The following is a 57671-nucleotide window of genomic DNA, read 5'->3' on the forward strand; positions in this document are numbered from 1 at the left end:
CGTTGCCGAAGCCCAATCAGTACCGGCATCAGCAACTGCTGAAAATACCGCGCCGACAGTGGCTGCAGGTGCAGTTTCGGGATCGACGACTGTTTCAGGCACTATCCGCGCCGAAGTAGAAGATGATTCAGATTACATTTACAAATTAACTGAGCGTAAGCGTGTGTTGGATCAACGCGAAGAAGAACTTAATAAAAAAGCAGCTGAGATAGAAGCGCAAAAAGCCGCGATCGAGAAAAAATTAGTAGAATTAGAAGAGTACCGTTCAAAAATTTCAACAATGCTTCAAGACCGTATCAAATCGGATGATGCTAAAGTTGAAACGCTGGTTCAGGTTTACACCAACATGAAGCCCGGCCAGGCCGCTAAAATCTTTGAAACTATGGATGAAGATTTAGTTATTGATATCTTAAGCCGCATGAAAAAGAAAAGTGCAGCTGAGATCTTAAATTTGATTAAAACTGAAAAAGCTCAGGCGTTTGCTGAACGTTATGCCGGCTATAGAGTGCCATCAAGCATTCCTAAGGCCGATAAAGACGCTTCAGCGGGACAACCTGAAGCTTCTCAGGATGTTAAACCTTAACCTAAAGGAGGAAAGTGATCAAAGACTTGATACGTGTCGGCCCCCCACAGGGTACGATAAACGATCTTGATCTTGGTGCTCCGGAAAAGTTCGATAAAGATTTCCGCAAGGATTTCGAAAAAGAACTAAAATCTCTGGCCAAAGACAAAGAGCCGCAACAGGCGCGCAACAATGTCGGTTCAGAGAAACAGGAAAGACCAAGTCGGGACTCGGATCAGGTTTCTAAGAAGTCATCTGGGGGAATTAAAAAGAAGATGGCTCGGGCTGAGGATGAAGAATCCAAAGCAGAAAAACCTGAAGTGGATGCAAAGGCAGAAGTAATAGTTCAGCCAGCAGCGATTGAAGAAAAGATTTCAAATGTCATGGTCTCAAACGAGGGTGAAGTTGAAATCGCAGATTCCGAAGAAAATCTGCCAGCAAATCTAGCTCCTGAACAAGCCCACATCCAAAACATGCAAGCACAGCTGTTAACTGCGCAAATGCCAGTGAACGGCGAAGCTTTGCCTGCTGCTGTCCAACAACCGCAGTCGTTTCAGCACCTGACTAATGCTGAACAGGCCCTGTTGGCGGACATTAATGGCGAGCCACAGCAGCAAGCTCTGAGCACCGGCGAGTTCGCTTTGCCGGCAGAAGCGCTCGTGCCTGTAGAGACAACTGAAGAACAGCAATTGAATGCTCTTAAGCAAAACCAGCCGCCGCAGGAAGCAGCGCAGGTAGAGGTTGCAGGTGATAAGCCAGTAACCGCGCTTGAAAGCAAAGTATTTGATATTCTCAGCAAAGAGAATGCTACACCGGGTTTAGAACAGAAATTGGTGCAACAGGAAGTTTCACCGAAAGCTGAACAAACCCACGCGTTGAACCAAACCAACGCAGTATTGGCAAAATCTTCTGCCGAGAACGAGCAGCGCCAGGGTGAAAGCCAGAACCACGGCAATAGTGGTGGCAGTGAGAGCCAGTCACAAAGCGTTCATAAGTTTGATGGATCAAACGATTTAGCAGCGCAAGTGCAGGCCTTACAGACAAACCAACGCAGCTTCCAGTCACATCTGGGGGCAGCAGCGGGTACTGCTAATAAACCTGAGGCGGCAACAGATGCCATGAAGGACGAAAACATCCGCGAGATCATGAATCAAGCGAAGTTTTTAGTTACCAAGGGTGGCGGTGAAATGACAGTCAGAATGACACCTGAAGGCATGGGCGAGGTTTCGTTAAAAGTTGCGTTGGAAAACGGAAAAATTAACATCGAAATGAATGCTCAGGATAAATCGGTTAAAAAAATGATCGAAGACAGTCTTTCTGATCTTAAGTCTAGTCTAGCTAGTCACCAAATGCGCGTAGAACATGTTAAGATTAACAATGTAACTGCGGTTGATACGAACAACCAGTCTCAGTTCCAGTCTGATGCGAACTCGTCAAATTCGGGTTTTCAAAACAGACAGCAGCAAGAAATGAATTTTCAGAACTTTGCAAATTCAAATTCTGGCCGTGGCGGACACCAACAAGAGCGTGGACAAAGTTCATATCAGACAGTTCAGGCACCTAATGTAAAGCCTGCGGCACGAGCTAACGCTTATGTAGCGGCTAACAAAGGTTCCAGTATTAATATGGTTGCTTAAGAAGGAGTAGAAGCATGGATGTAAAAGCGGGAACAAAAACGTGGAGAGATCCACAGTTAGCAGAACCTGATTTAAAACAACAGGCGAATACTCGCAGCCTTACGCAGGATGAAAAAAATGCTTTAGGCACTGAGAACATTGGTGATGCATTAAATAAACTGGCAGATCCGAACTATGTAGATCCTTCGAAAAAAATGCGCGGGGTCGGAAGTTCGGCAATGGATAAAGATGCTTTCTTCAAACTGATGATTGCTCAGCTGAAATATCAGGATCCTACGAATCCGCTTAAGAATCATGAGATGGCGGCACAGCTTGCACAATTCTCAGGTTTAGAGCAGATGTCGAATGTTAATACAACGCTTAAAGAAATGAAGCAGGCAAACAAGCCGATCGAACAATTTCAGGCGTTGAATTTAATTGGCAAAGAAATTTCAGGTGATAGTGCAAAGATCACGCGTTCGGATTTAGACAGAGATCACGAAGTGAAATTCAATCTTCCGCAGGATACGAAAGAAACTGAAGTGACGATCTTCAACGCGAAGAAAGAAGTTGTTCGCAAGTTAAAATTTCCTCAGTTAAAAGCAGGGGACAATCAATTTTCTTGGAATGGCGAAGATGAAAAAGGCAATAAAGCAAAACCAGGCGAATACAAAGTGCAGATTGAAGCAACTGGCAACGCCGGGCAGAAGTTAAATGTAAAAACCGACTTCACGGGAGTAGTGACTGGAATGAGTTTTTCTCCGGAAGGACCTGTACTTCAGGTGGGAAAACAGACTGTTCGTCTTAAGGACATTCGTCAGTTTTCTGACCCAAGTCTTAAGAGCAACGACCAGAAATCAAACGATGTTACAAACCTCGACTTGAATAAAGCTGATGCATCGAAGCAAACTAGGATTAAGGAAGAAACGAAAACTCCAGAGCAACTAAAGGCGATGGAATCTTCGGCAGATGAAATGTGGGAAGGAATTTCGGCAGCGAAAGAACTTTACCAGGCTCATCAGTCTGAAGGTGACAAAGCAGCTGGTGGCGATGTGGCGATGGTTGACAACACTGTCCCGTCAGCAGCAGGTAAGGAGTTGTAACGATGGATAAGATGAAGCTTGCGAACAGCTTGAGTCGCATAGATAGTCTGATTCCGAAAGCGCCGAGCGAGATCAGAAGCGACAAAGCAACTGGTTCAAGCGAAGGCAGCAAAGAATCGGGATCGTTTCGGGAGACGTTTGAAAGTTTGATTGCAAACACTCCGGCGCAGGAGCCAGCAAAAGCGGGTAACCTTGCAAAGGCAGATGCAGCAGGCGGTTTAAAGTTTTCCAACCACGCGATCGAGCGTATGCAGTCAAGAGGGATCAGTTACGATCCATCACGATTGGCAAAGCTTGACGAAGCTGTAAAGAAAGCCGCAGCTAAAGGATCGAAAGACACTTTAGTTCTGATGGATGACTCGGCAGCGATCGTGAGCGTGAAGAATAACACTGTGGTGACAGTGATGGATAAAAACAACTTGAAAGAGAATGTTTTTACCAACATCGACAGCACAATCGTTATTTAGATGGTTCAAACAGGGTCGAATATCCTGAATGAATTTTTGATTTAAGTTAATAAGGGCTGGTCCTCCTAGAGGGGGCCCTTCATAAACAGATCTGGTCGACTACCAGGTTTGAAAAACAAAAACACTTTGAACACGAATGTTCAAAGTTAAAAAACATGGAGGTTATCATGGGAGTTCTATCGTCAATGTGGACTGGTATCACTGGTCTTCAAGCTCAAGGCGAAGCAATGGGTGTTACAGCAGACAACATTGCAAATGCAAACACAACAGGTTTCAAAGCATCAAGAGCAGAATTTGCGGATGTAATGTCACGTTCCTTAAAGGGAATCGATGGCGGTAACCAAATGGGGCGCGGTACTCGTATTCAGTCAATCACTCCGGTGATGTCACAAGGTAACCTAGATAACACAGATCGTACAACTGACTTAGCCGTTAACGGTAACGGATTCTTTACATTAAAAGGTACTGAAGGAACTACTTACACACGTGATGGTTCTTTTAAATTCGATAAAGCCGGTAACTTGGTAAATAACTCTGGTCAAAGAGTTCAGGGTTTCCAGGCAGATGAAAAAGGTAAAATCGAAAATAAAGTTTCAGACATTAAATTCCCGCGTGCATTAGTTAATGCTTCTGCAACGAAAGAAATCAAACTTGATCTTAACTTAGATTCAAGAAATGTTGCGAACTCTAAAACTTTCGATCCAAAAGATCCGTATAAAACTTCTCACTACTCTACAGCGGTTGAGATGTATGATTCTCAGGGTAACAAACATTTATTAAACTTATTCTTTAACAAAGGCGAAGACCGTACATGGACGTACAAAGGTTTAGTTGACGGTAAAGAAGTAACTGATGCTCCAGAAGGACAGGATTTAGCGATAGTTCTTGAGGGTAAATTACAATTTACTGAAGACGGTAAATTGCAGTCTCAGGAAGTTACCAATTCTGCTTTAAACTTCAAAGGCGGAGCTGCTCAGGACCAACAGATCAAGTTCAACTTCGGTGACGATATCGCTTCAGGCGGTAAAGGTATCGACGGAACCAAACAGTTCGGTAAAGATTCAGACGTAGTTTCTTGGTCACAAGATGGTTACGCTGCAGGTACTGTAACTGGTCTATCGTTCAACGATGAAGGTGTATTAACAGCTTCATACTCAAACGGTCAGGTTTTAGACTTAGCGCAAATCGCGTTAGCTAAATTCGAAGCGCCTGAATCATTATTCAAAATCGGTGGTAACATGTTCAAAGAATCTCGTGATTCTGGTCCAGCTGCTGTCGGTGGTCCGCGTATGGCGGGCCGTGGTTCGGTGATGGCGAAATCACTTGAGCGCTCAACGGTTGATTTAGCTTCTGAATTCGTGAATATGATCACGCAACAACGTGGTTTCCAAGCCAACTCGAAAACAATCACTACGTCAGATGAATTATTAAGCGAAGTGATCCAATTAAAACGTTAATTTAAATAGTGGTGGACGGTTAAGTGATTAACCGTTCGCTTTCCCAAATAGAACCATAACTCCATTGGATAACAACGGGCGGTTAGTCGCGCTCCGTTGTTTCCTTATTTGTCGTTTCTGGCACAGTCTCGCAGAAATCCTTAAATAGCGGATCCTGAATAACCTTACAGGCCTCGAATTCTGATCCATCTTCAAATCCGTCGTTCATGAAGTATTCGTGAAGCCTTATTTTTGAGTCGATATCGGTTAAAACCTCACAGGCCAGGCGTACCAATAATTCGCTGTTATCTCCGGCCCAGCCGTTAATCTTTTCTATCCACTGTTCGCTCGTGAAAGTCTGCGGTGATTTAAGCAGGGTTTCAAACTCCCAGTCTTTATTTAGCGAAGCCGCGATGCAATTCAAAGCTGGAGCATAAATTTTTGCGGCATTGGCTAAGCGGGCCGCACTAAACGCCAGACTGTCTTTAGTAAATTTTATTTTATAGAAATCTTCCTGAATTGAATCGAAGTCACCGGCAACATCAGTATAGCCGCTTTCAAGCGCCAGGCGGGCGTGCTGAATAACTTTTTCGTTATCGGGCGATGAATCAGCAAGGGCCGCTTCGTGCATCAGGATGAAGTCGCTGGCGATGTCGTTATGTAAATGCATTTGCTGTGCTAGTTTTACGGTCTCTGGGCAATGATCCAGTCTGGAGTTGCGGCACTTCTGAAGTTTACAAATCGCCAGCGATCCCAGCACAAAAACTGATCCGCGTTTTTGCAGCGCCAGCATTTCGGCTTCCATATCTTCGCAAGAGCGAGCAGCGTTGGCCAGATCATGGTAAACAGTTAAGGCTTCGGTTTCTAACAGATAATTTTTCTTTTTATACTGGCTGTAGCGGTAGTTCAGGATCGCCTGGCTAGCCAGTTCATTTTTTAACAATTTTAAAGCGGTGTAGCCGGCATAAGTGGTCGTATTTTCAAGGCCTGGCGATGGATTTTGCTGATAATCGCAGTACTGCGAAATATATTGCTGCAACTGTTCTTCGCCCTGAAGTTTTGAAGCTGCTAACGCCTCTAAGAGCACTTCCTGCTGGTACATGCAGGCATTGTATTCTGGATTTTCTTCACGTTTTTTATTAAGTGTATCGTTTTTCTGAGTTAAGAGCCATTCGGTCAGACATTTCTCGTTGCGCTCACGATCTGATAAGTCACCCGAGCATTCGATAACATAGTCTTTAAAACGTATTGCGACTTCTTTAAAGTCAGAGTTAGGAAAAGCTTTGGCTAAGGCCCAAAGTAAAAATGCAAAATAGCCGACAGCTATTAAAACGGCCGCGCCGCCGAAGATTGAAAGTAAAAGTATTTTTTTAGTGCTTTTTTCCACGGGGTGTTTAGGGATGAACTTTGCCGGTTAGCTTAAATACGCTTCTTGCACACGTGAATCTTTTAATAAGGCTTCGCCGGTACCATTTAACGTCATTTCGCCGGTTTCAAGCACGTAGGCAAAGTCAGATACTTCTAAAGCTAAGCTTGCATTTTGTTCGACAACCAACAGACCTAAACCGTTTTTCTTTAATAAGACGAACTTATCAAAGATCTGCTCAACGATCACCGGAGCAAGTCCAAGTGACGGTTCATCCAGCATTAAAAACTCCGGTTCGCTCATTAACGCTCTGGCAATCGCCAACATTTGCTGTTCTCCACCAGATAATGTACCCGATAACTGGTTACGGCGCTCAGATAATTTCGGGAAGAATTCGTACTGTTGTTCGATTAAGGCGGTGATTTTCTTTTTATCTTTGTTTAAATAAGCGCCGAGCATCAGGTTATCAAAGACCGAAAGATTCGGGAAAACGCCGCGGCCTTCAGGGCATAACGCTAATTTCGCACGTAAACGATCAGCCGGCGTCATCTTTGTGATGTCGAGATGCACGTTACCGTTGTCGATAATCACTTTACCGCTTTTGGCCGGAAGAAGACCCGCAATACATTTTAGGGTCGAAGTTTTTCCCGCACCGTTGGCACCGATTAAGGTGGTGATTTCGCCACGTTTAAATTCGAAGCTAACACCCTTAACGGCTTTGATGTTTCCGTAATTAATAGCTAAATGTTCGACCTTGATTTTATTAGCCATGGAGCTGTGTTCTCTTTCCTAGGTAAGCTTCGATCACGTTTTGGTTGGCTTTGATTTCAGCCGGAGTACCGTCAGCGATCTTAATACCGCGGTTTAACACCACGATGCGTTCGCAGATCGACATAATCAGTTTCATGTCATGTTCGATTAATAAAACTGTTAAGTTGAATTTTTGTTTTACGAAGTGGATTAATTTTTTTAGATCTTCTGTTTCCTGGTGGTTCATGCCGGCAGCAGGTTCATCTAAAATTAACACTTTAGGTTTTGTCGCTAACGCACGTACGATTTCTAATTTGCGCTGTAAACCGTATGCCAGGTTGCAGGCAAACTCTTCTGCTAAATGATCCAGGCTAAAGATTTTCAGTAATTCAATACAACGCTCTTTTAAAACAGCTTCTTTGTCGCGGTACGATTTAGTTCTAAGTAAACTTTCTTTCCAGCCCAAGGTTTCTGTCTGTTGCATCGCTAACAGTACATTCTCTAAAACAGTGAGCTGCCCGAATAAACGGATATTCTGAAAAGTTCTGGCAATACCGGCTTTGTTGACCTGGTCAGGAGAAAAGTCGTTAATAACTTCATCACGTAATTTGATTGTTCCTGAATCGGCTTTATAGAAACCGGAAATCATGTTGAACACCGTTGTTTTACCGGCACCGTTCGGGCCGATTAGGCCGAGCAATTCATGTTCGTTGATATGAAACGTTACTTGGTCAACGGCTTTAATCCCGCCGAAGCTAAGATTTAAATTTTCTACTGCTAGCACTGGAGTACTCATCAGAATAACTCCTTTCTGCCTAATAATCCCTGCGGGCGTAAAATCATAAGTAGGATTAATAAAATCGGAAATACAATCATACGGATATCGATGCCGCCGGTCGGTAATGAACGTAAGATTTCAGGCAGTGCGGTTAAAATGCCTGCGGCTAAGACTGAACCCGACATCGAACCAAGGCCGCCTAAAACCGCGTAAATTAAAATTTGCACCGACATCAAAAAGCCGAATGTGGCCGGATTAAAATAACCTAAGTGGTGGCCGTATAAAGCGCCGCCAAGGCCGGCAAAAAAGCTCGAGAATAAGAACGCAAAACGTTTGTTTTTCGCAATCGGCGTACCCATAACTTCGGCGGCGATTTCATCTTCGTTTAGCGCCCAGAGATTACGGCCGAACCAGGAAATCTTTAAGTGGTACAAAACCATAAAAGTTAAAAACAGTGCCGCTCCGGTAAAGCCGAACGAAACTAAAAAATCCGGCCATTTGACAACGCCGTTGTAACCGCGAGGTCCGCCGACGTAATCCCAGTTTAAAAACAAAACACGCACGATCTCGGCAAAACCCATGGTAACGATGGCTAAGTAGTCACCGCGAAGTTTAAACGACGGTAAGGCCACTAAGTAGCCGGCACCGGTTGATACAATCGCACCGGCAAGTGCGGTTAACGGGATAAAGTACCACTGATCGGCAAAGTAGACCTTAGTTAATACTGCCGAGGTGTAAGCACCTAGCGCCATAAAGCCGGCCTGTCCTAACGAGAACTGATTCGCTACACCGGTAATAAAGTTTAACGATAGGGCCATGATCGCATTGATCATAAACGAGATAATCAATGCCTGAATGTATGAGTTCAGGGCATAATTGCAAATAATACCGATGATGATAAAAGAAATCGCAAAAAATAGTAGTTTGTTCTTAGCAACGAAATTCATAACTAGATTTTCTCTTTCGCTTTTTTACCCATAAGGCCGGTCGGTTTGACTAATAAAATTAAAATTAACAATAAAAACGACAATGCTTCTTTGTAGGTCGAAGCACCGTAACCGATCAGATAATATTCGCCTAAACCTAAGATGTAACCGCCAAGTACCGCGCCCGGTAATGAGCCGATACCGCCGAACACGGCAGCGACAAAGGCACTGGTGCCGATTTTAACACCCATCATCGGATCGATCTTAGGGTATTTCATCGCCACCAGTACGGCGGCAACGCCGGCTAGCACTGAACCGACCACGAAAGTGAATGAAATTATTTTGTTGGTGTTAATACCCATCAGCGGCGCCATATCCTGGCGCGAGCTTACTGCCTGCATGGCGCGTCCGATCTGCGTTTTGCCGATTAAATAACTTAACGACACTAACGAAATGATCGTAACCAGATAGATCATGATATCCAGTAAACGCACCGAGATATCCATAAAGTTAAAAACCTCGGTATCTAACATTAATTGCGGAAACGATTTCGGATTAACCCCAAAAACAATCTGACCACCGAATTCAAATAAAATACTCACACCGATCGCCGTGATTAACACGTTCATCTTTGGCGAGTTACGCAAGGGCTTATAGGCAAATTTTTCGACCAAGAAGCCGATCAGGCCGGCAAATAACATCGCGGCCAATAATCCGATCGTAAACGTGATCGGATTTGGGCTTTCGCCCAATTTTAAAAAGTTAATAACGTAGAAAGTACCGAAAGCACCCATCATGTAGATGTCTGAGTGGGCGAAGTTAATCATAGCAAGAATTCCGTACACCATCGTGTATCCTAAGGCGATGAGAGCGTAGACACTGCCAAAGCTTAGGCCGTTTAACGTATGTTGTAGAAATTCCTGCATCATTTACTCCGTGGTAAAATTAATTAGTTCGGGCTAACGCTTGTTACGAATTTGTAATCAGGACCCTGAACGCGAACAACAACAGCAGATTTTACGGCGTCGCGGTTTTCGTTCATTGTCATAACCCCAGTTACACCATGAAAGTTCTTAATGCCAGCTAAACCTGCACGAACAGTTTCCGGTGTAATTTCTTTAGCCGACTTCATCGCTTCAGCCATCATGTATACAGCATCGTAACCAAGAGCTGCCATAACGTCAGCATCTTCGTTGTATTTAGCTTTAAAGTTTTTCACGAACTCAACAGTTTTTGGATCTGTAGATTCAGTCGTGTAGTGGTTCGAGAAGTAAGAACCGTTGATAGCATCTTTAGCGATTTTGAAAAGATCCGGAGAAGACCAGCCGTCGCCGCCTAATAGAGGTTGGTTCATACCCAACTCTTTAGCCTGGCGGGCAATAAGTGCTACTTCGTTGTAGTAACCAGGAACAAAGATCGCATCTGGTTTTTTGCCTTTGATAGAAGCTAATTGTGATTTGAAATCAACATCACCTTCTTGGTAAGCGATATCATCAACGATCTCGCCGCCGGCCTTAACCAGTTCAGCTTTGAATACGTCAGATAAACCAACAGAGTAGTCATTTTTCACGTCACGTAAGATAGCTGCTTTTTTCATTTTTAAGTTATCAACCATAAACTTAGCCATAACCTGGCCTTGGAATGGATCGATAAAGCAAGCGCGGAAGATATAGTTACCAACTTTAGTAACTTCCGGGTTAGTTGCAGAAGGTGTTAACATTGGGATTTTGTTTTGTTGGGCAACTTGCGCACCGATTTTAGAACGGCCAGAAGTTGCTTCACCGATGATCGCCACAACTTTATCCTGAGAGATTAAACGGTTAACAACAGCTAATGTTTCGTTGTCGTCAGATTTGTTGTCGTAGTTAACGTGTTTTAACATTTTACCGTTGATACCGCCGGCAGCGTTGATCTCTTCGATCGCCATTTCAATACCACGTTTTTGGTAAACACCAAAAGTCGCGATTGCGCCCGTGTTCGGGCTATAGCTTCCCAGTAAAATTTCGTTTGAGTTTGTGTCTGTTTTTTTCGTGCAACCAACAAATGCAACTACTGCTGCAATTGAAAGTAATGAGAACATTTTTTTCATTGTGCCTTCCTTTAGGTTAATACCGTTTTTTAGTCTAAAAATTAAAGTGTGCTCATCAAATTTTTGACGAACTGTGATCTAACTAATTAACGGTTTAATTAAACCTATACAGAGAGCAGTCTGGCAAGCTGAATCAGAGTTGTGTCACCACGTTTTTCATTCTGGGTAACCTGTTCTAACGGCACTTCGACAATTTTGTTTCCGAGTGTTCCAATCATCAGGTTTGTTTTTCCGCTTAGTAAAGCAGCGACCGCTTCTGAGCCCAGGCGGGAAGCGAGAATTCTGTCATGAGCTGTCGGGCTACCGCCGCGTTGTTGGTGCCCTAAAATGCAAACTTTGGCTTCAAGATTTGATTTTTTGCGGATGGCTTCAGCTAAATCATAGGCACGGCCGGGTTTTTGCCCTTCGGCAGTGATTAAAATACTGCTCGATTTCCCCTTAGAGCGTGATTCGCGTAACTTATCCACAATTTTATCAACGGCCACGACATTTTCAGCGGTTAAGATTTCTTCGGCGCCGCCGGCTAAACCCACGCTGGACGCGATAAAGCCCGAATTTCGGCCCATCACTTCAACGATAAAAATACGGTCATGTGAGTCAGCGGTGTCGCGAATTTTATCAATCGCATCTAAAGCGGTATTAACTGCGGTATCAAAACCGATGGTGTCATCTGTTCCATAAACGTCGTTATCAATTGTTCCAGCGATGCCGATGACAGGGATTTTGTGTTCGGCCCACAAAGCCTGCGCACCACGAAAAGAGCCATCGCCACCGATACAGACTAAGCCTTCGATGCCGGCTTTTTTGAGGTTTTCAGCGGCGGTTGTACGGTATTCAGGCTTCATAAATTCAGCCGATCTGCCGGTCTTTAAAATGGTGCCGCCACGTTGAACAATATTGGCCATATCCCGTGGGGCTAAGGCAACCATTTTGTTGTCGATCATGCCGACGTAACCATTTAAAATTCCTACGATTTCTACGTTTTTGGCGACTGCGGTTCTGACCACCGCGCGAATGGCGGCATTCATTCCTGGGGCATCGCCTCCGCTTGTATAAACAGCTATTTTTTTCATAGGACCCCATCTCGTTAAAAATATAATAATAAACCGTACGTTTTTTACTGACGGATACTCTCTGATTTTGTTAGGTTGCGGCTCAAATATCAAGAGGGGATTCCAATGGTTCAAAATCTATCGGCTTTATTTGCAGTTGTTGCGGCTTTAAGTTTCACAGCATGTCAAAAAAACGCGGGCACAATGTACAACAACGCTGATTCGGCACAGATTATTGGTGGCGAAGTGGTGCAGCCGAGCGATATCGTCGTTAACTCAACCGTAGCTTTAAAGTACATCCAAGGTAACAACGCTTACGCGATGTGTACCGGAACTTTAATTTCTCCAAATCTGGTTTTAACTGCGGCTCACTGTTTACGTGGTCAGAGTAAATCACAGATCCGTATTGGTTTTTCGATCAACGTGATCAATAAATTAGACCCAGAAACAATGGTTGAAGTGGCTGACATGGTTATTCACCCGAAATACGGTAGCACTGGCCGCTTAAATGACGTGGCGTTAATCGCGTTAGCGAAAACAGCTCCGGCTCCTTACAAACCGGTTGGCATCATCAGCGACAAATACAAAATGGAAATCGGTATGCCGATGTTACTTGCTGGTTACGGCGTAATTAACGACACTAACGGCGAAGACACAGAAGCTTTACGTAAAGTAACTGTGCCAATGGCTAAAATCATCGACGCTGATGCGATCTTGGTTACTGATCAGACTAAAAACACCGGTGCTTGCAACGGTGATTCTGGTGGTCCGGCGTATTTAGAAAAAGACGGTTTATTATATGTTTACGGTATCACCCGTGGCCCGCATGCCAATGCGCCTCACTGCCACGCTTATGGTGAATACACGTGGGCTTCTAAGTTTGAAACTTTCATCTTAGAATCTGCAGCAAAAATGAAAACTGAAACTCCGTCATTCGTGCTTCCTCAGTAGGTGCCAGGCCTTTTTTGAGTAACATTTATATTCGTTTTAACAAAAACCCACGTCTAAAAACGTGGGTTTTTTTGTAACGGCCTAGCGAATTTACCAAATAAAAAGGGCCTGGTTGAAAAACCAGGCCCTTTTTTCTATCAATTGGAAAAAGTATTAATTAAGTAATTACTTAACTAAAGCTTTGAATTCAGCGCCAGCGCGGAATTTTGGAGCCCATGCAGCTGGGATTTTGATCGCTTTACCAGTTTGTGGGTTGCGGCCAGTGCGAGCTTTACGTTTAGCTTTTGTGAAAGTACCGAAACCTACTAATTTAACGTCATCGCCTTTTTTAACGGCTTTTTTTACGTTGCCGATGAAGCAATCTACTACTGTTTCGCATTGAGCTTTAGACATTTTAGTTTCAGTAGCCATTTTTTCGATTAATTGTGCTTTGTTCATTGTTGAACTCCTGTGTTGTTTTCTGTGTTGCTATCTCACAGTGTTGTGAGACCGATGTTGTTACATCCTGTTATTGTTAATCTTCCGTGATGCCCACATCACAAAACAAAAAGCGGTTGCCGTCAATAAATAATTTTGTAGTTATTGTTTTAACAGAAAATTGTTAACCGCTCCGGCATTGGATTTCGAAGCGGTTTGCAGAACATAATTATGTTGTGGATAAGTGATACTTTACCGAAGTGACGATCACATTTTTTTTGTAGATCAGAGAAAGTTTGATCAACCACGCGGTCTGATTGTGCAAGAGCTGGTGATACCATTTGAACGTCACAAATTCCGGGAAAATCACAGTGATAAACTCAGTCGGATTTTCATTACGAACATGGTCAATAAATTCTAGAATCGGCCCAGAGATTGATCGGTACGGAGAATCCAGAACATGTAACTGCATGTCCGGAAATTTCGCAGCCCAGGCCTCATGCATGCGTTGCGCCGAAAGTTCATCGGTTTTCACATAGATCACGCGCACATCTTTGCTCATGCTCTTGCCATAACGGATTGCGTTCATAACGCCCAAATGTAAGCCAGAGATCGGAATGACCACCACGTGATCTTTAACTTCAGCCGCAATATCGGTATCGTAGTGCGATTGTGAAAGTTCGCGCGCAAACATCACGTAGTGCACGTGAATACGGTGAAACGCATACACGATAATCGGGATGGTAATAATCACCATCCATGCACCTTGGGTGAATTTGAAAGAGCCAATCACAATAAGCACGCAAAAAGTAACCAAGGTTCCGAAGGCATTCAAGACCATTGAGCCTTTCCAGCCCGGTTCGCGCAGTTTCCAGTGGTGAACAACCATGCCGGCCTGAGAGAGTGTGAACGACAAAAATACACCCACGGCATACAGCGGGATTAATGAGTGGGTATGGCCGCGGAAGATAATCACTAAGGCAATTGCGCCCAGTGAAAGGGCAATAATGCCATTTGAGAAAACTAAACGATCCCCCTGGCTGATCAACTGGCGGGGAGCGTAGCGGTCAATCGCCAGTAAAGACGATAAACGCGGAAAGTCGGCATAGGCTGTTGATGCCGCCATAAATAAAATCAAGAAAACCGAAATCTGTACAAAATAAAACGCAAAGCTCTGACCGAAGACTGCTTTGGTTAAGCTTGCCAGCAGGGTAACGCCTTCGACTTTTACGATATCATATGAATTTACTAAGTAGGTAATGCCGGCAAACATACTACCTAAGATCAGCACCATCATAAGTAACGTCGTGTTAGCATTTTTTGATTGTGGTTTACGAAATAACGGAATCCCGTTTGAGACCGCTTCAATACCCGTTAACGCCGTACAACCGGAAGAAAACGCTTTAAGCATCAAAATTAAACCGATGTCGGGTAGGTTATTCATCACCACGGTGTGGGGGTGAATGGTGGTATCAGCAGGTCCTTTGATTAAACCAGTCAGAATTAACGCAAAGATTGAAAAGATAAATAGGTAGGTCGGAATAGCAAAGATCGTTGCAGAATCTTTAACGCCACGAAGGCTTAGGACCATTAAAAGTAAAATAATCCACACGGCAGTAAAAATCTGTACTGAAGCCAGCGCCGGAAATGCCGAAACTAAGTTTTCTACGCCGGCTGAAACCGATACGGCCACAGTTAAAGTGTAATCGATAAGTAAGGCTGCGCCGGCAACTAAACCAGCGCCAGTTCCTAAATTATCTTTGGCTACAATGTAAGCGCCACCACCGTTTGGGTAAGCCTGAATCGTTTGGCGGTACGACATGGTAATAATAAACATCAAACCTAAAATCGCCAGTGAAATTGGCAACGACCATGTTGTCGCATAGGCTAATCCTGATAAGGCCAGCGGAATAATAATTTCTTCGGTCGCGTACGCAATTGACGATAACGCATCGGCAGCAAGCAGTGCCAACGCTTTCCATTTAGGAATTAACTCGTGTTGTTGTTGAGAGTTGTGAAGTGGATCGCCGATCAGGATTCTACGAATTTTCGAAGCAAACATTTAAGAACTTTTCCCCAAGGCAGTTCATCCGCCTCGAATACTTTTGTGCAATGACTCAAGCCTACTCCTGTTGTTTCTGACCTGCAACTATTTCGATGCTGGCCAGTGGGGCAGTTATTTATCGTCAGGATTTTCGTTGTTTAAGGCTTCGTATAATTGTTCTAAGTCTTTTTCATTATAGGTTTGCTGCTCTACCGGGACTTTATAGCCCTCAGAGGCCCATTCGCCGAGATCAATTAATTTGCAGCGTTCTGAACAAAACGGCCGCGAAGGGTTTTGCGGGGAGAATAACGTCAAAAGCCCGCATTGCGGGCATTTGATTTGTCTGGCATTGGTAAAATTAGCTGGATCTGACACCTAATTAGTACATACCACAGTTCGGGCGTTGGCAACGAGTGAAGCTGCCCTGCGCCGCAGGGACATCGCCGATCTTAAAGATAAAGTTAAACGAGTTATCCTGGATTTTACCGGTTGGTACTTCGATCGTTATTTTTGTTCTGTTTAAACCTGACCAGTAATCGCCATAACCGTTCGCTGAAAAACCAGTCGAATTGTTAATCGCAGAAACCGCTAATTCAAGTTGTAACGGGTTACGATAAACACCGTTGTATTGTTTAGGATCTGGTAAGTAAATACCAGTCACGTAACCTAAAGCGATACCTAAAGCACCCCAGCCAGATGGTAACTGGGCAGAGTAGTTAAAGTATGGATTATAACGAGGCTGGGCTGCGAAAGTAGCAAGGAGTGAGTTGCCGCCGTTTGGAGGAAACTGAATAATCATATCCATTGAACCACCAACCCAAGAGTCGCATGAAGCTTGGCCGTAGTTATTAGCTGCACGGTTACAAACACCCATGCCGTACTGAAAGAACTCCTGCATTTTAGCGCCATTGACTACGCGTAATGTAGATGTTCCTGAATAAGTGTCGGCGTAAAAACCGTTTTGGTAATTATAAGAAGCTGGTTGTACATAACCGCCCTGGCCTGTGTAACAAGCGCCATTATAATATGTAGTTCCGGCTGGGCATGATAAGTTGGCGGTGCCGTCATTATTATTGTTGCCTTGGCAACTTGAAAGACCTGCAACCATCGCAATCAAACCAAATACATAAAGTACATGTTTCATAAACACTCCTCTGACAAACTGAAGGGTTACAATTAACGTACCTGGGTTTTAACAATTTTATACGATCTGGGCTGTCAATAAACTCGACAGCTCCGAATTATCGGCACCGGGTAAAGCCGATTCCCAGAGTGAGACGCGCATCATTTTACGTAATTTATTGGCCGGGTAAGATCGTGGCGATAAGATTTTTGGGTTGGAGAAGACGCAGCATGAACACAGACAATCACTGGAAACAAGTCGCAGATCGCCTTACCTGGATTAAACCATGGACCAAGCTTAAAGAAATTTCGTTTAACAAGCCGGTCAGTATTAAATGGTACGCCGATGGCCAGTTAAATGTGGCCGCCAATTGTATTGATCGCCATTTGGTAAAACACGGCGATAAGGTCGCAATCATCTGGGAGCCGGATAACCCGGCAGAAACGGCAAAAACAATCACCTACAAAGAATTACACCAGCACGTAAACCGCATGGCCAATGTGCTAAAAAAGCACGGCGTAAAAAAAGGCGACTTCGTAACGATTTATCTGCCGATGATCCCGGAAGCGGCGTTTGCGATGCTGGCCTGTGCGCGTATCGGTGCGGTTCACTCGGTGGTGTTCGGCGGCTTTTCGCCGGGGTCTTTGGCTGATCGGATTAATGATTGTGATTCAAAATTTGTGATCACTGCCGATGAGGGATACCGTGGCGGTAAAACCGTGCCATTAAAGAAAAATGTCGATGAGGCGTTAACCAAAGTTACCACGGTAGAAAAAGTTCTGGTTGTTAAACGCACCGGTGGCGCAGTTAATAAAACGGAAAAAGATTTGTCGTATGAAGAAGAGATTAAAACCGTTTCAGATGAATGCCCCCCAGAGACGATGAGTGCGGAAGATCCGTTATTTATTCTGTACACTTCGGGCTCGACCGGAAAACCCAAAGGGGTTCTGCACACGTCGGGTGGTTATCTCGCTTACGCAAGCTACACGCACGAAAAAGTTTTCGATTATAAGCCAAACGATATTTACTGGTGCACGGCTGATGTTGGCTGGGTGACCGGCCACAGCTATATCGTGTACGGCCCGTTGGCCAATGCGGCAACGACGCTGATGTTTGAAGGTATACCTTCGTATCCGACAGCATCGCGTTTTTGGGAGGTGATCGACAAACACCAGGTTAACATTTTTTATACCGCACCAACGGCCATTCGCTCTTTGATGCGGGAAGGGATAATGCCGTTGGAAAAAACTTCGCGTAAGTCACTGCGCGTGCTGGGCTCGGTGGGTGAACCGATTAATCCCGAAGCGTGGCAATGGTACTTTGACAATGTCGGTGATAGCCGCTGTCCGGTGGTCGACACCTGGTGGCAGACGGAAACGGGCGGTATTTTAATTTCGCCATTGGCCGGAACAACTAAAACTAAACCGGGTTCGGCAACGTTTCCGCTTCCGGGAATTGAAGCTAAAATTTTATCGCCAGAAGGTAAAGTTTTAGAAGGCGCCTGCGAAGGCGTGCTCGTGCTTGCTGATTCATGGCCCGGTCAGATGCGCACGGTGTACAAAGACCATAAACGTTTTGAAGATACCTATTTCAGCAATTACCCGGGATATTATTTTACCGGTGATGGCTGTAAGCGTGATGAAGACGGCTACTACTGGATTACCGGCCGCGTAGATGATGTGATTAATGTATCAGGTCACCGTATTGGCACGGCCGAAGTTGAATCCGCATTGGTCGATCACCACGCAGTGGCTGAATCTGCGGTGGTTGGTTACCCGCATGAAATCAAAGGCCAGGGAATCTATGCTTATGTGACCCTGAAAAACGGCGTGGCCTATAGCGACGAGCTTAAACAAGAGCTCGTTCAACACGTGCGCCGATTAATCGGCCCGATCGCCACACCTGATAAACTACAGTGGGCACCGCACTTGCCAAAAACCCGTTCAGGTAAAATCATGCGCCGGATTTTAAGAAAGATCGCCGAAAATCAGCTGGATAGCTTAGGTGATACATCGACTTTGTTAGATCCGTCGGTGGTTGAGCAGTTGGTGAAAAACAAATTGTCGTAACTATACTTGCGATCACTCAGACGGCATCGGGGCGTCTGAGTGATTTATCAATTGCTGTGCAGTTGAGTTCTTTCATTGCCATTGTTCTTAAGTGACTGTTAAGTTTTGGTCATGAAAAAAACAGTCTTTATTGCATCGTTATTTGTTAGTCTTTCAACTCTTGCTATTCAAGAAATCGAAGTGGTTGTTGCCGATCAAAGCTTTAGCTCGTCAAGTAAAGTGGTGATCACAGAAAAAGAGATTAAAAAATCACAGGCTAATAATCTTTCAACGTTATTATCTACCGAAGCCAATATCGCTGTTGTGAGTTCGAACTTCACGCCTAATTCAATTTACATCCGCGGTGGTGATACCAGCCACGTATTATTTTTAATTGACGGTATTCCCTATTATGATCCATCGACGATTCAGCGCACAGTGAATCTTTCAACATTGAATTTGCGTTCAGTCAAACGAGTTGAAATCGTTAAAGGGTCACAATCTGTACTTTACGGCGGCAAAGCTTTGGCCGGTGTTATTAAAATTGAAACCTTTCCTTCAGATATTAAAACGACGACTGATTTTACGGTGCAAGGTGGTAAACGTTTTGCTGAGGTAAACTTGGCTCAGCAGTTTAAACTGACTGAGGCTCAGGGTTTTGCCGGTAACATCAAGTTATCAGATGCACATAACAAATCACCGGTCCGTAATTCTTCGAAGACTTATCCCCAGCGCTTAACAAACGTCGACTTAAATTACACGGTTCGTGATATTTTATTTCCTGAAGCTGAAATTTTAGTAAAAGGCCAGTACACGAATGACCAAGCTCAGATCAATACGATCGGCGCAGGGCAGTCGCCAGCCGATGCAGAAAATTTTGACTACACAACAGAAGCTGTAAATTATGGTTTTGTACTACGTAAGAAAGATTCTTATTCATTGGCAATTTCACAACAGCAAACTGATCGTGAATTTGACCAAGATGCGGCTTCTGGTGGTGGTGTAGCAACGAATCGTCTTTATGAAGGCGTGCTTCAGGCTATTCGCCTGGATGTGAATGCTTATGAATCAAATCGTTTTAAAGTAGATACAGGCGCAAGCTTCAGTCATGAAGAGCTTTATTACCGCGAAGCTGGCGTAGTCATCGCCGATGTTGATCAAGAGTTTGAAGGTATTTTTGTTAAAGGCGCTTTTAAGCCGACTGAAAAAATAGTGGCTGAAGCCGGTGCCCGTCAGGATTTTAACAGAACTAAAGCGGTCGCTGAGACTTATCAAGTGGGTCTTTCATATTCTGATCTGTTAAAATTAGAATACTCGACCGGATTTAACCATCCGTCTTTATTTCAGCAGTTCAACACGCTTGGTTACCCAGAATTAAAGCCAGAAAAAGTAACGACGTTAGCTGCAACAGTTGAAAATCAGCTCGCGGACACAATTCGCGGTGCGATCACGTTCTTTGAATCCAAATATGATGATTTAATCACTTTTCAATTACTGAGCCCGACAACTTACTATTATAAAAACGTGGCTAAAACTGAAACTAAAGGTGTTGAAGTCTATTTCAACTATGACAGTTTAGACCGAGCTACCAATGCCCAGCTGTCTTTAGGTTACCAAGAACCTAAAGACTTCACGACAAACACCTGGTTAGCCCGTCGTCCGTTAAGAACGGCTTCACTCAAAGTGAATCAGGAGATCAGCGATAAAACTTCTGCCGGAGCAGAGCTTGTTCATACAGGCAGTCGGCGTGATGGTGGAACGACACTTCCAAGTTATAACTTGATTCACTTAGTTGTAAATTACCAGGCCAGTCAGGAAGTAAATCTTTTTGCCCGCGCTGAGAATATTTTTAGCCAGGAATACCAGTCTTCATACAGATATTACGTGGATGGCCCCGTGGTGCGCGCCGGGTTAAACTACACCCTGGAATAGGAAACTGTGTAGCCTCATTTTGGTGAAGCTGAATTGCAAAATAATGTGTCGTTTAAATTAATTGTCTCACTTTGAGACGGGGCCTTTATAAAAACCAGAATGCTGCCGATATATTATCTGTATGAAAAAGCAGAAATTTACACGTATCGGTCTTCTGGTTTTAGCGGTGATGGCAGTATCAGCCTGTTCGCCGTTTGGTAATCAATCTTTAATCCAGGATATTGCTAATGAGATCGGGGTTTTTATTCCGGGTAAGACCAGCACTAGCGTTATTTCGAGTGCGTCTTCGACTGTAACAGCTGCCGGTTATAAAGTAACTCACTCGGTGGGTGATGCTTACCAACAACCGACCTTCCGCGCCCAGGACGTCAATAATACGGAATCTGGTTACACGGTATTTTCGTCAGTTTCTGGCGACATTAAATAAGCGCACCAGTAAGAAAAAAGCACCCATAAAAAGAACAAGGCTTAACCATTGCGAAATACTTAGGTTTGCGAGCATCGCGCCGCGGTCGTCTTCGCGAAAAAACTCAATCGCAAAACGATTTAGGGCATGACCGCACACCCACGCTAAAAACAGCAGGCCGGTTTTAAATGAGTCTTTTTGTTTCTTACGCCAGTACATGAGAACAGCCAGCAGTACGATCTCGGCCAACGACATATAAAGCTGCGTTGGGTGGCGATTGGCAATAGCCCAAGGTAGCTCGCAGTGAGTGCCGTAACAGCAACCTTCAAAAAAACAACCAATGCGCCCTAAGGCATAGCTTAAACCTACATACGGGGTAAGAAAATCCGCCCATTGGTAAAAACTCTGTTTTTTGTTTTTTAAATAAAACGAAACCGAAGCCAGAGCCAGGAACAGCCCGCCATAAAAAACAAAGCCGCCTTTCCAGAATTTAAAAATTTCGAGCGGAAACTCACGGTAGAAGTTCCATTCTTCGTAAACGACATGGGTCATTCTTCCGCCGATAAAACCGGTGATCATGATAAGCAAGGCTAAATCAAAAGTGATCTTACGGTTAATCTTAGGATTTTGTTCTAACTCAGAATTGAGCAGTAACAGGATAAAAGTCACTGACAGCGAAATTACCAGATAAAAAGTCGGGATTTGAATTACGCCAAAATCTAAAACCGGTTTCACGCTGCTTCAGTCTTTTGTTCTTTTTCGGTCAGGATCAGGTAAATCAGGGCCGCCACACCGCAAACAATCGCCATGTCGGCAATATTAAAAGCTGGCCAGGTCTGGCGGTTGTGAAAATGAAAATCGATAAAATCTACGACATAGCGGTACTGGACGCGGTCAATGTAATTGCCGATCGCACCGCCGAAGATAAAAGATAAGGCGATAATCTGCGACGTCTGTTTTTCTTTCAGCCCCCAAAGGATGTACAGAATTAGCGAGCACGCCAGTGGCGGCATGGTTAAAAAGAAGAACTCACGAAACACGGCTGGAGTCTGCGCTAAGATCCCAAAGGCTGCACCAAAATTGCGGACGTAGGTGATATTAAAATAATTTTCAATCACTACACGGCTTTCATGCAGCTGAAATTTTGTATGAACAAATAATTTAGTCAGCTGATCTGCAGCGATAACTAAACTTGAAATCGACATTAAATAGACTAATTTTTGGCGCATAGTCGAACTGTGTATCCTGTCTTCTCGTTGATTAAAAATTCTTATGGGACAAGATTACCACAGTTGTCCCGCTGAGAGTAGGGCTAACTGGGCTTTTAGCCGACTTTTTACCTGTGCTGAGCGGATAATATCGCCCCGGAAATTCCGGATTTCCTCACGGTAGTCTTTATTATCAGTGTCCAAAAAATAAATAAATTCACAATAAACAGAATTTTCCTAGAATCGATCCATCTTTGGAAATTATTCACAAAGAAATTAACCACAAACAAAGGAGATCTTATGAAAAAACTATTAATCGCACTGATGCTGACAGTATCTTCAACGGCGTTCGCTGAAATCGAATTAGATGAACGTGACTCTAGAGAGTTATATTATGCCTTAGCAAAATGGGGCGTACGTGAAGCAGATAAAGGCGATCAAGTAACCCGCATTCATGTAAGAGATGTGGATTGTGATTATAATCTATACAATGGTGGCCGCAACCAAGAAGCCGAGTGCGATCTTTACGATGAATTGCATAACGATGAATTAGAGCGTTCAGGTAAAACAGCATGGACATTAATCAGAGCTTTAAAAGATATTACTGAGCCATATTGCAATACGAACAGAACTCAAGCTGACTGTGAAATTCAATTGGATGAAGTTCGTTGCTGGCACAAATGGGATGATAAAGATCACAGAAACAATAATCATCACGGCCGCGAATACTTCTGTAAAGTTCGTCGCAATAACCCAGAACTATAATTTTAACATACAAAAAAAAGACTCATATTTTATGAGGATATGAGTCTTTTTTCTTAGGATTTGCCATGCTAAAGATTTTTCGCCTTAGTTTTATTTTATTTTTAATTTCAAATTTATATATGTCTGTAATTACAGCTCAGGAATTGCCTGTCGACCCTCCGGGCGAGCCCACCGATCCGGTGCTTGCGCCAGAGCCAGAGCTGGTAAAGCTTGATCTAAACGCATCCGATTCGCAGGTGCTATTTACCGCGCTGACTAAGTGGCAGCTGGTCGTGACCGACCGCCAGACCAAAAAGATCCGGGCCTCTGCAATTATCTGCGTTGAAAATATGGAAGGTGATCGTGAGTTGGGCTGTTCGCTTTACGATGATCTGCATGATCGTGATGTTACGAAGTACAATCAGAATGCTGATTCACTTTTTAAAGTGTTGGTTAAGCACGTACCGCTGGAGTGTGAAGAGGAAGGCGAGTCTTGTATTTTGACTGCAGAAGAAGTGCGTTGCACTTTGTCCGCCATGAACTACAGCTGTTCATTGGATTTTTACCAAAAAAAGGAGAATAAAAAATGAAGCCACTATTTGTCAGCTTATTGCTATTTACCATTACCCTTGTTGCGCAGGCTGAAACTGTTGATTTTAAAGAAAGACAGTCAAAAAAATTATATAATATCCTCGCCGATCTAGGACTGAAGTCAGATTTTCCGGCCGAAAAACAGACCCGTCAGTGGGCAAAGCCTGCAGTTTGTGTAAAAGAATCTGCTGCTGGAGCGACGGCTTACGGCTGCCAGATACACGACCAGCTAAAGGGGGAAAGCTCGCAATCAACCGGATCAGTGGCGAAGAAGCTGTACGATTTTCTTGTTGATGTAAACGGTGCTAATTGTGAAGACGGAGTCTGTGTGGTGGTAGCGCCGGACATTCAGTGTGCTTACTCCTGGTCTGATCAAAATGGTCCGTTTGCGCGCCGTTACCGATGCGCTGTTGAAAAACGGGACTAAGTCGATAAACCCGTTTCGATTTTTACGATTCGACACAAAACCAATATTTCTTGAGTAGATTATAATTGCAGCCAGTGACTTTCGCACTGAGCTGCTTGTGTTCTTTTGTCCCGGTAATTCCAGGATACCACATGCTAGGCCTAATTTTCAGAGTCAGAAAAATAAATACATTTCAAAAAAAATCTACCTTTTCTAAAATTTAATCACAGCTAAAACAGAACCGAGAATTGTAACCATTCAAAAAACAGTAACTATAAAACAGTAACTATTAAGAAAAGGAGTATTACAAAGTTTTTCGTGGATTGAAATCAAAACAATAAAGTTAGTGTTCTGAATGAATGCCCGACTTTTTTGTCATTGAACAACCCAATAACCAAAAAAACGCAATAAAGGAGTCATAAATGAAAACATTATTAGTTAGTTTGTTGCTTGTCGCTTTTGCTCAAACCACACACGCACGTGAACTCAATGAAGGGGATTCAAAAAAACTGTTCTTCGTCCTAGCGGCGATGGGAACAACTATGTTCGACCCTGAAAATAAACGTACAGTTGAGTCGGTCAGTGATGTGAATTGCTTCGTAGCTATTAACAATGGTCTAAAAGCAGAGTGTAGCTTGTTCAACGACCTCTACGGACGTCCGATTGTATTAAAAAAATATGCAGCCGTCCCACTTAATCTAATCCTGGGTAAAGTCGCAGGTGTGATGTGCGATGTTTTTAGTGGTCAGTGTTTAAGTTCTGCCACAAATATTAGTTGTACTTATTGGTGGAAAAACGCGCCAGCGAATCCACAGCCCAACAGAAAGTATATTTGCGAGATTGAATAGCTAAGCAACATGGGTAAGGTGGATAACGTCCGCTTTACCCATGTTCGATTCTAATTTGAATTATAATCCGGATTTACGAAAGTGTTTAATTCCTAAAGACACCAACGCACGCAAAGCTTCGGTATCAGAACTTAAGTTAAATGTCTCACGCACTTGTTGAATGGCCTCTAAAGTTTTTTGATCAAAACCTGAGGTGTCTAGCCCCGTAGAGACGCGCGATTGGCTCACTGTCGTCGTTGTTACGTGCGAAGTAGAAACCGCAGCCGCAGTGGCTGTTGCGTTCGTTTGCGAAGCCTGCACGTGGGCTGCAGGCATATGTACAGCCGCAGCCGTAGCAATTTGTTGCGGCGACTGGAAATCACCCATCATGTTCGCTAACGACTTTAATTCTTGTTTGAAATTTTGAATGCTCGGCGTTTCTAAAACCGCATCACCGTTACGTTGCGCTTTAAGATAAAGACTGACCAGGATATTCTGATCCTGGGCCATTTCTTTTACAGACGCAGATTGCGAAAGCAACCAAGCATAGGCTTTCTGTAAAGTGTCTTTAGTGTACGCTTGAGGCGGTAACGGGTTTACTGGCATAGGGAATAAACGGTAAGGTTTCCCTATAATCGAGTCAATTGTAATACCTCGTTAACGCTCGAAAAATATTTTGTAAGATTCTGCAGTTTATTTTCTAATCAAGGTCTGCTTTTGCGTATTCTTTCGCCACGATTCCGTACTTTTCGATTTTACGAAGTAACGTCTTTTTCGGAATGTTGGCGTGAAGTGCAGTTTGATTGATTTTACCCTTAAATGTTTTTAAGGCCTTGATAATAAACTGTTTTTCGAACTCTTCTTTTTGCGCATTGAAATCAAGCATGCCGTTGCTGCCAACGTTGATGCTCATCATGTCGCCATCGATTTCATCATCGCCATCCACTTCAGAGTCTGCGTCAAGTGCTAAATCATCGTCGTCGTCAGAATCTGTCATGCCCATTGTAACCGCAGTTGCGCCGTTCATTGCAGCAAGTGTTTCTGATTGACTATGGATCTTATCCATAGAGTCGATCAGACTGATGCCTGCGGCCATCAACACCGCTTCAGGTAAGCTTCCCAAAGTGATCTGGTTTCCTGATTCAAGAACGAAAGAATGTTCGATAACGTTCTCTAATTCACGGATGTTTCCCGGCCAAGAGTAACGTTTCATAGCATCTAAAGCATCTTTAGTTACGCCGTTAATTTTCTTACCGTGGGCATTGTTGAATTTTTTAATGAAGATATTGATCAATACTTCTAAATCATCTTTACGATCATTTAATTGAGGTAAAGTGATAGGTACAACATTTAAACGATAAAATAAGTCTTCGCGGAATTTACCTTCTTCCATCATTTTTTCTAATGGACGGTTAGTCGCAGCGATGATGCGAACGTTTGTCGGAATTTCGCGGTTAGAACCAACCGGTACGAATACTTTTTCCTGCAAGACACGTAAGATTTTAACTTGCATTAACTGCGGCATGTCGCCGACTTCGTCTAAGAAAAGTGTTCCGCCTTCGGCGAACTGGAATTTGCCGATTTTACGTTGGTCGGCGCCGGTAAATGAACCTTTTTCGTGACCGAATAATTCTGATTCAAATAAATTTTCAGGAATCGCCGAGCAGTTGATTGCCACAAATTTTTCATCTTTTCTGGCCGAATTAAAGTGGATGGCTTTGGCAACAAGTTCTTTACCGGTTCCGGAAGCACCACGAACTAATACCGGAGTATCAACTTTCGCAAGCTTATGGATAACGTTAAAAACCTTTTGCATCTGTGAAGTGTTACCGATGATTTTTCGGCCTTCATCAACAAATACCGGAGAAGATACCGCTAAGTTTGAGATCATACGGTGAGCGTTGATCGCGCGGTCAATTAGCGCAGTTAAATCGTCTCCTGAAATTGGTTTTGATAAAAAGTTATAAGCACCGTCTTTAACTGCGGCGACAGCGGCTTCTACCGTTGCGTGCGCGGTTAACATTAAGACGATAATACCCGGGTCGAACTCTTTGATGGCTTTTAGGGTCTGTAAGCCATTCATTCTTGGCATGTCGACATCTAAGATCACAATGTCGTAAATACGTTTAGTAGCATCGGTAGCTTTGATTTTTTCGAGTGCGTTCACGCCGTCAAAAGCTTCTTCAATCGAGAATCTGCGAGTAGCTTCTAAGGCCGAACGGATCGAAAAGCGTAACGCCTGATCATCATCAACAACTAATACCTTTAACATAGAATTCCCCCAAAAATTGCGATATGCCGGAGGGTATAGCATAGGTTTTGGGCAAGAACCCAATGAAAAAAGCAAAATGACACCAGTTTGGAATTGTTTACTTAGCGAGCAGAAACTCTATCTGGGGGTGCCAGGCCTTTTTTACTACAGTTATATTTGATTTGGTGGATTAAAGTGCGTTTTATTTATCTATAGGCAGTTCAACGGTAAATTTAGAACCCTTGGACTGGGTACTATCCACCGAGATCTTACCTTTATGAAGCTCAACGAAGTACTGCGCAAGGTAAAGCCCAAGCCCCGAACCCTTAATAGTGGTCGTCTTGGCGTTATGGGTTCTAAAGAACTTCATAAAGATATTTGGCAGGTCTTCCTGCGGGATACCCATACCCTGATCCTGGAACTCAACGATCAGCTTATCGTCTTCTTCGCGCGAACGTACCCATACGGTCGATTCATCGGGAGAGTATTTGATGGCGTTCTCTAGTAGGTTAGAAAACACTTGCTTCATAAGCTCTGGGTCTACGCTGGTCGGAAACATAGGCTCAAGCTCTTGAATAATTTTGATCTTTTTAACGTTAGCCAAGAACTGATGTTTCTTGATCACATCAGCCACCAGCTGGTTGATGTCTTTCGACTGCTTATGCAGCTGCACGCCCTGGCTCTCGATTGAGCCGTATTGCAGGATGGCGTTGATAAACTTCAATAAGTCATCAGAGCTGTGGCGGATGGTATCTAGCGCCTCACGCTGGTGCGGCGACAGCTGAACCGGGTCTTTGTAGATGACTTCAGTCATACCGGTAATACGCGCGATCGGCGTTTTCAGATCGTGCGACATCATCGAAATAAAGTTGGTCTTAAGCTGCTCAACTTCAGACAGAAGCTTGTGCTTTTGGTAATATTCCCACGACTTACGGTTCTCGCGAATTAAACGATAAGGGATGAAGAAGTAGTAGCAGAGGAAGATGGCTAGAAACGGGTGAGCGAGGTCGAACCATAGTCCGAATACAACGAAGGCAAATGTTCCCAGAAGGGCTGTGAGAAGCAATGTGCATGCAAGGATTAATAATCCTTTGGCCGGTGTAAGTGATAAAGTTACATAGACCGTCAAAATAGAAATCAGAATGGTAATTAACAAATCTATGTACTTGTGCACCTTTTTCGGAGCATTATTGTCTATCAGAGTCTGAATTTGATTTGCCTGTAGCTCGGCGGCAGTCATTGCATTTATTTGTCTAGAAAATGTAGTAGTAACATAATCCTTTGTAGTGCGTTCTAAGTCGGTACCAAAAATAACGACTTTGCCATTGAGTTGCTCTTGCGGAATTTTGCCATCATAAATATCTTCGAATGAATATTTTACGAAGTAATCTTTAGGTTTGTAGTTAATGTACACCTGATAGGATTCGAGATAGAAAAAACCGCCACGAATGTTTTCAGGGTTTTGGATTTCTGGGTTATAGTGAGCTGCGATTAAAGGTTGAGTCATCGCCTGGTCTTGATATCGATACATAAGACGTCTAGAGACACCATCTTTTGCAAATGATTTATTATCAGCAGTAATGGGCAACGAGCTTAGTTTAATGTCTAGAGGTGCACGTAACTTTAAATCGTTAATGTCGCCCTTCATTTTTAAATTTTGAGTAGAGAATATCACATTGGGCATGCTCTTTACTACATCAGAGAATTGTCTTTCTTCTTCTGGTGTTCCCCGGATGTCAGCAAAACTATCATCATCGGCTATTCTGAACTCATAAATTATGAAAGCCGGCTTCAGCCCTGATAATATGTTTAGAAATCTAATATGATCTTTAAATTTAGGGTCGCCCTGGAAACGTTCAATAGTTTTTGGGGTAATGTGTACTAGTACTATCGGAGATTGCTTTGGGTCTTTTTGGTTAAGGTGAGCATTAACTACTGATCTAACATCAAATAGAAAGCCTTCGATAAAATCAATTTTGAAACTAAATACTGCTATACCGGCGGCAATAGCAAAAATAACTCTTAGAACTAAATACTTTAAAGCTAACTTTTTATCGGCTTCCAAGAAAATAACTTACTTGAATTGGATTAGTTCATTGGGTGGCAGCCGTCACCGTTACCGCCGCCTTTGCCAGGCCCCATAGATAATTTAGGTTTTACTTTTTTAATATGTTTTTTCATATCAATCCCCATTAGACCAGCTTAGGCAGCTGATCTGCTTATTTTATAATATAGAATTGCAGTTAAAAGCAAGCTTCTCATACGTTCGCAAAACATCTGGTCTTTTTTGTGTTTATGACCGGTAAGTTCTCTGTTTATGTGCATGCAGCCACCGCCGCATAAGTGCCGCGCCCAGCAGGTTTGGCAATTATTAAGTTCTATAAGAGATTTTGAGTAGTTAGCTAGCCTCGTAGTGTCGTATTGTTCATTTTGGCCAATAGTTTCTGAAGGCTTGCCCACATCCCATGGGCAAGAGTACATTCGATTTTTAGCGTCAATCATTGCGTAACTTTTACCCGCGCCGCAATAGTTTTCGATCCTTAACTGCGAATCTAGAACTGCAAATTTATGGTCAAAGTATTGAACCTGTCGGAGTTTCTGCTCTCCTCCAGCTTCGAAAGCCAAACGTGCAATTTCCTGTAACTCAGTAATAAATCGTTCTTGTAGCTCTGGTGAGTTTTCTGCATAAGCCATTGTAAAATCACACCAGTCAGGTTTTAGAGTTTCGAAGAACTTGTAGGTCTCTAGCATGCTCGGACTTTCCTTTGAGCAAACAGCAGATAACCCTATGCTAATAATATTTCCTCTGTCGTTTAGAATTTCTTTAATTCCGGATACTGTTAAGTCAGTAGAGCTTTGTCCATTTTTTGTCGGACGAGCTTTGTCGTTATACTCTTTGGAGCCATCTATACTAACTGTAATTTTGACCTTCATAGCGCGAACAATTTCAAGAGTTTTTCCGGTTAACAAAGTGCCATTTGTAACGATCTGTAACGATGGTATAATTTGAAGTTTTTTTGCTTCTTCAAAAACGTAATTATGAATTGCCAATATTGCTTCCGGATGCAGAAGTGGTTCTCCGCCGACAAAGCTTATTGCAAATTTTTGCCCTGGCTTTAGCTGCATTAAGAAAAATTTTAATTGAGGTAGGGTTTTTTCAACCGATAATTTATTCATCGGTTCGCCATAAGTACCATCGCCACCTGCGGCACAGTAAGTACATTTTAAATTACAAATTTGATTTACATTTAAGGTGATAGATCTAATCCCGAATTCTAATTTACCGTTTTTCGTATTCGGGTTATCTTCGGCGTTCCATTCGTTCAAAGCACTAAAAGCTTCCAATTTTTCAGGGTTGACCGGAAATTTGACATCAGGAATTTCGCCGGTCGTAATAGAAATCGGTGTCATTTGAGCATAGGACTCTGGACTGATCTCTGCCACTTCCATATTATACGCGTGAAAAGCTGTAATAGATTCGTCCTCAGCTTTAAATGCGATAATTTCTTTATGGCGGCGCAGTTCTAATGGTTTCATTTTGTCTCTTAAATTCCTTAACCCCTTATAGAATAGCAATCTTAGAGCCAATTGTTAGTATCTTGCCGAAATTGTTAAGCTTTGCCTAAACCATTAAGACTTTAGACCTAAGCTTTCGGTAAGCTAATCATGATCGTTGTGCCCACGTTTTCCTGCGACGAGATTTCGAAGTGTCCGTTAAGTCGCTCGATTACGCGTTTGGCGTGTAATAGACCGATCCCGTTGCCCTGGCCAGTGTCGGCTTTGGTGGTGATACGGGCTGTGCCGAGCAAGCTTAGCACTTTTTCTGGAATCCCTGTGCCGTTATCGGTGATGCTCAGTCTAAGCATCTTATCGTGTTCAGCTATTGATAAGAAAATTTTTGGTTCAATAATGCTTTTAAGGGCAAAGATTGAGTTATCCATAATGTTGCTGATGATTCTTTCTAGATCTAATTTAAAACCCATAGCCATCGTTGAATCGGTGTTGATAACTAATTCGAAATTGATTTTTTCATTTAAAATGGCTTTTTCTTTGATAATAGTATTGCAGATTTCACCTAAATCGATTGGTTCTGGGGTTTCGTTTTCGCTGCCTGTTTTGGTGCGGTAACGGGTTAAGATTTTATTGGCGGTTTCATCGATGCGTTGAATAGCGCTATCGAAAATATCTTTGTATTCCTGATCGGGGAATGAAACTTTCGAGCTCACGAGATTAATTGCCGAAAGAGGAGATCTGATATCGTGGGCTACTTTTTCAGAAACAGTAAGTAAAGCATCGATTCTGGCATCGTTGATCTCCTGAAGTTTGCGAGATTCTTGTTGTTTGAATATGTTTAGCATGATCACCGGTATCACAAGATACTGTATGAAAAACAACAGCGTGATTGATTTGGAGAAATTGATGTAAAAACTCGACGTGGCGTAGATCAGTGCTAACGTGAAGATTATTGCTGGTATTAAAGAAGCGAAAATGTAAATTTTCTTTTTAATTTCTACATTGATAAAAATCAACAGACATAGAATTGCAAACGTCAAAATTAGATCTTTAAAATTTTGCACTAATTTTATGTAGTCGCCGGTCGTGTACAAGTTCAAAGCATTTGCTAGAGCATCAGAAGGTGGATATCCTTTGAAACTTGGGCCTTTTTTGTCCGACAAATTAAATACTGAGACTTGTGTTAGAAAGCTGTATTCGTCATTACTTCCTAATATTACAATTTTATCTTTTAAATCTATTGAGTCGTCTGTGGTTTCCAGGAATTTGCTTGCATCATGAGATCCGAAAGTTCCTAATCTGAAAGTTTTTAGGTATGCTTGTTTTGATCCCCAAAAATTCCATGTGTACTTAAAATACTCGGGAGGTTTGGTCTGTAGTCCGATAGCGTGTAAACTTTCAAACTCATACGCAACGCCTTGTTTGTCATATGAAATCATAGCACGTCGTAATTTTGAATCTCTTGGCCCCCAGCGTTGGTCAGGAAACATTTCAAAGGGAAATATGCGGGGAAATTGCGATAAGATTGGATCTTCGTAAACGTCATCTTCAGAGCCATTTGATGCTGCATAGATGTATGCGTTTTCTTTTTTGTTTAGATAGTCGAAGAGTTTTTTCTTCATTGGTTTCGGCTGATCGTAGTCATGATATAATTCACGAGGGCTTAAGATTAAAATTACTTTTTTAGGTTGGCCCGCAAAAATTTTTTCTAACACTGGAAGAATGGCATCAAAAGTAAACGGCCGAGTAAAAACTTCCTTTTCTTTATTAATATTTATGGTGACGAACGATCGATTAATGTCTGTTGAGGTGTTTAGATATTGGAAAGCATCTCGCAAAAAAGCGTCTACTCTTGGAAATTCATCTTGCTCTACCAGCCACATCACCGGCAACAACGCCGCCACCAGCGCCAGCTTTTTCCACGAAAATGAGAACCACTTATTTATCCAGTTTTTCAACTTGAACCGCCTTGCTACTGCGACATTATCCCCTAAATACGGGGATATTTAGTAGCCCTTAAACAACCTAAGTCTAGTTTGACGAGACCAAGGTCGGCGTCTCAAGATGGAAAACTTGTCTAGGTTTAATCGGAACGGTTGCGGAACAGCTGGCATGAAAATAAACTATTACTAGCGAAGGAAAATTGTAACAGCGTGGTTGTCAGATCATGAAGATCAAATTTTGGGGAGTGCGCGGATCGCTTCCGAGCAGTTCTAGTCCCACTGAAGCAAAAGAGCAGTTTGCTCTTTTGTTGCGCGAGTTTTTAGATAAAGGTTACAAATCAGCTTCTGAAATCGATAAATTTCTTAATGAAAAAAAATTAGTGGATGTCAGCGGGTATGGCGTGGCTACGACCTGTGTGCAGGTATCAAGTGATGATCAAATGCTGATTATCGACGGTGGCAGCGGCATTAAATACTTAAGCGATACATTGGCAAAAAACAAATTCGTACAAAAAGAGTATCACATTTTAATCACCCATTTTCACTTTGACCATATCCTGGGTTTACCATTCTTTGCGCCGCATTTTATCCCAGGGTGCACGGTAAAATATTACTGCGTACAGCCAGAGTGTGAAAAAATCGTACGTGATCTTTTTCACAAGCCGATTTTTCCGGTCGGTTACGAAGATTTAAAAGCAAACATTCAGTTTATTAAACTGTCGCCGTATGAAAAACGTTACATCAACGGTTTTGCGGTTACGCCATACTTACTTGATCATCCAGATCCATGTTATGGTTTTCGTGTTGAACGTGATGGCAAAGCCTACGGCCATGCAGTTGACACTGAAGCCACGCGCGTAACTGCAGAAGAACTTGGTCAGGATGCGGGTCTGTACAAAGACCTCGATTTAATGTACATCGATGCCCAGTATGTAGAAGAAGAAATGAACGTTAAGGCAGGTTGGGGACATGGTACTTTTGAAAGAGCTTTTAATCTTTGTGGGAATTTTGCTATCAAGCAAGTATACATGGCTCACTATGATCCTTCTGCTAGTCTTAAGGATATTCAGGCAATCAAAGAAAAAGCGGGAGCTGCTTTTGAAAAACACGCAGCCAGCAAAACCACTGCTTGGGACTTTGCTTACGAAACTCAGGAAGTTGAATTAAAATAGGTTCTTGCGTTGTCGCAATCTACTTTTCAAACACCAAATTAATCTTTTTGCCGTTATCTAAAGTTGATTCAATTTCTTTGATTTCGGTAGTTTCGGGCCAAACAAAGTCATTGTCGGATTCCGAGGCGGTGATCTGTTTCATAAAATTCGTCCAGATCGGAACCGCAGCGCCACCGCCGGTAAGCGCAGTGGCCAGGTTCTGGTCAAAGCCGAGCCATACGACAGCCGTAGTGCTCGGGGTAAAGCCTGCAAACCATGCGTCTTTGCCGTCTGAGGTTGTACCGGTTTTACCTGCAGCCGGTTTTTTATAACCTGCGGCCTGAACAAACTTGGCCGTACCGGTTGACAGTGTTTCTTTCATCATACCGACGAGGACAGCGGTTTTGGTTCTATCTGATTTTGCTTCTGGTTTTGGTTCAAAGTTGCCAGAGGCCTCAAAGATCATCGTGCCCGAATCATCAAGTGCTTTTTCGATAAACGATAAGCTGATCTGCTCACCGAAACGTGAAAGATTACTAAATGCCTGCAACACTTCAAGCGGCGTATGTTGGCTTGCGCCCAGTGATGTTGCCGGCAGGGCTGTCATATCAGAAGTTAATCCTAAACTGTGTGCAAGTTCGATTACTTTTTCGATGCCAACCTGGTGTGCGATCTGGGCGGTTGGAGAATTTAAACTTTCTTTTAAGGCAAAAAACAGCGGAACTTCGCCGCGAAATTTTTTATCGTAGTTGACCGGCTTCCACGATTTTCGACCGTTATCGTATTTCCATTCGAATGATTGGTCGTTAAGCGGCGTATTAGGTGTCGGGGCAGAATTATAGTCAATGCCATGTTGCAGGCCAGATAAAAATACAAATGGTTTTATTAATGAACCAATCTGGCGTTTGGCATGTAAGGCGCGGTTAAACTGTGACTGGCGAAAATTTTGCCCGCCGACAAAAGCAGTTACAAAACCAGATTGATTATCGGTGGCCAAAACTACGCCCTGTAGGGTCAAACCATTTTCTTTTTTCTTGGCCAGTGATTTTTTGCTCTCGGTTAAGCTTTTAATGCCGTCCTGTAATGACTTTTGTGCGGCTTCTTGAACTGACAAATCAAGACTGGTGTAAAATGTTGTTCCATCGGTTGTCAGCCCCATGTCCGTCGCTTGTTTTCTTACGGCTTCAAAAAAGTAGGGCGCGGTTTCTGTGGCTTTCACAACGGTGGCCGCCGGCATCGGAAAGTCGTTAGCTTTTTTAAATTCGTCTTCTGAGATAAGCTTTAACTCTTTCATTTTTGTTAATACTAACTGTCTGCGCGCTTTAGCTTTGTCTGTTTTTTTCCATGGGTTGTTTAAGCCCGGGTTGTTGATAATCGCCGCTAATAAGGCGCATTCTGAAAGATTTAATTTTGACGCAGATTTGCCGAAGTAATACTGGCTGGCGGCGCCGAAGCCGCGCACCTGAAATGCGCCGCTTTGCCCCATGTAGATGACATTCAGATAAGTCTGCAGGATTTCATCTTTGCTCCATTTTGATTCGAGCTTTACTGCCATGTACAGTTCTTTGGCTTTACGGGTATAGGTTTTTTCTGGAGATAAAAAATAGTTTTTAACCAATTGCTGGGTGATCGTGCTTCCGCCCTGAGCTTTGCGCAAAGCAATTATATTTTTTATAGCTGCGCGTGCTAACCCCATGATGCTTACGCCTGAATGATCCAGGAAATCATTATCTTCGATGGCGATCACCGAATTTAAACACTGAACCGGATAATCAGCCAATTTTAGCTCTTCTTGCATCAGTGGTTCGTTGTTACGAAACTGTGCCACTAAGACAGGGTCAGTCTGACCAGAGGTCACGACACGAGTGGGGTCGGTCTTAAAAATTTGTTGAATGGTCTCCTGGTAGCTTACAACCACATAGGCATCGGCATTGGTGGAGTTTTTCCAGTGAAAGCATGTGGAATCCTGCATCAGAGAAATGCTGAACATGTTGCTGCAGTCTTGAGCCTTCAGAATGATGAAATCTCCGGCTAAAATGGCCTGATCTTGCTGTCTTTCTCGGTAGCCTTTGTCTAAAAAGCTCTTCTTAACGGCTTCGGCATTGAATTTCTGGTTAGTTTTGTAGGATAAGCCTCTGGCATAGTACTTAGTCGTACGCAAAATGGCTTGCGATGAGAGTTTGTTCTCGAACTCTTCGTTGATACTTTGCGCACTAACGCTCAGAGATATAGCGCTTGTAACTATAAAAAAACTGGTCTTTAATAACTTAGAAAAGGACATAAGTAATTACAATGATGAAGCTTACCGCAAGTCAAATACAAAGACTGTCTGAAAAAATCTTAAATCAATGGAAATCGCAAAATCTGATCACGTTAAAGGTTGAAGAAAAACAAGTTCTTCAGGCCATGAAAGACGCTATCAACAAAGAGCTGCAGGCTGAACTTGATTTAGAAAAAGAAGTTCACGGCTTAATGGATCAGATGGAACAACAAGGCCAGGAATTTCAGCGCGGCAAGATGTTTCAATTGTTAAAAACTAAATTAGCAAAAGAGAAAAAGGTGATCTTATGATTTTAGATAGGGAAATCTTATCAGCAGACCGCCAAAGTCACTGGGCGCATGTAATCACAGATAAAGTTTGGGGCGATGACATCGTCGATTTTACTGATGACGACGAGGCGCTTAAGGCCGCTAAAAAAGCGATTATTGCTTTTGTTAAAGAAGATATGGAAATCGACAAACACGCCCGTGAAAAAGTAGCGTCTTTAAAACGCGGTGTCATGGAAGGTACCTCTGAATGGGAAATTATGTACAAAAAATATTACGAAGAGGAGAAAAACCGTCGTGGGTAAAAAAGTAACAGCTAAAAAAGTAACAGCTAAAAATAAAGTTAAAGCGAAAACAAAATCAGTAAAAAAATCTGCACCAGCTAAAAAAGCGGTAAAAAAAGCAAAACCTGCGGCGAAGAAAGCTGCTCCTAAAAAATCAGTAAAAAAAGCAGCGAAGCCAGTAGCGAAAGCCAAAGTTAATGTTAAAGCTAAGACTGTAAAAAAAGCGGCGGCCAAAGTTAAAGCTAAACTGGCCGCAAAAAAACCGGCGGCGGTGAAAGCGACTGCGTTTAAAGCGCCAACAGCAAAACCTTCAGCTAAGATCGATTACTCAAAGGCGATTACACCGCTGGGCGACCGTTTAGTGATCCGCCTGGTGCAAGCTGAGCGTGTTACGCCGGGCGGGTTAATCCTGCCGGATTCGGTATCGTCGACATCTGGCTATTTAAAAGGTGAAGTGTTGGCTGCCGGTCATGGCACTTACACAAAAAAAGGCCATCATAGATTGTTAGACGTAAAAATCGGTGACGTTGTTTTATTCAGTGAGTATTCAAGCACCAAAGTTAAATTTAATAACGAAGATTTACATATCGTGCACGAGAACGAAGTTCTTGGTGTGGCAGAATAAAGAGGGGAACCACCGATGAAATTATCACAACTATTCACAGCAGTTTTATTAGTCTCACAAACTGCAGCGGCTATTTCGATTGATTGGACCGGCGGCTACCGCGTTGAGTACACAAGCATTGACCGTCCGTCGTTAGCCAATAACAAGCAAAGCAAAAACTACGCGCTTAATTTTTTATACTTACAGCCTAAAATCGTAGGTTCTGACGGTATCAACATTGTGAGCCGTTTTGATATTATGGCCAGCGAATTAAAAGCTTACAAAAATTCGCAATTGGGTTCAGTGATCGGTGGCGGTTTAAATGACGGCACCGGCGACACAGGTACTAATGCGACTTCGCAAAATCAGAACTCATCTCAGATTTACGTGAGCCAGTTATACTTAAACGTAAACCATGAGTACGGTTCGTTATTGGTGGGCCGTGCCCCGGTAGAGTTCGGTTTAGGTATTACTCATAATGCCGGCAAAGGCGCATTTGATCACTGGATGGATACTAAAGAAGTTATTTCTTACCGTTTTGTGGTAGATAACCTTTCTTTTGCGCCAATGATTGCTCGCGTTGCTCAAGATGATTTCGGCGGCGGCGTAATGAATGATCAGATCTATATCCTTGATTACAACAACGTTGATGCCGGTGCGCGCGCTGGTCTATTTCATCAGACACGTTCGGCGGGACCTGCATACAACGACTACGCTCCAGCAGAGTTACCGAATGGTTCAGCGACCGTTTCGGGTCTTAAAACCCAGACAGTTAATATCTACTTAGAAAGAAAATGGTCTGTCTTTGAATTTAAACTAGAAGCCAGTTTCTTAACCGGTGATACCGGCGTAGTAACAGCAACGACTGAAAAAATCAAAGTAGACTCGTACGCGGTAGTTACTGAAGGTTTATTTCCGGCCGGCGAGAGCGACTGGGAATTCAGTGGTAAGTTCGGTGTGGTCAGCGGTGATAACCCGGATACACTGGGAACTTACGAAGGTTATATCTTAGACCGTAACTATGACGTGGGCATTTTATTGTTTAACCACCGATTGGGTTCGGGCGATATCTTAGGAACATCTCCGATTCATGCAAATGATGCCGGAAGTTCTTTGAGCACACAAAACTCTGCGGATGACGAGGCGATCACAAACGCAATGTTCTTGGCACCTTCAGTGAAGTACATGTGGGATGACAAAATCGATCTAAAAGGAACAATTATTTACGCGCAGTTAATGAATGCAAAGAAATTTGTAGACATGAAAAAAGACTTAGGCCTAGAATTAGATTTAGAACTAGTTTACAAGCCACGTGAACGTGTGACTTGGTCAACTGGAATGGGAGTATTAATGCCGGGCGCCGCATGGGAAGGTGGCAGCACTAATAACTTCGATAGCAAGACCAACTTTGGATTTACGACTAAGGCCGCCATCACCTTTTAAGAATATCAGCGTGATGACAGCATGTACGACAGCTTAGGATGACAACTTGAACACAGAATGTGTACTACAGCTGGTGATGTAGGCTGAGCAGGGCCGGCGGGGAGCAATCCCCGCCGGATTTTCTTTTTTAGGGGTCAAATCACATGATTCTTTCCAATTACACTCAAATTTTTGTAAAACAAAAGCGTGAACTCGCTGAACTTTTAGGTTTTGAAACGCGCAATAAGTACGAAATATACGATAGTCAGAAAAACCTGATCGGTTTTGCAGCTGAACAGCAAAAAGGTATCCTCGGTATTTTACTGCGTCAGTTGTTAGGCCACTGGCGTTCGTTTGAGCTGCATTTCTTCGATGCGCAAAGACAACACGTCTTGGTTTCAAAACACCCGTTTCGCTGGATCTTTCAGGAGTTTGAAATCGTAACTGCGCAAGGTGTGACCATAGGGACGGTGAAGCAGCGCTTTGGTATTTTTAAAAAAAAATTCGACGTGCACAACGAACGTGGCGAAGTGATTTATCAGATGCGTTCTGGTTTTTTCTCGTTTTGGACGTTTCCATTTTTTAACACTCGCGGCGAAGAGGCGGCGCTGATCCAGAAAAAGTGGTCAGGCGCTTTAAAAGAGATTTTTATGGATGCTGACAACTTCAGTGTCGAATTTAAAAGTAGTACCTTAAGTGAAAATGAGCGCTTGGTGATATTAGCCTGCAGCGTATTTACCGATCTGCAGTACTTCGAACACAAATCTTAAAATAAAAAAGCCAGGTGATGAACCTGGCTTTTTAGTTAGATAAAGTGACCTAGCACCGATTAGTTACCCATTGAACGGGCACCACGAGTGTTGCCGCGTGAAGAGTTTGACGGAGTTCCTACGCGCACGCCACCAGTTGATGAGTTTAAGAATTCCCATTGTGACGGTGAACCGTTGCTTACTTTAGAGCTGGCTTGACCGCGGGTACCAGTCGCTACCGGCGTTGTTGAGCCCGACTGTACACTGCCGCGAGTATTTTGACGAGTCCCGCTGTTTTCAACTTTTTCTTCAGGAGTTACAGCTGTGGCCGCTGCTGCCGGACCCATTAAAGAAAAGATTTTATTCATAGCTGGCAAGTACGTTTGTTGGTAGTACTTAGCAAAACTAGTATCAGAGCTGTAAGCATCAGAAGTTTTTGCTGCTGCTGAGTACACGTTGGCCATTTGGTTTAATTCAGCATGTGCCGCTTGTGCTTCATTCATTGTTTGTAAGTACTCTTGTGGTTTATTTTGCTTTGCGAAAGTGTCAGCTAATTTGTACTGCTCGTTGATAGCTTGAGAGCGGTTTTTAGTTTCGTTCTGAACTGCCGTTAGGATATTCTGGCGGATTTGACCATACTCAGATGGAAGACCGTCAAAAACATCGTGTAACGTGCTCATGGCAGTTTGAGCGTCGATTTCGTTATTGAATAACATCTTGCTTAATTCGCCACCGACTACGTTTTTAAAGTAACGTTGTACGACGTTTGCCGGGATTGCGTTACGGCCGGTGAAGCGTGATGTAGCACTGTTAAATTCGCGTGTTAAACACTCTAGTTTAGTTTCAGAGCGGGTCACTTCACAACGGTCTTTGATGTCTTCCATTTTATCTTCGAATTTAGCGATACGCTCTTCGCTCTTTTCGCGTTCTTTTTCGGCTTTTTCGCAACGTAAACGGTCGCGTTTTTGTGCGCGGGTTTCAGGTTTGCCGTCTTCAGTAAAATCACAGTCATATTCTGATTCAGCTGCGGCTACCGGAGCAGCAACTACCGTTACGCTTGATGCCGGTCTTGCAACTACAGCTGAAGACGTTACGGCGCGCGTAGCTGCCGCGATATTTTCTGCAAATCTGTGTAAGGTAGACATTTCTAAAACAACTGATTTACAAGAACCATCAGCGCATGTGCCTGTAGCGAGTACCTGGCCTTCACGTTTTAATTCAACCGTTTTGCCGGTTTTATCTTCAGATCCTGTTTGTGGTAGTGGGCGGGCTTCCGCCGAGCCTAATGCTGCTGCAGAACCTGATACTGATGTTGAACCTGAAACAGTTGCTGAACCAGATACCGAAGCCGTGCCAGAAGCTGGGCGACCTTCGCGAGAAGATAATTCAAACACTTCAACTTCATCTTTATGCATCGCTAAAGAGTTGGTTTGAAAGCCGTAGTTAGCACCAAGCACTGCTAATAAAGCAGTAGTTAATAACCATTTTGGGGCTTGTTGTTGATGTTTCATATATCCTCCGTTTAAAAAAACTTATTCGTCGAAGATCATAATTGCGAACCTGGCACCATGTCTTAGAGTGAGTCATACGCTGTAAGTGCTGAAAATCATGGGCCTATTCGCAGATTTTTTTTTGTTTCACACTGAGACTGCTGTCGAACTTCGCGATAAGTACAAAAAAAGTCATACAGGTCTGTGTCAGTACTAAAGTATGAGCTCTGACATCACGATGAAGTTTTATATGAAAAACTATTTAATTGTGGTCGGCGTCTTTGCTTTGGCTTCCTGTGAAACTTTGACGACTTTTCGTAGCCCGGCCAGTGTCAGACCGAAACACTATATTATTTCAATGCACGGATTAAGCGGCTCGCCAGAGTCTTTTTTGGGGTTATTGCCGGCACTGGAAGAGCATTTAACTGCAGTAAATCCCTATCACGAGGTAGTGACTAAGGATTTTAAATATTCCAGCGGTGAAAAAGGGGCCGAAATTGAACGTTTTGTCAGCGAGTTTGAAAACTTTCTGGTTAAAGAAATTCCGTTTCTAAATGAGAGCGACAAAATCAGCATGGTTGGACACTCGCAAGGCGGGTTGGTCGGTTATATCTGGTATTTAAAGGCCTTAGATGGCGTTGATTTAAAGCAGCGCTCATACATGGAGCGCGTAAACGGCTTTGTGTCTTTAGGTGTGCCGTATTGGGGATCACGCACCACGTTTTTGTTAAAGAAGTTTATCCCGCACTCTGATATTCAAGACTTTATCTTTGATAAAATGAATTATGGCGATCAAGAGGTGACAGATATCACCGCAGCTTCAGAAAAAATTTACGGCTATTTCAGCCGCATGGCGCGAAAAAACTTTGTAAATATTTATTACGATCCGCGGATGTTGAATATCTCTGCCGTGGTGCCTGCAACCAAAGGTGAAGAGGTTCCGAAGAGCAAGTTTTTAAAGCTGATTAACGACTTAAAGAAAAAGGTGGTTAAGGTTTTTGACTACCGCTTAAATGTGGGTGTTCGCTGGGAGTCAGATCAGGCCGTCAATGTATCGAGTGCACGTCTTGGCTTTTATTATTTTTCTGATGAGATTCGGCGTTATCTGGAGCTGGATAAAAAACAAAATCTGAAAATGGATGATTTCGAGTATTCGCGCTATTTTAAAACCGATCCGAAATACATTCTGATTGAAGGGGTGCACGCTAAAGCCAGCGGTTATGACCGTGCCTACGCGATTGCTTCTATTCCTGAAGAGTGTATCGAAGCCTCTCAGTGTAAACATATCAGCTATATCCATATTTTTAAACATCTGGCCAACTGTGAAGAACCGAAAACAGCCTGCCGTATGGATCGTTACACACAGATCGTTAGAGACCTGGAAGTCGCACGAGCACCTTTGAGTTTAGAGACCAATGAAATGCTCCGAAACGAAATGCGTACATTTAATTTAGGTTTAGATCTGCAGTTGCCGAAAAATTTTATTCCGCCGAAAGAAATGTTAGATGATAAAACCTTGATGAAATATCTGCAGGTTGATTATGTTTACGGAAACGATAATAAAAAACATTTAAAAGATGTTAAAAAAGACGGATTGGTTAAAAATATTGGCCCGCTAAGCCACGAAATCCGCATTGGCCGCTTAAATGAGTGGGGTTCGCGTATCGTGAATTATTCGGCGGAAAAGAATAAAATTCAGATCCAGCTGACCGGTTCAATCCAGCCGATTGCATCGGCCAAGTCGTTTGATGTGAACAAAAAGTATCCTTTACAGATGGTTATCAACCTTCCGGGCCTTAAAAAGCGTACATTGATTATCCCGCTGCAACCGACGTACACAACGTTCTTGGATTTGCAGCTGGATTAAGCTATATCTTGGGGGGTGAAGATCAAGTTTGATTCAGCCCCAAAACCTGAAAATATCAATCCCGCCGATTGGATGGATTGGACCTGGCAACTGCGCCAGTCGATGAAATCATTGGCTGATTTTCAAACCCATTTTACCTTAAGCGAAAACGAAGCCACCGCGTTTCGTTCCAGCGAATCGCAGAATGCCAAACAGGTTTTTAATATTCGCGCTACGCCATATTACGCAAGTCTTGCACATAAATCGTTAGAACAAGACCCGATCAGAAGAATCTTAATGCCTCATTCTGCCGAGCTTTCGGATAAATTTCAGGCGCAGCTGGATCCTTTAGGCGAACGCAAAAATTCTAACAATCCGGTTGCGCGTGTGGTGCACAGATACTCTGACCGCGCGTTATTCTTAATCACCGACATTTGTTCGGTGTACTGCCGCTACTGCACACGTAAACACTTTACCGGCAGTGACCAGGCATTTATCAAAAATTCAGAGTATGAAAATGCGCTGGAGTATTTTCGTAACACTAAAGGCTTACGCGAAATTATTCTTTCAGGCGGTGACCCGTTAACAGTTTCGGATGCGCAGCTGGAGCGCGTGTTGTCGGATTTACGCAAAATCGAACATATTGAAATTATCCGTATCGGAACACGTATGCCGGTCGTAGCCCCGATGCGGGTGACAGAAAATCTGGTTAAAATTTTACGTAAACACAAACCGGTATTTTTAATGACCCACTTCAACCATCCGCGCGAGCTTACAGCGGATGCAGCCCAGGCGGTAGAGCTGTTTGTTGACCACGGCATCCCGGTAATGAATCAGATGGTGTTATTAAACGGGGTAAATAATCATCCGGCGATCGTGCAGGCCTTATCGCGCAGGTTATTATACCTACGTGCAAAACCTTATTACATGTTTCAGTGCGATCCATCAATCGGCACGGACCACTTGCGCACCTCGATTGATGATTCTTTAGCGATTCAAAAAGAACTGTGGGGGCATCTTTCAGGTCTTGCGATGCCGAATCTGTCGGTGGATATTCCGGACGGCGGTGGTAAGGCCTATTACGTTCCTAAGTTTGAAACTGCGGTGACTGAAGCAGAACGCCTGTTTACCGGCTGGGACGGCGTTGAATCAGTTTACAAAAACCCAAGCGCTGATCAAATCATAAAACCCATTGATGCCGAAGTGTATTTACCTGAATGGGAAGAAGTTAAAGCTTCAAAGAAGAATGCGCCGCCTTTTGCATAATCAGTATTCCTAGAGGCAATTTGAGTCATTTTGCCTCATGGAAAGGGGCCAGCTATGGCGCAAGTGAGTGCAATCCGCAACGCTAAAAAAGATCATTTACTAACACCAGAAAATTCCGTGGTAACTTTCATTGATTACCAACCGGATCAGTTTCGCGGGGTTACTTCCAAAAACACCAGTGAATTACTGTTAAATGTCATTACCCTCGGAAAAATGGTTAAAGCCTTTAATATTCCGTTTGTTGTTTCAACCGTTGGGGTCGAGATGGGTGTAAATCAAGGTACGCACAAAGAACTGATCGATGCGCTTCCGCCCACTGTGGAAATCGACCGTACCACCCTAAATGCCTGGGAAGACGAAAATTTTATCAGTGTGGTGGCCCGTACCGGCCGAAAAAAAATAATTATGGCAGGATTATGGACTGAAGTTTGCGTGGCATATCCGACTCTTGATGCCATTAAAGATGGTTATGAAGTTTATCCGGTCGTGGATGCGATCGGAGGTGTTACCAAAGAAACGCACGAAACAGCACTGCAGAGAATGATTCAAGCCGGTGCGCAGCCGGTTACCGCATTGGCCCTAGCCTGCGAAATGCAGCGGGACTGGGCCCGTGGCCATGGCCATGAGCTAAGAACCATTATGCAGGAATACTTCAGACAAATGCGCTTTCTTAGAGAACGAGCACGTGAGTTCAGAAATTTTGATAGAGACGATGCCAACAGAGCGTCGCAAGTAACGCTTTAAAATTACAGGCGTTCTAAGCGGGCGTATTTTGCGACGAATTTTTTGATCGTGTTATCCTGAAATAAAACACTGATTTTTAAATTATCGCCAGAACCTTCAGTGGCAAAAATAGAGCCGGCGCCGAATGTCGGGTGGCGCACTTTCATGCCTTTAGCATAGCCGCCTGACGAGCTAGAGGCCGCCTGTGAATATTCGTCATAATCCGGAAAGCTTTGGTTATCGTCATATGAATTCTGTTTTTTACCCCAGCTGTTGGTTTGCCCGAAGCTGCCGTAACCAGATTCGTCGTTGTTGCGCTGGCCGTAGCGGGCCGCAAAGCCACTGTTTACACCAAACGCTGTTACTGCAGAAGTTTTCTGCACCAGTTCTTTGGGGATTTCGCCGATAAAACGCGACACCGGATTCATCTGCTCCTGGCCCCATACACGGCGGATCTTGGCGTGCGTGAGCCAAAGTTTTTTACGGGCGCGGGTCATGCCTACGTACGCCAAGCGGCGTTCTTCTTCAAGATCGTGGTTTTCGATTTCGTCAGCACCGCCGCGGATGGACGGAAATAAACTTTCCTCGCAGCCGACGATAAACACGTACGGGTACTCTAAGCCTTTTGAGATATGCAGGGTCATCATGGTGACGGCATTTACATTGGCATCAACCTGATCCTGATCAGAAGCTAAGGTCATTTCTTCTAAGTAGTTTGATAACGTCGCTTCATCACCGCGTTCTTTTTCGAACTGCACAATGGCGTTATCTAACTCTTCTAAGTTGTTAATGCGTGCTTCGGCTTCGGTAGTGTCTTCTTTTTTTAAAATCGTAATGTATTCGGTGCGGTCTAAAACGATCGAGTAAAACTCTGATAACTTAAAATTATCCTTCTGCGAAATTAAACCTTCTGCCAGCTCTAAGAAGCGGCGAAGCTTGCCGGTGGTGCCGGCATTAAATACTTTGGTGTCGATCGCTTTTTGAATCGCTTCAAAAAACGAAATTTTTTCGCGCGCTGAAATTTCGTCGACTTGTTCAACGGTGGTTTTGCCGATACCGCGGGCCGGAACGTTGATGATACGTTTAACGGCGATATCATCTTTGAAGTTAATCGCCATACGTAAGTAGGCGATCAGATCTTTTACTTCGGCACGTTCGTAGAAACGGATACCGCCGATTAAGCGGTACGGGATCATTAAAGTGCGCAATTGTTCCTCGAGAACACGTGATTGCGCATTGGTGCGATAGAAAATGGCAAAGTTATTTAAACTTTCGCCGACATTCATTAAGTCTTCGATGGATTTTGCAACGTATCTGGCTTCGTCATATTCGTTACGCTCTTCGCGCACCTGAATCAGTTCACCGGGTTCGTTATTGGTAAACAGGGTCTTGTCTTTGCGCTCAGTATTGTTGGCAATGACTTTGGTGGCCGCTTTAACGATGTTACCTGACGAACGATAATTTTCTTCCAGTTTTACGACAGTGGCGTTGGGAAAATCTTTTTCAAAATCTAAAATATTGCTGATATCAGCTCCGCGCCATGAGTAGATCGACTGATCTTCATCGCCCACGACACATAAGTTTTTGTGTGCAGACGCCAGTTGCTGCACAAGAAGGTACTGGATACGGTTGGTATCCTGGTACTCATCAACCATGATGTAACGGAACTGTTTCTGGTACTCTTCAAGTAGGCCCGGATACATCTTAAACAGTTCGTGCGTTTTTAATAACAGATCATCGAAATCTAAGGCATTCGTGCGGCGCATTTCTTCTTCGTAGCGGGTGTAGACTTCCAAGGTCTTTTGGTCGATCACGTTTTTTGAATTACCACCGCGCATGTTTTCAGGCGCAAGACCTAACATTTTTGAATTGCTGATCCGGTGCTGGAAGCTTTTTGGTGCAAACATCTTGTCATTGATGTTTAAGGCCTGCATGACCTTTTTGATCTGGGCTAACTGATCTGAAGAATCGTAAATCGTGAACGGTTTTTTGTAATCAAGCATTTCAATGTGGCGGCGTAAGATGCGTACACAGAAGCTGTGAAACGTGCTGATCCATAAATCACGGGTAACCGGCACACCGATCTCAGAAAGTAAGTTGTAAATACGATGTTCCATCTCTTGCGCGGCCTTATTGGTGAAGGTCACACACAGGATTTCTTCCGGCGCGCAGATGCCCTGGCCGATCAGATTGGCCATACGGTGGGTCAATACACGGGTCTTACCCGAGCCGGCACCCGCTAAAATTAAAAGGGGACCGTCTAAAGTTTCGACAGCTTTCTTTTGAGTTGGGTTCAGATTTCGTGTAAGGTTTTCAACGACGCTCATTAGGGGTTAAGTCATACCCCTGAAAATTGAGAATTTCGACAAAATACCCTATATTTGACGCAATGAATTTCACTCGTGTTTTGACCGGTTTTTCTAGAAGTTTTTGCGTGCTTTTTTTAGGTGCATCTTTGCTCGCGTTTTCAGGCTGTAAACCAGCTGCCAGCGACGCAGTGGCTTCTGGTGATTTAGCGGTGCAGATTCCGCTGACTGAGACCCAGAACGGCGAGAATGGCTATGCCTTAAAAACCGTGGTGCTACAAAACGTCGATACCCTACGAGAGCTGCGCGGTAAGTATGCGCAGTTTTTCTATGCGCCGGGCATGAATGATGGCCGTTTATCCGGCGGTTCGCCGGTGGCGTATTTTGCGAAGACTAAAAACAATACGTATATAGCCAAAGACACCCTGTCGTTACAGATGGCGACCTTGTATTACCACATGCAGAGTTTGATCACCTGGGCGCAGGATTTGGGGATCACTGTTAAAGGTCCGTTTCAGATCGGGCTAAATACCAAAATCAAAGGTGATGAAGCCATCCAGGCCAATAACGCATTTTATGACGGCCGTTCTAAAGCCATGTTATTTGTGCCGTACACGGCGAAAGAAATGCCGATTGCGGTTAATGCCGGGATTGTGGCGCATGAGTTTTTTCACTCGATTTTTTACCGCAAAGTTTTAGAGCCACTCGGCCAGAAGCGCCTGTCAGTTTCGCAGCAGCTTTCGGATCAGAACGTGCACAGTTTAGAAGGTTGGAGCGAACGTTTGACAGTTCGTGAAAATCTATCGGATGTTGAACTATTCAATGAAACGTACCTGCGTGGGGTCAACGAAGGCTTGGCTGATTTCTGGGGCTGGGCATACACCGATGATCCGGATTTTTTAAAGTGGTCGTTGTCAACTCATGTGAAAAAACGCAGTTTAACCAAGCCGGCAAAAGTGATTTACAAAAGCGAGCGCGAGATTGAATCTGCGGTGCTCGAAGCACAGCGAGTATCTGATGATCCGTCGATGGCACTGTCTAATTTTATCTATGAAGTCGGTACGCCGTACGCCCGCTTTTTAAAAGAGCTCGTAACAGTTAAAGTACAGAACAACGGATTAACCCGCGCCGATGCCAAAAGAGAAGTTAGCCAGATCGTATTGCGCTTCGTTGAAGATTTAGGTCGCGACGCTGTAGCTCTTGGTAAAGCCGAAAAGTTATCACCGCAAGCATTATTTTTGGCGGTAGCTGGATACGATAGCGGCCGCCAGTCACAGGAACAATGTGATTTGTTGGTTGAACATTTGAATTCTCCGCTTGAAAAAGACGGAGTCATTGCTGCCAAGTACTCTTGTGAAAAAGAAGAAAACCTTAACTCTTATAAAGTGGTGGCGCCGTGATCTTACGTCTGCTGGTCTTAGCCGGATTACTCTTTGCCGCGTTGACGGCACAGGCGCAGCACGAAGTGCAGATCTATGCCCCGGGTTTTCAGTTCAGATATGAAGAGGGCTCGGATCAGAGCATCGATCTGCGCAGTTACACGCATTATTCGGTTAACTACATGTACCAAAGTTTTTTAGTCGGTATCGAACATAACCGTTCGCAGGATAATACCGGCAGCACTGCTTTAGGTGTAAAAACAAAAACACAAGAATGGAATTTAATTGCCGGCTTCAGTCTGGCTAAAATTGATTTTAAAAACTTAACGCCGAATACAAATCTGGAATTAGTGTTGTTAAGTGCCATCGGGCAAAGTCAGGCCGAAATTGAAACTTCGTTAAACGGGCAAAGCCAGACCGACGAGTCAGAGTCTGCAAGCACCTTGGGTCTGGGCGGGTTGTTGTTATTTCGGATAGATTATTTTGTTGTCGGTCTCGATACCAGATATATGCAGTCGAAGGCATATCAGCCGAATTCGGTTTCAGTTAGCACCGTTAAGCTCGGTGTGAATTTTGATTATTAATAAAAAAGGCGGCTTTCAGGCCGCCTTTTTAAACTTTTCATTTCAAAAATTATTATTTAGAAATTTTTTGTACGAATGCTGAAGTTAAACGGTTTTTTTCCATTAACTCTTTTTTGTATTCTTGCGCTTCGTTGAAGTTATTAAACATGCCGACTTGAACACGGTACATTGTTTTACCGTTGACGTTGGCCGCTACGGCGTTAGCTTTGTAACCACGTGCTAATAATGACTCCGTCATTTTATTGGCTTCGACTTCAGACGGGTAAGAACCAACCTGTACAGTGTATGTACCCATTGATTTGGCTTTTACCGGAATGCTGGCAACATCTCTTTCAGATTCTGCGTTGGCTTCAGCTAAGGTTACTTCTTTAACATCTTTTACTTCGGCTTTAACGGTTTTTACAGTTTTTGTACCGGCTTGGTTGGCCAACGCCGCATTGGCGTGGGCTTGCATTTGGCCCATGTTTGCTGCTTCCTGCGCTGTCGCTGTGTCAGCGTGCACTTCTTCGTTGTCGGCAGAAAACTCTTCAGCCAATTTTGCTACGTCAGCATCGGTGATTTCATTTTCTGACATTGCAGTTGCTGCAGCAGCGTCGGTATTTGATGCTGCATTTTCAATAGCTTGGCGCTCTTCAGTTTTTTTGTTCGGCTCAAGTAACGCAAGACGGTGTTGGTTATCTGAGTACTTCTTGCCTACGAATGTTCCGATTGAAAACGAAAATAGCGAGATAAAGAAAACTAAGGCTAACTCAATAATGCGATTTGTATTCATTGTCATAAATTGCTTCCTGTCAATTTTAGGTATAGCTTACATCTTATCAACAGGCGGAATCTATGGGAAAGTCTAGTTTTGACTCAGTACGATCAAAAGAAATCTATAACGAAGCTATGAAGGCTGTTTTAGCCGGCAGAGCCTGTTTATTGGGGTATTTTGGTAAAATAAACAACGTCGAAGAAAAAGATAAGGCCGCAGGGCTTGTCAGCGAGGCCGATCGCGAGAGCGAAGCGCTGATTAAAGGGATGCTGGCCAAGTCATTTCCCGATTTCGATTTTTTAGGAGAAGAAACAGCTTACCTTGAAGGCAAAGAGCAGTTTAGCGCTTCTCCGCGCCCGCGCTGGATTTTGGATCCTTTAGATGGCACGACGAATTTCGTGCATAAGTTTCCGATTTTCTGTATTTCGCTGGCGCTGGAAGTTAACGGCGAGATCGAAATCGCGATTATTGATATGCCGATGTTAAATCAAACTTTCACCGCGATCCGCGGGCATGGCGCCTATTGCCTGCAACCGAACGGCACACGTGAAAAGCTGCAGGTTTCCAAGACCGAAAACTTCGAACAGGCCTTTATGTCGACCGGCTTTGTGAATGAAAAACGTGAGATTTTATCCGAGCAATTAAAGATCTTTGAAGACGTGGTATGGAAGGCGCAAGCGATTCGTAGACCCGGGGCTGCGGCGTATGATTTAGCATTGATTGCGGCCGGCGTTTTTGATCTTTACTGGGAAAAAAATCTAAAACCGTGGGATTCGGCTGCAGGCTTGTTACTCGTAAAAGAAGCGGGCGGAGTAGTTGTTACGTTTGAAGGTGAAAACTACGATCCGTTTAAGAAATCGAGCATTGCCGGCAACTCGACCATCGTCGGGAAATTCGTTCAGGAAATTCAGCCGATTATTTCTAAATAATTTTGGCCGCCGCGCTGGTTCGGCTTCCTGTCTGGCCTTTTTTGACGGCTTTCTGCCGTCAGAGCTTCGTCAAAAAACTAACTGGACTCCGCCATTGTTTTGGATCTTTTTTGCCGAGACCAAAGTTGTGTCACAATAATTTAACTCCTCAAATGTAATATTTTTGACGGTATGCCAGGGTTGCTCGACCAACATCCGTGGTGTCGCTTTGTCATTCGACAAAGGTCGATTTGGCATTGGCGTTGCTTTGTCATGATATTGGTAAAAGAAGTTTTCATGGAGGAAAACGTGGCTGAAGAAAAAGCAGTAAAGACAGATGCAGCACAGGCCGGCGATGCAGCCAAAAAAGCAGGACAAAAGCCTATGGTCTTAATCGGCCTGGTGGTTGTAAACATGTTAGTCGTTTTAGGTGTGGGTTTTATGGTTTGGAAAGGCCGTAAGATGGAAGCTGAAAAGCCAACGATTGACCATGTAGTGGCGGGCGAAGAAAAAACTAAATTAAAAGAAGATGCCATTAAAGAAACCGAGATCGGAAAAGTTATTCCTCTTGAAACATTCGTCGTTAATTTAGCCGGTTCTAAAGGGCGTAAAGTTTTAAAAGTTAACATGGAATTAGAAGTTAAAGGTAACAAAGAAGGTGATGGCAATATCATCGCTGAAATTGATACCCGCAAAGCACAAATCCGCGATTTTATTATTATTATCCTATCAAGCAAGTCGTATGAAGAAGTGTCTACTAAAGACGGCAAAGACTTCTTAAGAAACGAAATTAAAGACAACATTAACACGTTCTTATCGAAAGGTAAGATTACCAACGTGTTCTTCACAGAGATTATTTATAACTAGTTAATTTTATTAGGAGAAGATCAGGATGAATCAAATTCTATCGCAAAGTGAAGTAGATGCCCTGTTAGCCGCAGTTTCTGACGGTGACCTAGGTACTTCTGATTCCGGTTCTTCTGGTGGCGGCGGCGGATCTAATGGTGGTGGCGTAGCTGCCGGACCAAAAGATAAAAACGTTATCGCCTATGACTTAACGTCGCAAGACCGTATTATCCGTGGCCGCCTTCCGCAGCTGGAAGTTATCTACGAGAAGTTCATGCGTGCGTTTCGTGTTTCTTTATCTTCAGCATTGAGAAAAATTGCCTCGATCACCTTAACATCAACAGAGTTTATTAAATTCGGTGAGTTCATCAACACCCTCCCGATTCCAACGTGCATGAGCGTCTTGCGTTTTAATAACTTACGTGGATCTGCTTTATTCGTGATCGAAGCTAAACTGGCCTACGCGCTGGTAGATTCATTTTTCGGCGGTTCTGACCGTCCGTACTCTAAGTTGGACGGTAAAGAGTTTACGCCGATTGAGTTACAGATCGTAAAAAAAGTCGTAGAGCTTGCGATTGGCGATCTTGAACAGGCTTGGTCAACTATTGAGGTGATCGGTTGTTCGTTCCAGCGTACCGAGATCAATCCGCAGTTCGTAGGTATCGTGCCTCCGACGGACGTGGTTATTGCTTCTACTTTTGACGTCGAATTAGAAAATATCAACGGTACGGTTTCAATTGTTATCCCTTATGCGACGATCGAGCCGATTAAACAGAAGCTTTCAACGGGCTTCCAGGTCGAGTCGGATCAGACAGATAAAAAACTTTGGACCGTGATTATCAAAGAACAATTATTGGATACTGTTGTCGATATCAAAGTAAACCTTGGTGAAACTCAGATCCAGTTAAAAGACATGATGGATTTAAAAGTAGGAGATGTAATCCCGTTAACCCAGGATTCATCAGGTGAATTGGATATTCAGGTAGAAGACGTAAAGAAATTCAAAGGTTACTACGGCATTCACCACGGAACAGTGGCGGTTCAGGTCACGCGACAAATTGAGAAATAGAAAATTAAACACGGAGGAAATACAACATGAGCAACGATCCAATGGATAAAGTACTAGAACAGCTCGAAGAACAAGAGCTGGGCGGGAGTTCCGCAGGTGGCGGAGGCAGCTCAGCCGGTAACGCTACAAAAGACAGAAATCTGAATTTAATTTTAGATATTCCGTTAAAAGTTACTGTGGAGCTTGGCCGTACAAAAATGCCGGTAAGCGAATTACTTAACTTAACCCAGGGTTCAGTGATCGAGCTAATGAAATTAGCCGGTGAGCCAATGGAAGTTTTAGTGAATGAAAAATTAATTGCCCGCGGCGAGGCCGTAGTGGTGAATGAAAAATTCGGTGTCCGTTTGACGGATATCATCAGCCCGACAGAAAGAATCGAGCAGTTAAAATGATGCAAAAAGTAATTTTATCGGTATTGGTTGTTTTATCAGTAGCGTTCGCAAGCTTGGCACAAGCTGCCGAAGAGAATGTGGCAGTAACCGCAGCGGCAGTAGAATCAGCGGCTGCAGCAACTGAAGCCCAGGCTTTGGCGCAGGCTATTACTAAAGCTACTCCAGAAAATGAAATTCCGTTAAAGCTTGAAAAAGCCGCGACAAATCAGGAGAAAACTTCGCAAACTGGTAAGTTATTTTTAACTTTATTTGTTTTAGTAGGTATGGGCGGTGTCGGATTTTATATGGCGAGAAAGTACGCTTTCTCGAATAAAATCAATAAATCGCAGATGGAAATCAAAGTTCTGACACAGCACCACTTAGGCGCGAAAAAATCACTGGCAATTATCCGTGTAGCCGGCGAATCGATCTTAATCGGTGTGACTGACCAGAACATTTCAATGATTAAATCATTATCGTTAATTGATGACGAAGTACCTGCTGAATTACCATCACAAAGCTTTGCGGCTACTATGGCTGCGGGCGGCGGTGAACAGATCGTACAGACAAAAGAACTTACTGAGTTAGCCGGCGAAGTTGAGGACGACTTTTCGTTTGCCGGAATTAAATCAAATGTTTCGCAAAAACTTAAATCTATGAGGAATTTTCAATGATTAAGCGCTTATCGGTCGTTGCATTCTTTCTTTCATTGTTCGTAGGGGTTTTTGCATTTGCGCAGGTAACTTTACCGACGGTGAATTTAGGATTTAAGACGACGCAAAATCCAGGCGAAGTTGTAAACGCCATCAAGCTTGTGCTTGTCATGACGGTATTAACTTTAGCGCCGGCGATTTTAATCATGATGACGGGTTTTACCCGTATCCTGATTGTGTTATCTTTTCTGCGCCAAGCGATGGGTGTGCAGCAATTGCCACCGAATCAGCTATTAGTCGGTTTAAGTCTATTTATCACATTTTTCGTGATGAGCCCGGCAATCACAGAGATCAACCAAAAATCATTACAGCCGTATTTAGCGGGAACGATTTCGCAGGATGTGGCCTTTGATAACGCGGTTACACCGCTGCGCCGTTTTATGTTTTCACAGACACGTGACCAGGATTTGGCGTTATTTTTAAAACTCTCTAAAGTTGAACAGCCTAAAACCCGCGCTGATGTGCCGACACTGGTGTTGATCCCGGCTTTTATTATCTCTGAACTTAAAACCGCTTTTATGATCGGCTTTATTATCTTTTTACCGTTTTTAATTATCGATATTCTGGCCGCGAGTGTGCTGATGTCGATGGGTATGATGATGGTTCCGCCGGCAGTGATCGCATTGCCGTTTAAGATCATGTTATTTGTTATGGTCGATGGCTGGACGCTGTTAATTGGTTCAATGGTTAAGAGTTTCGGCTAGGCCAAAGGCCTGTGAAAGGTTTATAGATGGGTGAAGACATTATTTTACAATTAGGCCAGGATGCCCTGAAGACAATGGCGATGCTTTCAGCACCGCTGCTGTTGAGCACACTCGTCATTGGTCTAGTTATCAGTATTTTTCAGGCTTTAACGCAAATTAATGAAAATACGCTGACCTTTGTTCCTAAGATGGTTGTCATTGCAATAGTACTTGTACTGGCCGGTCCATGGATGATGGATGTAATGAAAAATTACACGGTAAATCTTTTTGATAACATGGCCAGCATTGTGAGGGATCGTTAATGTTTTCAGTATCGCAGCTGAACGAAATTCAACTGATCGCATTCGGACTTATTCTGCTCCGTATGTCGGGCTTTGTATTTACGGCTGCGATTTTGAATTCACAAAACGTTTCAGTTCCGTTAAAAGTTTTGCTTTCTTTGGTGTTAACCATGACTGTTTTTAATACGGTTGCGGACAACACGGTGTTAGTGCAGTTAAATGACTTGCAGGATTCGATTATTACATTGGCGGCAAAAGAGATTTTTGTCGGTATTTCGCTGGGTTTTGCAACCCGCGTTTTCTTTTTTGCCATCGGTATGGCGGGCGAACTCATTTCGGTTTCGATGGGTTTAGGCCAGGCGCAGATGTTTAACCCGATGATGGGTTCGATGGGTAACGTGATGGAGCAGTTCTTTGTGGCTCTTGCGACCTTACTATACATGGGCTTAAACGGTCACCATTACATGATCCAGGGATTGACCGAAAGCTTTACCATGGTTCAGTTATCAACGACGACGATCAAGTCTCTGGGTTATTTTGAAGTCGCAAAATACGCGCAGGAATTTTTTGTATTCGGTATCAAGATTGCAGCTCCGGTTATGATTTCGATGCTGGTTGTGCAAGTAGGTGTGGGAATCTTAAGCCGTGCAGTCCCGCAGATTAATGTGTTAATGACGGCAGCATCGGTCACGATCTTACTGGGTTTTGCGATTTTGTTTATTAGTCTTCCGCTGATGGTTTTACAACTTAACGGGTTGTTAGATGTATCAACGGCAGAGTTATTTAAGTTTATAAAAATGCTTTAACAGGGCTAAAAATAAATCTCCTGACAGGATGTCAGAAGAAGATAGCCAAGGATGGTAGCCAAGAATGGCTGAAGAAGGTCAAGACGACAAAACAGAACAGGCCACGGACGCCCGACGAGCGGAGTTCCGCAAGCGTGGGCAAGTGGCAATGACCAGAGAACTGGGAACGGCGCTGATCTTTTTAGCGGCCGCGGGTCTGTTATATGCGATGTCTCGTTTTTTCTTCACTAATATCGTCGAAGTATTCAACGTAAGCTTTGGTGCTTCGATGCTTAAATACGCCAAAGCCGGTCAGTTCGCAGATCTACTATGGTTTGTCGGCGGGAAACTGGTTTTCTTGCTTGCGCCGATCATGTTTGCCGCAATGGTTATCGGTGTGGCTTCAAATTTAATGCAAACAGGATTTTTACAGGTCGAAGATGCCTTAAGCATGAACTTAGGCCGTTTAAATCCGTTATCAGCCATTGGCCGGATCTTTTCGATGAAAGGTGTCGGCGAGTTAGTAAAATCTATTCTTAAAATGATCGTTGTCATATGGACAATGTATTTACTTTTAAAATCTGAAATTAATCAGATCCCGGTTCTGTCGTCTTACTCTATTGAAGAACAGTTCGCGTACTTAGGGCGCGTGATGTTTAAGTTATTAATGGGTACCGGCATTTTTATGATGGTGATCGCAGTTGCGGATTATTTCTTTCAACGCTGGCAATTAGAAAAAGAAATGATGATGTCTAAGCAGGAAATCAAAGAAGAACACAAATCTCACGAGGGGGATCCGATGATTAAAGCTCGTATCCGTAAAATCCAGCGTGAAGTTTCACAGCGCAAAATGATGCAAAATATCCCGAAGGCCGATGTGATCATCACCAACCCTACGCATATCGCCGTGGCCTTGCGCTATTCTGATAAATTACCGGCACCACAATTAATCGGTAAGGGTGCAGACTTTATGGCCGAAAAAATTAAAGATTTGGCCCGCCAGCATAATATTCCTGTGATCGAAAATAAACCGTTAGCCCGCACGATCTTCAAAACGATGAAAGTGGGCCAGGTGATTCCGCGTGAACTGTTTGTCGCGGTGGCCGAGGTTTTATCTTATGTCTTCAGACTTAAACGTAAACGTAAAGCGCGTAGAACCCAGGGGACAGCTCAGCGCCCGCAGTCCTCACAAAATAACCATGGACCAAGAGTATAAAAAGGGATTAGCAGATGAATGATATTTTTCAGTTTGTTAAAAGGTTTGATAAGTACACCAAGAACACTGACCTGTTCGTGGCGATCGCCATCCTTATCGTACTTGGTGTGATGATTATCCCGCTGCCGGCGATTTTGCTGGATTTCGGTTTAACGATCTCGTTAGGTATATCAGTACTCATTTTATTAACCTCGATCTACACAACCTCGGCGCTGGATTTTACCTCATTCCCGTCGTTACTGTTAATGACGACGCTGTTTCGGTTAGCCTTAAATGTTGCGACAACGCGTTTAATCTTAGCGCATGGTCATGAGGGTGAAAAAGCAGCCGGCGCTGTTATCCACGCCTTTGCCAGCGTGGTCGTCGGTGACAGTTATGTCATTGGGCTAGTTGTCTTCATCATCTTAGTTGTTATCAACTTCGTTGTTATCACCAAGGGTTCTGGGCGCGTGGCGGAAGTTGCGGCTCGTTTCACATTAGATGCGATGCCAGGTAAACAGATGGCCATCGATGCCGAATTAAATGCCGGTGTTATTAACGAAGTCGAAGCCAAACGCCGCCGTAAAGAGATCGAGCGCGAAGCCGATTTCTACGGAGCGATGGACGGTGCTTCGAAGTTTGTGCGCGGTGACGCTATCGCCGGTATTATCATCACAATAGTTAACATTATCGGTGGTCTCTTAATCGGCGTTCTGCAGATGAATTTAGATTTATCAACGGCGGCCAAGAACTACACTATGCTAACAATCGGTGACGGTTTACTTGCGCAGATTCCGGCTTTAATTATCTCTACCGCAGCCGGTATTATCGTAACCCGCTCTGGTTCTGACCAAAACATGGGTAATGAAGTGACCGGTCAGTTATTAAATAATCCCAAACCGATCTATGCATCTGCGGGAGTGTTCGGGGCGCTGGCGATTATTCCGGGGCTTCCGACCTTACCGTTTATCGGCATGGGTTTATTCTTGGCCGGTTTTGCGTGGATTTTATCGCAGTATAAAATTGAACAGGTGCAAGAAGAAAAAAGAAAAGCCGATCTGGAACTATCTGCTCCGAAGAAAGAAGCTGTCGATGCAGTTCAGCCTGTGGATATGCTTGAGCTCGAAGTGGGCTATGGCTTAATC

General features: G+C 43.6%; 56 protein-coding genes (2 of these 56 cut by a window edge). 34 read left to right on the forward strand and 22 right to left on the reverse strand.

Annotation, left to right across the window (positions count from 1 at the left end; all coding sequences use genetic code 11):
- The 5 genes from AC04MM_RS11355 to AC04MM_RS11375 all read left to right on the forward strand — a co-directional run.
- Positions 1 to 583: the 3' portion of a MotE family protein gene (locus AC04MM_RS11355; RefSeq protein ID WP_475380479.1), read on the forward strand. It extends 251 nt beyond the left edge of the window; 583 of the gene's 834 nt are visible here — the last part of the coding sequence; the start codon falls outside the window, past its left edge; the stop codon is at positions 581 to 583.
- Between the two features lie 14 nt (positions 584 to 597).
- Positions 598 to 2199, forward strand: coding sequence for a flagellar hook-length control protein FliK (locus AC04MM_RS11360; RefSeq protein WP_475380480.1), 1602 nt, complete (start codon positions 598 to 600; stop codon positions 2197 to 2199).
- 14 nt (positions 2200 to 2213) lie between these two features.
- Positions 2214 to 3281 (forward strand): flagellar hook assembly protein FlgD, encoded by a 1068-nt coding sequence (locus tag AC04MM_RS11365; RefSeq protein ID WP_475380481.1) that lies wholly within the window; start codon positions 2214 to 2216, stop codon positions 3279 to 3281.
- 2 nt (positions 3282 to 3283) lie between these two features.
- Positions 3284 to 3748 carry a TIGR02530 family flagellar biosynthesis protein gene (locus tag AC04MM_RS11370; protein ID WP_475380482.1) on the forward strand — a complete coding sequence of 155 codons (465 nt, stop codon included), beginning with the start codon at positions 3284 to 3286 and terminating at the stop codon, positions 3746 to 3748.
- Positions 3749 to 3915: 167 nt separating this feature from the next.
- Complete coding sequence (locus AC04MM_RS11375; RefSeq protein WP_475380483.1) at positions 3916 to 5205, forward strand: flagellar hook protein FlgE; 1290 nt, start codon at positions 3916 to 3918, stop codon at positions 5203 to 5205.
- Positions 5206 to 5287: 82 nt separating this feature from the next.
- Here AC04MM_RS11375 and AC04MM_RS11380 read toward each other — a convergent pair whose 3' ends face one another.
- The 7 genes from AC04MM_RS11380 to pfkA all read right to left on the reverse strand — a co-directional run bounded on the left by AC04MM_RS11380 (position 5288) and on the right by pfkA (position 12166).
- Positions 5288 to 6571: a hypothetical protein gene (locus tag AC04MM_RS11380; RefSeq protein WP_475380484.1), complete on the reverse strand. Its 1284-nt coding sequence runs from the start codon at positions 6569 to 6571 to the stop codon at positions 5288 to 5290.
- 27 nt (positions 6572 to 6598) lie between these two features.
- On the reverse strand, positions 6599 to 7321 hold the full coding sequence (locus AC04MM_RS11385; protein ID WP_475380485.1) for an ABC transporter ATP-binding protein: 723 nt from the start codon (positions 7319 to 7321) through the stop codon (positions 6599 to 6601).
- Positions 7314 to 8096 (reverse strand): ABC transporter ATP-binding protein, encoded by a 783-nt coding sequence (locus AC04MM_RS11390; RefSeq protein WP_475380486.1) that lies wholly within the window; start codon positions 8094 to 8096, stop codon positions 7314 to 7316. The genes AC04MM_RS11385 and AC04MM_RS11390 overlap by 8 nt, the downstream gene beginning before the upstream one ends.
- On the reverse strand, positions 8096 to 9025 hold the full coding sequence (locus AC04MM_RS11395) for a branched-chain amino acid ABC transporter permease (RefSeq protein ID WP_475380487.1): 930 nt from the start codon (positions 9023 to 9025) through the stop codon (positions 8096 to 8098). The genes AC04MM_RS11390 and AC04MM_RS11395 overlap by 1 nt, the downstream gene beginning before the upstream one ends.
- A gap of 2 nt (positions 9026 to 9027) precedes the next feature.
- Positions 9028 to 9930 (reverse strand): branched-chain amino acid ABC transporter permease, encoded by a 903-nt coding sequence (locus AC04MM_RS11400; RefSeq protein WP_475380488.1) that lies wholly within the window; start codon positions 9928 to 9930, stop codon positions 9028 to 9030.
- Between the two features lie 23 nt (positions 9931 to 9953).
- The gene (locus AC04MM_RS11405) at positions 9954 to 11093 is read right to left on the reverse strand and encodes an ABC transporter substrate-binding protein (protein WP_475380489.1); all 1140 of its coding nucleotides are present in this window, start codon (positions 11091 to 11093) and stop codon (positions 9954 to 9956) included.
- A gap of 104 nt (positions 11094 to 11197) precedes the next feature.
- Positions 11198 to 12166, reverse strand: a complete 969-nt coding sequence (gene pfkA, locus AC04MM_RS11410) for a 6-phosphofructokinase (RefSeq protein ID WP_475380490.1) — start codon at positions 12164 to 12166, stop codon at positions 11198 to 11200.
- Positions 12167 to 12271: 105 nt separating this feature from the next.
- Here pfkA and AC04MM_RS11415 point away from each other — a divergent pair, with 105 nt between their 5' ends.
- Entirely contained in the window at positions 12272 to 13096 is an 825-nt protein-coding gene (locus AC04MM_RS11415) for a S1 family peptidase (RefSeq protein ID WP_475380491.1), read from the forward strand.
- A 165-nt stretch (positions 13097 to 13261) separates the two neighbouring features.
- Here AC04MM_RS11415 and AC04MM_RS11420 read toward each other — a convergent pair whose 3' ends face one another.
- From AC04MM_RS11420 to AC04MM_RS11435, 4 genes are all read right to left on the reverse strand, one after another.
- Positions 13262 to 13534, reverse strand: coding sequence for an HU family DNA-binding protein (locus tag AC04MM_RS11420; RefSeq protein WP_409478225.1), 273 nt, complete (start codon positions 13532 to 13534; stop codon positions 13262 to 13264).
- A 208-nt stretch (positions 13535 to 13742) separates the two neighbouring features.
- A complete protein-coding gene (locus AC04MM_RS11425) occupies positions 13743 to 15575 on the reverse strand; it encodes an APC family permease (protein ID WP_475380492.1) in 1833 nt (610 codons plus the stop codon).
- 114 nt (positions 15576 to 15689) lie between these two features.
- The gene (locus AC04MM_RS11430; RefSeq protein ID WP_475380493.1) at positions 15690 to 15932 is read right to left on the reverse strand and encodes a DNA gyrase inhibitor YacG; all 243 of its coding nucleotides are present in this window, start codon (positions 15930 to 15932) and stop codon (positions 15690 to 15692) included.
- Positions 15933 to 15936: 4 nt separating this feature from the next.
- Positions 15937 to 16701 (reverse strand): hypothetical protein, encoded by a 765-nt coding sequence (locus AC04MM_RS11435; RefSeq protein ID WP_475380494.1) that lies wholly within the window; start codon positions 16699 to 16701, stop codon positions 15937 to 15939.
- A gap of 152 nt (positions 16702 to 16853) precedes the next feature.
- Between AC04MM_RS11435 and acs the strand changes: the two genes are divergently transcribed.
- From acs to AC04MM_RS11450, 3 genes are all read left to right on the forward strand, one after another.
- Positions 16854 to 18749: an acetate--CoA ligase gene (gene acs, locus AC04MM_RS11440; RefSeq protein ID WP_475380580.1), complete on the forward strand. Its 1896-nt coding sequence runs from the start codon at positions 16854 to 16856 to the stop codon at positions 18747 to 18749.
- Between the two features lie 111 nt (positions 18750 to 18860).
- Positions 18861 to 20660 (forward strand): TonB-dependent receptor plug domain-containing protein, encoded by a 1800-nt coding sequence (locus AC04MM_RS11445; protein WP_475380495.1) that lies wholly within the window; start codon positions 18861 to 18863, stop codon positions 20658 to 20660.
- Between the two features lie 121 nt (positions 20661 to 20781).
- Positions 20782 to 21087 (forward strand): hypothetical protein, encoded by a 306-nt coding sequence (locus AC04MM_RS11450; protein ID WP_475380496.1) that lies wholly within the window; start codon positions 20782 to 20784, stop codon positions 21085 to 21087.
- On the opposite strand, the gene AC04MM_RS11455 is transcribed toward AC04MM_RS11450, so the two are convergent.
- Together AC04MM_RS11455 and lspA are read right to left on the reverse strand one after the other, a co-directional pair.
- Positions 21064 to 21801, reverse strand: coding sequence for a prolipoprotein diacylglyceryl transferase (locus AC04MM_RS11455; RefSeq protein WP_475380497.1), 738 nt, complete (start codon positions 21799 to 21801; stop codon positions 21064 to 21066). The genes AC04MM_RS11450 and AC04MM_RS11455 overlap by 24 nt on opposite strands.
- Entirely contained in the window at positions 21798 to 22295 is a 498-nt protein-coding gene (gene lspA / locus AC04MM_RS11460) for a signal peptidase II (RefSeq protein WP_475380498.1), read from the reverse strand. The genes AC04MM_RS11455 and lspA overlap by 4 nt, the downstream gene beginning before the upstream one ends.
- A gap of 279 nt (positions 22296 to 22574) precedes the next feature.
- On the opposite strand from lspA, the gene AC04MM_RS11465 reads away from it, so the two are divergent.
- From AC04MM_RS11465 to AC04MM_RS11480, 4 genes are all read left to right on the forward strand, one after another.
- Positions 22575 to 23039 carry a hypothetical protein gene (locus tag AC04MM_RS11465; RefSeq protein WP_475380499.1) on the forward strand — a complete coding sequence of 155 codons (465 nt, stop codon included), beginning with the start codon at positions 22575 to 22577 and terminating at the stop codon, positions 23037 to 23039.
- Between the two features lie 65 nt (positions 23040 to 23104).
- Positions 23105 to 23608, forward strand: a complete 504-nt coding sequence (locus AC04MM_RS11470) for a hypothetical protein (RefSeq protein WP_475380500.1) — start codon at positions 23105 to 23107, stop codon at positions 23606 to 23608.
- The gene (locus AC04MM_RS11475; RefSeq protein ID WP_475380501.1) at positions 23605 to 24036 is read left to right on the forward strand and encodes a hypothetical protein; all 432 of its coding nucleotides are present in this window, start codon (positions 23605 to 23607) and stop codon (positions 24034 to 24036) included. Before AC04MM_RS11470 ends, AC04MM_RS11475 begins: the two co-directional genes overlap by 4 nt.
- A gap of 401 nt (positions 24037 to 24437) precedes the next feature.
- Complete coding sequence (locus tag AC04MM_RS11480) at positions 24438 to 24863, forward strand: hypothetical protein (RefSeq protein ID WP_475380502.1); 426 nt, start codon at positions 24438 to 24440, stop codon at positions 24861 to 24863.
- A 60-nt stretch (positions 24864 to 24923) separates the two neighbouring features.
- Here AC04MM_RS11480 and AC04MM_RS11485 read toward each other — a convergent pair whose 3' ends face one another.
- From AC04MM_RS11485 to AC04MM_RS11505, 5 genes are all read right to left on the reverse strand, one after another.
- Positions 24924 to 25448, reverse strand: a complete 525-nt coding sequence (locus AC04MM_RS11485) for a hypothetical protein (RefSeq protein WP_475380503.1) — start codon at positions 25446 to 25448, stop codon at positions 24924 to 24926.
- A gap of 94 nt (positions 25449 to 25542) precedes the next feature.
- Positions 25543 to 27114 carry a sigma-54-dependent transcriptional regulator gene (locus AC04MM_RS11490; protein WP_475380504.1) on the reverse strand — a complete coding sequence of 524 codons (1572 nt, stop codon included), beginning with the start codon at positions 27112 to 27114 and terminating at the stop codon, positions 25543 to 25545.
- A 181-nt stretch (positions 27115 to 27295) separates the two neighbouring features.
- On the reverse strand, positions 27296 to 29158 hold the full coding sequence (locus AC04MM_RS11495; RefSeq protein WP_475380505.1) for a sensor histidine kinase: 1863 nt from the start codon (positions 29156 to 29158) through the stop codon (positions 27296 to 27298).
- Positions 29159 to 29295: 137 nt separating this feature from the next.
- On the reverse strand, positions 29296 to 30630 hold the full coding sequence (locus tag AC04MM_RS11500) for a radical SAM protein (RefSeq protein WP_475380506.1): 1335 nt from the start codon (positions 30628 to 30630) through the stop codon (positions 29296 to 29298).
- A 107-nt stretch (positions 30631 to 30737) separates the two neighbouring features.
- Positions 30738 to 32564, reverse strand: a complete 1827-nt coding sequence (locus AC04MM_RS11505; protein WP_475380507.1) for a sensor histidine kinase — start codon at positions 32562 to 32564, stop codon at positions 30738 to 30740.
- Positions 32565 to 32773: 209 nt separating this feature from the next.
- Between AC04MM_RS11505 and AC04MM_RS11510 the strand changes: the two genes are divergently transcribed.
- Positions 32774 to 33721: an MBL fold metallo-hydrolase gene (locus AC04MM_RS11510; RefSeq protein WP_475380508.1), complete on the forward strand. Its 948-nt coding sequence runs from the start codon at positions 32774 to 32776 to the stop codon at positions 33719 to 33721.
- Between the two features lie 19 nt (positions 33722 to 33740).
- Here the strand turns inward: AC04MM_RS11510 and AC04MM_RS11515 are convergent, their stop codons facing one another.
- The gene (locus tag AC04MM_RS11515; protein WP_475380509.1) at positions 33741 to 35981 is read right to left on the reverse strand and encodes a transglycosylase domain-containing protein; all 2241 of its coding nucleotides are present in this window, start codon (positions 35979 to 35981) and stop codon (positions 33741 to 33743) included.
- 11 nt (positions 35982 to 35992) lie between these two features.
- On the opposite strand from AC04MM_RS11515, the gene AC04MM_RS11520 reads away from it, so the two are divergent.
- From AC04MM_RS11520 to AC04MM_RS11540, 5 genes are all read left to right on the forward strand, one after another.
- On the forward strand, positions 35993 to 36271 hold the full coding sequence (locus AC04MM_RS11520) for a DUF507 family protein (protein ID WP_475380510.1): 279 nt from the start codon (positions 35993 to 35995) through the stop codon (positions 36269 to 36271).
- Positions 36268 to 36552 (forward strand): DUF507 family protein, encoded by a 285-nt coding sequence (locus tag AC04MM_RS11525; RefSeq protein ID WP_475380511.1) that lies wholly within the window; start codon positions 36268 to 36270, stop codon positions 36550 to 36552. Before AC04MM_RS11520 ends, AC04MM_RS11525 begins: the two co-directional genes overlap by 4 nt.
- Positions 36545 to 37156 carry a GroES family chaperonin gene (locus tag AC04MM_RS11530; RefSeq protein ID WP_475380512.1) on the forward strand — a complete coding sequence of 204 codons (612 nt, stop codon included), beginning with the start codon at positions 36545 to 36547 and terminating at the stop codon, positions 37154 to 37156. Before AC04MM_RS11525 ends, AC04MM_RS11530 begins: the two co-directional genes overlap by 8 nt.
- Positions 37157 to 37171: 15 nt before the next feature.
- Positions 37172 to 38578: a hypothetical protein gene (locus AC04MM_RS11535; RefSeq protein ID WP_475380513.1), complete on the forward strand. Its 1407-nt coding sequence runs from the start codon at positions 37172 to 37174 to the stop codon at positions 38576 to 38578.
- A gap of 143 nt (positions 38579 to 38721) precedes the next feature.
- The gene (locus AC04MM_RS11540; protein WP_475380514.1) at positions 38722 to 39327 is read left to right on the forward strand and encodes an LURP-one-related family protein; all 606 of its coding nucleotides are present in this window, start codon (positions 38722 to 38724) and stop codon (positions 39325 to 39327) included.
- Between the two features lie 59 nt (positions 39328 to 39386).
- Here AC04MM_RS11540 and AC04MM_RS11545 read toward each other — a convergent pair whose 3' ends face one another.
- Positions 39387 to 40817, reverse strand: a complete 1431-nt coding sequence (locus tag AC04MM_RS11545) for a hypothetical protein (RefSeq protein ID WP_475380515.1) — start codon at positions 40815 to 40817, stop codon at positions 39387 to 39389.
- Positions 40818 to 41046: 229 nt separating this feature from the next.
- Here AC04MM_RS11545 and AC04MM_RS11550 point away from each other — a divergent pair, with 229 nt between their 5' ends.
- From AC04MM_RS11550 to AC04MM_RS11560, 3 genes are read left to right on the forward strand one after another with little or no spacing between them, the layout of a single operon-like run.
- The gene (locus tag AC04MM_RS11550) at positions 41047 to 42663 is read left to right on the forward strand and encodes an esterase/lipase family protein (RefSeq protein ID WP_475380516.1); all 1617 of its coding nucleotides are present in this window, start codon (positions 41047 to 41049) and stop codon (positions 42661 to 42663) included.
- Positions 42664 to 42678: 15 nt separating this feature from the next.
- Positions 42679 to 43908, forward strand: a complete 1230-nt coding sequence (locus AC04MM_RS11555; protein WP_475380517.1) for a KamA family radical SAM protein — start codon at positions 42679 to 42681, stop codon at positions 43906 to 43908.
- A gap of 54 nt (positions 43909 to 43962) precedes the next feature.
- Entirely contained in the window at positions 43963 to 44652 is a 690-nt protein-coding gene (locus AC04MM_RS11560) for an isochorismatase family protein (protein ID WP_475380518.1), read from the forward strand.
- A 2-nt stretch (positions 44653 to 44654) separates the two neighbouring features.
- Here the strand turns inward: AC04MM_RS11560 and AC04MM_RS11565 are convergent, their stop codons facing one another.
- Positions 44655 to 46958 carry an ATP-dependent helicase gene (locus AC04MM_RS11565; RefSeq protein ID WP_475380519.1) on the reverse strand — a complete coding sequence of 768 codons (2304 nt, stop codon included), beginning with the start codon at positions 46956 to 46958 and terminating at the stop codon, positions 44655 to 44657.
- Positions 46959 to 47020: 62 nt separating this feature from the next.
- Between AC04MM_RS11565 and AC04MM_RS11570 the strand changes: the two genes are divergently transcribed.
- Both AC04MM_RS11570 and AC04MM_RS11575 read left to right on the forward strand, forming a co-directional pair.
- Entirely contained in the window at positions 47021 to 48337 is a 1317-nt protein-coding gene (locus AC04MM_RS11570; RefSeq protein WP_475380520.1) for a hypothetical protein, read from the forward strand.
- Complete coding sequence (locus tag AC04MM_RS11575; RefSeq protein ID WP_475380521.1) at positions 48334 to 48900, forward strand: hypothetical protein; 567 nt, start codon at positions 48334 to 48336, stop codon at positions 48898 to 48900. The genes AC04MM_RS11570 and AC04MM_RS11575 overlap by 4 nt, the downstream gene beginning before the upstream one ends.
- Positions 48901 to 48952: 52 nt before the next feature.
- Here the strand turns inward: AC04MM_RS11575 and AC04MM_RS11580 are convergent, their stop codons facing one another.
- Positions 48953 to 49678, reverse strand: a complete 726-nt coding sequence (locus AC04MM_RS11580; RefSeq protein ID WP_475380522.1) for an SPOR domain-containing protein — start codon at positions 49676 to 49678, stop codon at positions 48953 to 48955.
- A gap of 56 nt (positions 49679 to 49734) precedes the next feature.
- On the opposite strand from AC04MM_RS11580, the gene AC04MM_RS11585 reads away from it, so the two are divergent.
- The 10 genes from AC04MM_RS11585 to flhA all read left to right on the forward strand — a co-directional run.
- Entirely contained in the window at positions 49735 to 50583 is an 849-nt protein-coding gene (locus tag AC04MM_RS11585) for an inositol monophosphatase family protein (protein WP_475380523.1), read from the forward strand.
- A 276-nt stretch (positions 50584 to 50859) separates the two neighbouring features.
- On the forward strand, positions 50860 to 51429 hold the full coding sequence (locus tag AC04MM_RS11590; protein ID WP_475380524.1) for a flagellar basal body-associated FliL family protein: 570 nt from the start codon (positions 50860 to 50862) through the stop codon (positions 51427 to 51429).
- Between the two features lie 25 nt (positions 51430 to 51454).
- The gene (gene fliM, locus AC04MM_RS11595) at positions 51455 to 52477 is read left to right on the forward strand and encodes a flagellar motor switch protein FliM (RefSeq protein ID WP_475380525.1); all 1023 of its coding nucleotides are present in this window, start codon (positions 51455 to 51457) and stop codon (positions 52475 to 52477) included.
- A gap of 26 nt (positions 52478 to 52503) precedes the next feature.
- Positions 52504 to 52869, forward strand: coding sequence for a flagellar motor switch protein FliN (gene fliN / locus AC04MM_RS11600; protein ID WP_475380526.1), 366 nt, complete (start codon positions 52504 to 52506; stop codon positions 52867 to 52869).
- Entirely contained in the window at positions 52866 to 53522 is a 657-nt protein-coding gene (locus tag AC04MM_RS11605; RefSeq protein ID WP_475380527.1) for a FliO/MopB family protein, read from the forward strand. Before fliN ends, AC04MM_RS11605 begins: the two co-directional genes overlap by 4 nt.
- Positions 53519 to 54265 (forward strand): flagellar type III secretion system pore protein FliP, encoded by a 747-nt coding sequence (gene fliP / locus AC04MM_RS11610; protein WP_475380528.1) that lies wholly within the window; start codon positions 53519 to 53521, stop codon positions 54263 to 54265. Before AC04MM_RS11605 ends, fliP begins: the two co-directional genes overlap by 4 nt.
- A gap of 26 nt (positions 54266 to 54291) precedes the next feature.
- On the forward strand, positions 54292 to 54567 hold the full coding sequence (fliQ, locus tag AC04MM_RS11615; RefSeq protein ID WP_475380529.1) for a flagellar biosynthesis protein FliQ: 276 nt from the start codon (positions 54292 to 54294) through the stop codon (positions 54565 to 54567).
- Positions 54567 to 55352, forward strand: a complete 786-nt coding sequence (fliR, locus tag AC04MM_RS11620; RefSeq protein ID WP_475380530.1) for a flagellar biosynthetic protein FliR — start codon at positions 54567 to 54569, stop codon at positions 55350 to 55352. Before fliQ ends, fliR begins: the two co-directional genes overlap by 1 nt.
- 64 nt (positions 55353 to 55416) lie before the next feature.
- Positions 55417 to 56547, forward strand: a complete 1131-nt coding sequence (gene flhB / locus AC04MM_RS11625; protein ID WP_475380531.1) for a flagellar biosynthesis protein FlhB — start codon at positions 55417 to 55419, stop codon at positions 56545 to 56547.
- 14 nt (positions 56548 to 56561) lie between these two features.
- A protein-coding gene (gene flhA / locus AC04MM_RS11630; protein ID WP_475380532.1) for a flagellar biosynthesis protein FlhA crosses the window boundary here: on the forward strand, positions 56562 to 57671 show its 5' portion. 981 nt of this gene lie beyond the right edge of the window; the window shows 1110 of its 2091 coding nt (coding positions 1-1110); it begins with the start codon at positions 56562 to 56564; its stop codon lies beyond the right edge, outside the window.

The organism is Bdellovibrio sp. SBM16 (genome assembly GCF_056175625.1).

Bases quoted from the DNA above. Each gene is read 5' to 3' on its own strand.
- AC04MM_RS11545 (WP_475380515.1), bottom strand. From the start codon at position 40,817: ATGAAACATCAACAACAAGCCCCAAAATGGTTATTAACTACTGCTTTA.
- AC04MM_RS11385 (WP_475380485.1), bottom strand. From the start codon at position 7,321: ATGGCTAATAAAATCAAGGTCGAACATTTAGCTATTAATTACGGAAAC.
- AC04MM_RS11605 (WP_475380527.1), top strand. From the start codon at position 52,866: ATGATGCAAAAAGTAATTTTATCGGTATTGGTTGTTTTATCAGTAGCG.
- AC04MM_RS11500 (WP_475380506.1), bottom strand. From the start codon at position 30,630: ATGAAACCATTAGAACTGCGCCGCCATAAAGAAATTATCGCATTTAAA.
- pfkA (WP_475380490.1), bottom strand. From the start codon at position 12,166: ATGAAAAAAATAGCTGTTTATACAAGCGGAGGCGATGCCCCAGGAATG.
- AC04MM_RS11445 (WP_475380495.1), top strand. From the start codon at position 18,861: ATGAAAAAAACAGTCTTTATTGCATCGTTATTTGTTAGTCTTTCAACT.
- AC04MM_RS11405 (WP_475380489.1), bottom strand. From the start codon at position 11,093: ATGAAAAAAATGTTCTCATTACTTTCAATTGCAGCAGTAGTTGCATTT.
- lspA (WP_475380498.1), bottom strand. From the start codon at position 22,295: ATGCGCCAAAAATTAGTCTATTTAATGTCGATTTCAAGTTTAGTTATC.
- fliQ (WP_475380529.1), top strand. From the start codon at position 54,292: ATGGGTGAAGACATTATTTTACAATTAGGCCAGGATGCCCTGAAGACA.
- AC04MM_RS11450 (WP_475380496.1), top strand. From the start codon at position 20,782: ATGAAAAAGCAGAAATTTACACGTATCGGTCTTCTGGTTTTAGCGGTG.
- AC04MM_RS11535 (WP_475380513.1), top strand. From the start codon at position 37,172: ATGAAATTATCACAACTATTCACAGCAGTTTTATTAGTCTCACAAACT.
- AC04MM_RS11550 (WP_475380516.1), top strand. From the start codon at position 41,047: ATGAAAAACTATTTAATTGTGGTCGGCGTCTTTGCTTTGGCTTCCTGT.
- AC04MM_RS11590 (WP_475380524.1), top strand. From the start codon at position 50,860: ATGGAGGAAAACGTGGCTGAAGAAAAAGCAGTAAAGACAGATGCAGCA.
- AC04MM_RS11400 (WP_475380488.1), bottom strand. From the start codon at position 9,930: ATGCAGGAATTTCTACAACATACGTTAAACGGCCTAAGCTTTGGCAGT.
- AC04MM_RS11395 (WP_475380487.1), bottom strand. From the start codon at position 9,025: ATGAATTTCGTTGCTAAGAACAAACTACTATTTTTTGCGATTTCTTTT.
- AC04MM_RS11435 (WP_475380494.1), bottom strand. From the start codon at position 16,701: ATGAAACATGTACTTTATGTATTTGGTTTGATTGCGATGGTTGCAGGT.
- AC04MM_RS11390 (WP_475380486.1), bottom strand. From the start codon at position 8,096: ATGAGTACTCCAGTGCTAGCAGTAGAAAATTTAAATCTTAGCTTCGGC.
- AC04MM_RS11580 (WP_475380522.1), bottom strand. From the start codon at position 49,678: ATGACAATGAATACAAATCGCATTATTGAGTTAGCCTTAGTTTTCTTT.
- fliN (WP_475380526.1), top strand. From the start codon at position 52,504: ATGAGCAACGATCCAATGGATAAAGTACTAGAACAGCTCGAAGAACAA.
- AC04MM_RS11485 (WP_475380503.1), bottom strand. From the start codon at position 25,448: ATGCCAGTAAACCCGTTACCGCCTCAAGCGTACACTAAAGACACTTTA.
- AC04MM_RS11375 (WP_475380483.1), top strand. From the start codon at position 3,916: ATGGGAGTTCTATCGTCAATGTGGACTGGTATCACTGGTCTTCAAGCT.
- flhB (WP_475380531.1), top strand. From the start codon at position 55,417: ATGGCTGAAGAAGGTCAAGACGACAAAACAGAACAGGCCACGGACGCC.
- AC04MM_RS11425 (WP_475380492.1), bottom strand. From the start codon at position 15,575: ATGTTTGCTTCGAAAATTCGTAGAATCCTGATCGGCGATCCACTTCAC.
- fliP (WP_475380528.1), top strand. From the start codon at position 53,519: ATGATTAAGCGCTTATCGGTCGTTGCATTCTTTCTTTCATTGTTCGTA.
- AC04MM_RS11540 (WP_475380514.1), top strand. From the start codon at position 38,722: ATGATTCTTTCCAATTACACTCAAATTTTTGTAAAACAAAAGCGTGAA.
- AC04MM_RS11490 (WP_475380504.1), bottom strand. From the start codon at position 27,114: ATGTTAAAGGTATTAGTTGTTGATGATGATCAGGCGTTACGCTTTTCG.
- AC04MM_RS11465 (WP_475380499.1), top strand. From the start codon at position 22,575: ATGAAAAAACTATTAATCGCACTGATGCTGACAGTATCTTCAACGGCG.
- AC04MM_RS11370 (WP_475380482.1), top strand. From the start codon at position 3,284: ATGGATAAGATGAAGCTTGCGAACAGCTTGAGTCGCATAGATAGTCTG.
- AC04MM_RS11475 (WP_475380501.1), top strand. From the start codon at position 23,605: ATGAAGCCACTATTTGTCAGCTTATTGCTATTTACCATTACCCTTGTT.
- AC04MM_RS11510 (WP_475380508.1), top strand. From the start codon at position 32,774: ATGAAGATCAAATTTTGGGGAGTGCGCGGATCGCTTCCGAGCAGTTCT.
- AC04MM_RS11585 (WP_475380523.1), top strand. From the start codon at position 49,735: ATGGGAAAGTCTAGTTTTGACTCAGTACGATCAAAAGAAATCTATAAC.
- AC04MM_RS11570 (WP_475380520.1), top strand. From the start codon at position 47,021: ATGAATTTCACTCGTGTTTTGACCGGTTTTTCTAGAAGTTTTTGCGTG.
- AC04MM_RS11420 (WP_409478225.1), bottom strand. From the start codon at position 13,534: ATGAACAAAGCACAATTAATCGAAAAAATGGCTACTGAAACTAAAATG.
- AC04MM_RS11560 (WP_475380518.1), top strand. From the start codon at position 43,963: ATGGCGCAAGTGAGTGCAATCCGCAACGCTAAAAAAGATCATTTACTA.
- AC04MM_RS11470 (WP_475380500.1), top strand. From the start codon at position 23,105: ATGCTAAAGATTTTTCGCCTTAGTTTTATTTTATTTTTAATTTCAAAT.
- fliR (WP_475380530.1), top strand. From the start codon at position 54,567: ATGTTTTCAGTATCGCAGCTGAACGAAATTCAACTGATCGCATTCGGA.
- AC04MM_RS11515 (WP_475380509.1), bottom strand. From the start codon at position 35,981: ATGTCCTTTTCTAAGTTATTAAAGACCAGTTTTTTTATAGTTACAAGC.
- AC04MM_RS11415 (WP_475380491.1), top strand. From the start codon at position 12,272: ATGGTTCAAAATCTATCGGCTTTATTTGCAGTTGTTGCGGCTTTAAGT.
- AC04MM_RS11365 (WP_475380481.1), top strand. From the start codon at position 2,214: ATGGATGTAAAAGCGGGAACAAAAACGTGGAGAGATCCACAGTTAGCA.
- AC04MM_RS11480 (WP_475380502.1), top strand. From the start codon at position 24,438: ATGAAAACATTATTAGTTAGTTTGTTGCTTGTCGCTTTTGCTCAAACC.
- AC04MM_RS11520 (WP_475380510.1), top strand. From the start codon at position 35,993: ATGATGAAGCTTACCGCAAGTCAAATACAAAGACTGTCTGAAAAAATC.
- AC04MM_RS11565 (WP_475380519.1), bottom strand. From the start codon at position 46,958: ATGAGCGTCGTTGAAAACCTTACACGAAATCTGAACCCAACTCAAAAG.
- fliM (WP_475380525.1), top strand. From the start codon at position 51,455: ATGAATCAAATTCTATCGCAAAGTGAAGTAGATGCCCTGTTAGCCGCA.
- AC04MM_RS11525 (WP_475380511.1), top strand. From the start codon at position 36,268: ATGATTTTAGATAGGGAAATCTTATCAGCAGACCGCCAAAGTCACTGG.